The organism is Aeromonas sp. 25-AL00135, assembly GCF_054052385.1.
In genome coordinates this window covers 57,276-114,946 of sequence record NZ_JBSTYQ010000008.1, presented here as the reverse complement: position 1 = coordinate 114,946, position 57,671 = coordinate 57,276, and the positions used below count along the sequence as shown (strand labels likewise).

The following is a 57,671-nucleotide window of genomic DNA, read 5'->3' as shown; positions in this document are numbered from 1 at the left end:
CGCCAGCACCGTCATGCCGCCAGTGGTGGGGGAGTGGATGGTCTTTTGCCACTGCTGCACGCTGGCGGGCAGGGAGAGGGTGGGAGCCGGTGCGCAGATCCGCCCCTTCCAGTCGAGCCAGAGCGACTCATATTGCAGCACGATCACCAGATCCCAGCGCGGCGCAATGCCCTGGGGCGGATAACTCAGCTGCGGGGTCAGCTCGTTGATCTGCAAGGGGTAGCGAAACACGCTGCCGCTTTGCAGCATCTCGTCCACCAGATTGAACAGATAGAGGCCGGGGCCGGAGCGGATGATGTCCCTGTGGTAGTTGACCGCGCGATCCACGTAGCGAATGTTGGCCCCCAGCAGCTTGTTGCCGGTCTGGGTGGCAAACACGCACAGGGCAAAGAAGGCGACGGTGGCGGCGGCAGTGCGCAATACCCAGCGTGACAGGGCAAAGCGCCAGCAGAGAAACAGTGCCAGCAACACGGTGAAGATGGGCAGGATGGGGTGCTGATCGAGCAGGATCCGCAGCAGCGCCAGCAGGTTGCCAAAATCGTCCCCGCCGAGCGGCACGCCGTAGATGGCGATCTTCATAAAGTTGGCCAGCAGACCTATGCCTGACAGCGCGGTAAAGACCAGCCCCATATAGAGGTTGAAGCCCGCCAGCGCGCAGAGGCTCCAGCCCAGCACCATGCTGCCCCAGGCGAGATAGTAGTGCTCCGGCCGAAAGCCTGACCAGAGCAGAAACTCCCCCAGCTTGAACACCACGAAGCCGTGCAGCAGCACGAAGGTGAGGTTGCCGAGCAGCAGGCTGCCGATGATCCGCCAGCGCAGGCTGCGGCGCAGCTTTGGCAACACCGTTTTGAGCACGGCGGCGCTCAGGGCCAGCACCAGCGTCAGGCTTACCACCAGATAGGTGAGGTTGAAGCCCTGCTCCGGCAGGGTTTGCAGGATCTGGCTGAAATCGCCGCTCTCGGGGCGATCCTTGAGCAGCAGACCGATGCGCAGCTGATAACGGCTGGCCAGCGCATCATCCGGGGCGCGCAGGGTGCTGTTGAGATCCAGCGAGCAGCGGTTATTGCGGCACACCTGACGTTTATCCACCGCTTGACTGAGCTGGTCAATCCGCTCCCCCTTGTCGTTGAGCAGCTCCACCCGCACCTTGTCTCCTGCTTGCAGCGGCCCTCGCAACTGCCATTGGCTGCGCACCACCAGATAGAGGCCGCGGCTGTCGCTTTTATAGAGCAGGGCGTGGCGGGTGAGGGTAGCCAGCGGGTTGTCGGCGGGGCCCAGTACCAGCGGCTGGGCACGGCCCAGCCAGCTACCGGGATTGATCAGCGGCAACAACAGGGTCAGCAGCAGCAATCCGCCCAGCAGGGCAAGCAGCCCAGAGGGCAGACTCAGAACGCAGGGGCGGCCTGAGGAGGGGCGATTCATATAAGCTCATCCTTTGAGCGAGTGAGGGAGAGATCGTTCATCCGCATAGAGTTTGACCCGATGGTGCGGGCCTTGTTTCAGCTTGTCAATTTAATGACCACTTAATGAATATTTGGTTACAGCTCAACCTTGCAAATTGTGATCCCGATCGAGGGGTTGTTCGGAATATGTGATGAAAGCGTCATCATGGGGTTTTGCCGCTGGCTTGGGAGGGAGCTGCTGTTTAGTCTCTCGATAGCGACTGGAGGTACATGTATGAATCCCAAAGTGATGGCACGTCAGGCCAGATTGCTGCGCATGCTGGAGAGCAAGGAAGAGATCCGGATCGGACGCGAGCGCGACTGCCCGCTGCCGCTGGCCCAACTGGTCAAGCTGAAGGATAGCCATCCGGCTGTGGTCAAGGTCTATCGCCACGGTCTCACCGCCGAGGTGTTTCACCTCAAGGTGGAGGGGCATCACTGGTGCCTCAAGCGGCGCCGTCAGGATTCACTGGTGGCCAACCTTGATGGCAAGACCGCCTTTCTGACCGAGCTGGAGCGGCGGCGCGAAATCGAGGCGCTGCGCGAGTTGCATCCTACCGTCCTATCCCACGTGGTCTGCACCAGCTTCGGCTCGGCGCGGGCAGGTGTGCTGGTCTCCCCCTGGTTGCGGGGAGTGCCGGTCCATCAGCTCAACGAACGCAATCTGGCCCAGATGCTGGAGGTGCAGGGTGAGCTGGCCCGCTGGGGCTGGTTTGACTGGGACCCGAGCCCGGGCAACCTGCTCGATGACGGCGAGCAGATCTGCGTGTTCGACTTTGGCTATATGTGGACCTTCGATCCCCGCTTTGAATACAACTCCAACGGTCTGGTCGACCCGCAGTTCCATGTACCGGAGCGGTTGGAGACCCGCACCCTCTCCGGACTCTGGCTCGATGAGGCCGATCCTCTGCCGCAATTTCGCTACTGGCGTGAACTCTGCCTGAAATGGGTGAAACGGGAGATCCATCACCTGATCCGCGAAGGGGCCAGCGCGCCCGTGCTGGCCCGCCTGCACGCCCTGCAAGGGGAGTGGAGCGCCGCGCTGGCGAGCGACGAGGCGCTGGTCGCCAACTGGTGGCGGGACATGTATCGCAGCCACCGGCTCGATGTGGCCGATGATCTGAGCGGCCAGAGCTGCGGCCCGCTCACCCTGCGTCGCCTCGACTGGTTGATGCAGGCGGTGACGGATCACTATCCGCTGCTGGTGGACAATCTCTCGCCTCAGGAGACGGAGCTCGGCCAGACCGGGCTGCTGGCCCGCTTGCAGCAGTTGCGCCGGGAAGCAGTGGCCTGTCAGTTGCCTGCCACCAGCCTTGCCTGAGCCAACACATCTGCGAAATACAAATGAACAGGGCGCCTTGTTGTTAATGCCAGTAGGTTGAGCCTGAATGGCATTGTTTTTATTGGCTTTTGTTACACTATACCTCTGTGGCCTTGGCTTCACGCTGCGGGATAACTTCGCTCCCTTCGTTCCGGCAATACAAACTGTCCCGCTTGTTTCTCTAGCTCAGCCACCCGCTTCGGGATAGTTCTCGGCCTGGCCGAGCGACTAGAACCCCTTGTCGAGCTGGGTGAACGAGTGCTTTGGCGTGCGTTCGATAGGCTTTTTCGCCAGCACCATCTCGTTGACGACGTAGCTGTCTATGACGGCCTGAACATACAGGTGACTGGTGAGTTCCATCTGGCAAAGCATGCGCACCAGCGGATTGACAGTCTCCCAATGCTGGGGGTCGGGTTTGGCCAACTCTGCTGCATTGTCCGGGGTGTCGGGCGTGTGCCACACACGCTATCGACGGCGAGCTGCGACAGCCTAGCCCAACCGAGGTGATTGGCCTGCTGGTGCCTGTCTGTGGCGGTGCCGTGAAACCGCCGCTCGATGCTCTTGTGGCCAAACTTTTGGCGAGCTTGCAGGAAGGAACTCGGGGTTACAAATGGGCGCCATAAGGAGTTATCAATGGGTCCTTAATGGATCGGCATTATCACCAAGTGACCCCTTTTGCTATCTGGCAGTGCTGGGTTGCGAGATCGCCATCTGCTCGTGGGTGATCCTGTTTGCGCTGAGCCCGTTACCCGTGTCGGTGGGGTTGCTGGGCGGGCAGTGGCGATTGGCTTCGCTGCTTGATACGGCCGAGCCAGAGGCTCAAGCCCACCGTCAGGATGAGGACCAGTTCAATTCCCATGACCAGACCGCCCAGCTCGCCCTGCTCCCAGAACGGGTGCAGGTAAAGTCCCCCCAGACTGGCTCCCAGATAGTAGGCCACCAGATAGAGGGAGGAGGCGAGGGCGCGGTTGTGTTCGACATGATGACCAACCCAGGCGCTGGCGCAGGCGTGTGCCAGGAAAAAGCCGAAGCTGGAGATCAGCAAGCCACTCAGGATCCCGGGCAGACTGCCCTGCAGCAGCCACAGACTGCCGAGGGCCATCAGGGCGATCCCGACCAGCAGCATGCGTTGCGCCCCCCAGCGGTTGGCAAAGCGGCCGCTCATTGAGGAGGCCACCGTCCCCGAGAGATAGGTGAGAAACAGCATGCCGAGCCACTGGGTGGGCAAGGAGAAAGGAGGCTTTGCCAGCAGGAAGGTGAGATAACTGAACTGGTTCAGAAACACCATAAAGTTGAGCCCGCCGATAAGGTAAGCCCCTACCAGCAAGGGATTGGTCAGGTGTTGCTGCAAGGCGCGGGCAAATTGACCGCGAACGGGGGCGCTCGCCACAAAGCGGGTCTGGTGGGGCAGCAACCAGAAGACCAGCGGCAGCAGTGACAGGCTGATCACTCCGATCCCCAGAAAGGTATGCTGCCAGTCGCCAAACCAGCCAGCCAGCAGGCCGCCGACCACCCGACCGGCAATGCCACCGAGGGAGTTGGCGGCAATATAGACCCCCACCGCCGAGAGCAGCGCCCGTTTACTGAACTCTTCCCCCATATAGGCAATCGCGGTCGCGGGCAGTCCTGCCAGCAGCGCGCCCTGCAGGATGCGTAGCAGCAGCAGGGTGCCAAACTGCTCAACCAGCGGGATTAACAGTGAGAGCAGGATCGCCAGGGTGAGGGTACCCAGCATGACCTGCCGACGGCCATGGCGATCCGCCAGTCTGGCGCAGATCAGCAGGGAGGCGGCGAGGCCAGCAGTGCATCCTGCCAGGGTCTAGCTGGCCGAGAGGGAGTTGACCGAGAAGACCTCGGCGATCAGGGGTAACAGGGGATGGGTCTGGTAGAGGTTCAGAAATACCAGAAAAGAGCCCAGGCTGAGGGCCAGGGTTGCACGTATCCACTCGCGACTTCCAACTTCAATCATTGCGTATTGTCCTGACTACTTTTGGTCAGGGTAGAGTCCTTGCTGTTATAAATATAATATATTTAAGTTATCCATCTTATAAGATGAATTGATACATGGATCTGAAACAGCTCACCTATCTGCTGGCGGTCAGGGATGCCGGCTCATTTACCAAGGCAGCCAACAGTCTGCATGTGGCACAACCGGCCATCAGCATGGCCATTGCCAAACTGGAGCAGCAGCTCGAATTGCGGCTGTTTGATCGACAGGACCGGGCGGTACGGCTCACCCCGGAGGGAGAGGTGCTCTGTCGCCATGCCGAGCGTCTGTTGCTGCAGATGCATCAGGCCGAGGCCGAGATGGCCGAGCTCAAGGGGTTGGAGCGGGGGGAGGTACGGATCGGGATCCCCTATATGATGGGCTCCTACTATTTCCCCCCTCGTCTGATGGCCTTCAAGCACCGCTACCCCGGCCTCAAGATCCGGGTCGAAGAGGCAGGTACTCGCGAGTTACTCAGCCGGATGGTGGATGGCTCCCTCGATCTGGCCATTCTCATCACCAGTGATCTGCCGCCCGCCATCGAGGGGGCACATCTGTTGAGTGAAGAGATGTTGATGGTGGTGGGGGATGATCACCCCTTGCGCGGCGAACCGGCCGTCACCCTCTCACAGTTTTTCGCTCAGGAGCTGGCGCTGTTTCGCCGTGGCTTTTATCACCGGGAGCATATGGAGGCGCTGGCCCAGAGCCTGGGCGTTGAACCCGATATCGCCTTCGAGAGCAATCTTATCCCTCTGCTCAAGGCGGTGGTGCGGCAAGGCTTTGCGGTGACCACCTTCTTGCGGATGGTGCTGGAAGAGGAGCCAGATCTGAGTGGCGTGCCCTTCGACCCGCCCATCTATCTCGATCTCTGCGTGGCGTGGCGGCGTGGCGATCCGCTCTCCATGGCCAACCGTGCCTTGCGCGATTTTCTACTTAAGGATCGCCCGGCCTGATGGTGGCGGGCCATTGCTGAAAGTTTGTTACTATTAACGGTGGGTTCGCTTGAGGGCTACACCATGAAATTGCAGCAATTGCGCTATATCGTCGAGGTGGCCAACCACAGGCTGAATCTGTCGGCCACCGCCGAGAGCCTCTTTACCTCCCAGCCCGGGATCAGCAAACAGGTGCGGATGCTGGAGGATGAGCTGGGGATCCAGATCTTCGAGCGCAGCGGCAAACACTTGACCCAAATCACCCCCATAGGTCGTGATGTGATCAAAGTGGCCGCGGAGGTGCTGGACAAGGTCGCCACCATCAAGGTCATGGCCAGGCAGCATGTGCATCCGGAGCAGGGAACCCTCACCATTGCCGCCACTCATCTGCAAGCCCGTTATATTCTGCCCGCCATCCTCAAGGGGTTCATGGCCCGCTTTCCCAAAGTTGCCGTAACTGTGATGCAGGGGAGTGCTGCGCAGTGTCGCGCAGCCGTGCATGATGGCGCGGCCGATCTGCTGCTGGCGGATGAACCGGAGGAGGGGAGCGATCTGCTTGTGCTCCCCTCTTTTCAGTGGCAACGGGGCTTGGTGCTACCCAAGGATCATTCGTTGGCCAAAGCAACATCGCTGACCTCGGCCGAGCTGGTGGAGTTTGCATTGGTGACCGATGGAAGGGCGCTCTCTGCCGCTCATGGCACTGATTGCGCTCATGCCGAGAGCCGGATCGCCTGCTGTGCGAGCGACAGTGATGTGCTCAAGACCTATGTCAGACAAGGGATGGGCATCGGGGTGATGGCAACTTTTGCCTGGGAGCCCCAGCGCGATGGCGATCTGGTGCTCAAAACGGTGCCCTGGCTACCAGGCGGTGTGGCCACTATCGGGTTGCGCAGAGGGGCATTTTTATGCGGCTATCTCTACGATCTGATTGAACGTCTCGCGCCGCAATTGACCCGCGAGCGGGTCGAACAATACTGTGCTGCCCGCACTGGCGAAGAGCTTGAAGCTCTGCTGGCCAATCTGACCGTACCACAGCGATAGCTAGGGTCGTCCCAAGAAAAACGCCTCCGTTCGGGAGGCGTTTGACTATCTGACATTCGTTAATTCAGTCTCACTTCTTCAGCATATGATCCAGCTTGTTGGCCTTGGTCGACAGATAGAACTCGTTGTGGGGATTGCGCCCTTCCTGCAACGGTACCCGTTCGGCCACCGGAATACCGAAGGATTCCATCGCTTTCATCTTGCGCGGGTTGTTGGTCATCAGTTTGAGAGACTTGACCTCAAGCTGCTTGAGCATATCGGCGCAGATGGTGTAGTCGCGCATATCGGCCGCGAAACCAAGGGCCACGTTGGCTTCCACGGTATCGGCCCCCTGATCCTGCAGGTGATAGGCGCGGATCTTGTTGAGCAAGCCGATGCCACGGCCCTCTTGACGCACATACAGCAACACGCCACGACCGGCTTTGGCGATATTCTCCATGGCCGCCTGCAACTGGAAACCGCAGTCACAACGCAGGCTGAACAGGGCGTCGCCGGTCAGGCACTCTGAGTGGATCCGGCCCAGCACGGGCTCGTCACCGGTAATGTCGCCCATCACCAGTGCGGCGTGGTCTTTGCCTGTGCCGGTTTCCTGAAAACCTACCAGCGTGAAGGTGCCCCAAGGGGTTGGCAATTTGGATTTGGCCACGAGGGTAACGCTGCTCATAGGTTGCTCCTTACTACTAACGGCTCAAAAAAGGGGGCCAGTTTAGCGCGCCTTGTCAGGAACGACCATAAGAACAAGTCCCTGCATTGCTTAATGAAATCTCCAAATGAGATACAAGCACAGCTGTCCGTCGGGGTTTTGGCCCTTTGTGCGGATTGATGACTGCCAGGCTCACCACATTCGGGTATAATCGGCGCCCATTAACCCACCCCTTCGGGATGGGAGCAACACAGTGCAGGAGAGAAGTTATGCCTCAGATGGCCCCCGTAATGACAATTGATGGCCCCAGTGGTGCAGGTAAAGGCACCTTGTGTCAGCTGCTTGCTGAGAAGCTGGGTTGGCACTTGCTGGACTCGGGCGCCATCTATCGGGTGTTGTCCCTGGCCGCCCTGCATCACGATGTAGAGCTGGACAGTGAAGCCTCACTGGTGCCGCTGGCTGCCAATCTGGATGTGCAATTTCAGGTTGAGGGCGATCTGGTCAAGGTGATCCTGGAAGGGGAAGATGTCTCCCGCACCATCCGCACCGAAGAAGTGGGTAATGCTGCCAGTAAAATCGCCGCCTTCCCTCGGGTGCGCGAAGCATTGTTGCGCCGTCAGCGGGCATTTCGTCAGGCCCCGGGTCTGATTGCCGATGGTCGTGACATGGGTACAGTTGTTTTCCCCGAGGCCGAGGTGAAGATTTTCCTCGACGCCAGTGCCGAAGAACGGGCCCAGCGTCGCTATAAGCAGTTGCAAGATAAGGGCTTTGATGTTAACTTTGAGCGTCTTTTAACCGAGATTCGGGAACGTGACGATCGCGACAGAAATCGCGCTACTGCACCCCTGAAACCGGCAGAAGATGCTCTGGTGGTAGACTCTACCGCCATGACCATAGATGAAGTGCTGGCAACAGTACTCGCCTATGCAGAGCAACAACTTGGTGATGCCAGCGCAAGCTGACATCCGGTCGTCTGCACCAAGGATGGCGCAGATTATTTAAAACAGCCCCGCTTGTGCCGGATTGCAAGTGGATGTTTCATTTGTGACATAAACAATGATCGAATCTTTTGCTCAACTCTTTGAAGAGTCCCTGAACGCCGTTGAAACCCGTCAAGGTTCCATCGTCAAGGGTACTGTCGTTGCTATCGAGAACGGTTTCGTACTGGTTGACGCCGGTCTGAAATCCGAGTCCGCTATCCCGGCTGAAGAATTCAAGAACGCCATGGGCGAGCTGGAAATCAACGTCGGCGACACCGTTGACGTGGCTCTGGACTCTATCGAAGATGGTTTCGGCGAAACCAAGCTGTCCCGCGAAAAAGCCAAGCGCCACGAAGCCTGGCTGCAGCTTGAGAAGGCTTACGAAGAGCAAGCTACCGTTATCGGTATCATCAACGGCAAGGTCAAGGGTGGTTTCACCGTTGAACTGAACGGCATCCGTGCCTTCCTGCCGGGTTCTCTGGTTGACGTGCGTCCGATCCGTGACACCGCTCACCTGGAAAACAAAGAACTCGAGTTCAAAGTCATCAAGCTGGACCAGAAGCGCAACAACGTTGTTGTTTCCCGTCGTGCCGTGATCGAGACCGAGAACACCTCCGAGCGCGAAAGCCTGCTGGCTAACCTGCAAGAAGGTCAAGAAGTTAAGGGTATCGTCAAGAACCTGACCGACTACGGTGCATTCGTAGATCTGGGCGGTGTTGACGGCCTGCTGCACATCACCGACATGGCGTGGAAGCGCGTTAAGCATCCTTCCGAAATCGTCAACGTTGGCGACGAGATCGCTGTCAAGGTTCTGAAGTTCGACCGCGAGCGTACCCGTGTATCCCTGGGTCTGAAGCAGCTGGGCGAAGATCCCTGGGTTGCTATCGCCAAGCGTTACCCGGAGACCACCCGTCTGTCTGGCCGCGTGACCAACCTGACCGACTACGGCTGCTTCGTTGAAATCGAAGAAGGCGTTGAAGGCCTGGTACACGTATCCGAGATGGATTGGACCAACAAGAACATCCACCCGTCCAAAGTTGTTAACGTTGGCGACGTGGTTGACGTGATGGTTCTGGACATCGACGAAGAGCGTCGTCGTATCTCCCTGGGTCTGAAGCAGTGCAAATCCAACCCGTGGCAGCTGTTTGCCGAAACTCACGCCAAAGGCGACCGTGTTTCCGGCAAGATCAAGTCCATCACTGACTTCGGTATCTTCATCGGTCTGGATGGCGGCATCGACGGTCTGGTTCACCTGTCTGACATCTCCTGGAACAACCAGGGCGAAGAAGCCGTGCGTGAATTCAAGAAAGGCGACGAGATCGAAGCCGTTGTTCTGCAAGTGGATCCGGAGCGTGAGCGCATCTCCCTGGGTGTCAAGCAGATCGAAGAAGACCCGTTCAACAAGTACCTGGCTGACAACAAGAAAGGTGCTATCGTGAAGGGTAAGGTTACCGAGGTTGATGCCAAAGGTGCCGTTATCGAACTGGCTGATGGCGTAGAAGGCTACCTGCGTGCCTCCGACGCTGCTCGTGACCGTGTAGAAGACGCCACTCTGGTGCTGTCTGTTGGTGACGAAGTTGAAGCTAAATTCATGGGCGTTGATCGTAAGAACCGCACCGTAAGCCTGTCTGTCCGTGCTAAGGACGAGGCTGATGAGCGTGTTGCTATCGATAACCTGAACCAGCAAGAAGAAGTTGTGTTCAGCAATGCTATGATGGAAGCGTTCAAAGCCGCCAAGGGTGAGTAATCCTTGATGCAAGAAAAGGGCGGCATTGCGCCGCCCTTTTTTATCCTGGCAAAATGAATATTGCATGTGATCGGGGAAGGAGATTTAACGTTATGACCAAATCAGATCTCATCGAACAACTGGCAGCCAGCCGCATGCATATGCCGGCCAAGGATGTCGAAGCCGCCATCAAGGAGATCCTTGAGCAGATGGCGTCGACCTTGCAAAACGGCGACCGGATTGAAATCCGCGGATTTGGCAGTTTTTCACTGCACTATCGTGCGCCCCGTGTGGGCCGCAACCCCAAGACTGGGGACAAGGTTGAACTGACCGGGAAATATGTCCCGCACTTCAAACCTGGCAAAGAGTTGCGCGAGCGCGTCAACATCATTGAATAATGCAGAAATGGGCATACCTCGGGTATGCCTTTTTTCTTTTTGGCACCGATTCCTGTGCCAATCGTCTTGTTTCTTAAACTCTTTTCCCATTCACTCTAGAGTCTGCCTGCGATTTTAAGGATAATCAGCCTCTCATTAGATACTGACAGGGAGCTCTTATGAAGCGTATTTTGGCCCTCATTCCGCTGGTGCTGGTGTTTGTTCTGACCCTGGCGCTGGGCTCACAAAATGGCCAGCTGGTTCAGTTCAATTACCTGATTGCTCAGGGGGAGTTTTCACTTGCCATGCTGTTGGGCTTCTTCTTTGCTGGCGGCTTTTTGCTGGGCTGGCTGGTATTCGGCCTGCTGTTCCTGCGCCTGAAAATGCAAAACCGCACCCTCAACCGCACCATGCGTCGTCAATCCCGCGAGTTGGAGCTGGCCCGGTCACCGGGTAAGGAATAATGTTCCTCAATGCTTGAACTGCTTTTCCTGCTGTTGCCCATCGCTGCCGGTTATGGTTGGTACATGGGTCGCAGGAGTGTTCGCCAGGACACCCAAAAACAGAGTAACCAGTTTTCCCGCCAGTATGTGGCGGGCCTCAACTATTTGCTGTCCGATGAATCCGACAAGGCGGTGGATCTCTTTATCCAGCTGCTTGAGGTGGACAGTGAAACCATCGAAACACACCTCTCCCTCGGCAACCTGTTTCGCCAGCGTGGGGAGGTCGATCGTGCCATCAAGATCCACCAGAACCTGGTAACCCGCCAACTGACCCGGGAGCAGCGACAGCTTGCCCTGCAGGAGCTTGCGCGCGACTTTCTTGCTGCCGGTCTGCTCGACCGTGCTGAAGCACTCTGGAATGAGCTGTGTGACGACAGCGACTATGAAGAGACGGCGCTGGCACAGCTGTTGATCATCCATCAGCAGTTGCGGGATTGGGATAAGGCCATCGATGTGGCGGTGCGTCTGCAAAAATTCCAGGGCAAGAAGCTGGCCGACCCCATCTCCCATTTCTATTGCGAACAAGCCGAGATCGCGCTGCGTGAGGGCAATAAAGGGGAGGGGCTGGCCAAGCTCAAACGGGCGCTCAGTATCAATCAGGCATGTGCCCGGGCCAGTTTGCGCCTCGCTGAGCTTGCCATGGCGGAAGGGGAGTATGAGCAGGCCAGCAAGGAGCTGCTGCGGGTGTTCGAGCAGGATATCGACTTTGCCTCCGAGGCGATGCCCAAATTGCTCGAGTGCTATCAGCAGTTGGGGCGCACGCCTGCGTTGATCCCGCTGCTTGAGAAGGCAGTGGAAGATCACGCCGGTGTCAGCGTGACCCTGGCCCTTGCCAAGCTGGTTGAAGAGCGTGATGGCCTGAGTCAGGCCCGTTCGCTGGTGCTGCGTCAGCTGCGTCGTCATCCGTCGATGAAAGGTTTTTACCAGTTGGTGGGTTTTCAACTGGCCAGTGCGGAGGAGGGGCCTGCCAAGGAGAGCCTCGAGCTTCTGCAACAGCTGGTCGGCGAGCAGATCAAAATCAAGTCAACCCACAAGTGTCGGCAGTGCGGCTTTGCCACTCACTCGCTGTTCTGGCAGTGCCCGTCTTGTCGCCAGTGGGGTTCCATCAAGCCGATCCGTGGTCTGGACGGTGAATAACAAGCAATAGGATGTGAGATGCAAGATCCCAAAGTACTGGTAGCGCTGGATTATCAGCACGAGGCAGATGCCTTAGCGTTCGTTGAACGTATCTCTCCGGCCCAGTGCCGTCTCAAGGTAGGCAAGGAGATGTTTACCCTGTTTGGCCCGCAGTTTGTACGTCAGCTGGTGGCCAAGGGATTCGATGTCTTTCTGGATCTGAAGTTTCACGATATTCCCAATACCGTTGCCAAAGCCGTGGCAGCCAGTGCCGAGCTCGGTGTCTGGATGGTCAACGTGCATGCCAGTGGTGGTGAGCGGATGATGCGTGCCGCCAAAGATGCGCTACTGCCTTATGGCGACAAGGCCCCCCTGCTTATCGGCGTGACCGTGTTGACCAGCATGGAGCAGTCCGACATGCTCCCCCTCGGGTTGGATGTGAGCCCGGCCGAGCAGGTGATCCGGCTGGCTACCTTAACCAAGGCATCCGGCTTGGATGGGGTTGTCTGCTCTGCCAACGAGGCCCATGAGCTTAAAGCCTTGCTGGGTGATGAGTTCAAGCTGGTGACCCCGGGTATTCGCCCGACCGGTTCAGCGGCCGGGGATCAGCGCCGGGTGATGACACCGAAAGCGGCGGTCGAGGCGGGGTCCGATTATCTGGTTATCGGTCGCCCCATTACGCAGGCTGCCGATCCGGCCGCCATGTTGGCTAGCATCAATGCCGAGCTGGTTGGTGCGTAACAGGCTCACTCAGTGATACACGGTGCAGGCCGAGCAACAGGCCTGCACCGGCCCCGATAAGATGAGAGCCGATGTGTACCCTGGCATTGATCAGGGTGGATATCGGGCTCTCTCCTGCGTTGTAGAAGTCCATCGCCAGCTTGAGCCCCATCCCTGCCAACAGTAGCCAGCCCGATGTGCGGCGTCCGTGGCGGATATCCTGCATTGCCCCCCAGACAAACAGACCATGCAGCGAGCCGGATAGCCCCATGTACCATTGGGTCTGCGGGCACCACCACCAGATCCCCAAGCCCACTGCCAGCCAGAGCAGCAACATCAGCAGCGGCAGGCGAGCCCCACCCAGATAGTCGCGAAACAGGCTATAGAGGATGGCGAGGCCGCCCAGATTGAGCAGCAGGTGCCACAGATTGGTATGAGCCAGATTGCCTGTTATGATCCGCCACCCTTCGCCCCCGGCGATCAAGGGCCGATCGAAGGAGAGCTGAAGATTGGGAACGGTAAAGAAGAGTAGCAAGCTGGTGAGAGAGAGCGTGATAACCCAGAGCAATCCAGATTTGTCTGACAACATGAAACAGTCCAACGACAAGAACAGTCGATACTGTACACGTTGCACCCGAGCCCTCAAAGCCTGCCTGTGCGATTATATTGTGCCGGTTGACAATCACACGCCCCTCTACATCTTGCAGCACCCCAACGAGGTGGCACATCCCAAGGGGACTGCGGCGCTGCTGGCAGCCTCTTTGCAACAGTGCGAGATCCATGTGGGGGAGGACTTTTCCCGCGATGAGTGGCTCAATGGGTTGCTTGCAGATCCTTCCCGTCGCTGCTATCTACTCTGGCCGGATGAGGATGCCATTTCGCTGACCGATCTTCGCCAACAGTGGGAGAGTGAATCCTCTGGCTCCGCATCCGTCGCCTTTATCTTGTTAGACGGCACCTGGCGCAAAGCCTATCGCATGTTGCAGAGCAACCCGGCACTGGCCCGCTTGCCCCGCCTCGGCATTGGTGCCATTGCCGGTCAATATGCCATTCGCAAGAAACCCTTTCCCGATGCCCTCTCTACCATAGAGGCGGGCTATCACCTCTTGTCCCGGTGGGAGGGAAGGCCGGAGCGCTATGCTCCCTTGCTGACCCTGTTCAATCGGTTGAATACCCAGTGGCAGGACTTTGCCGAAGGCCGCCGCGCGTGACAATTCAAGGAGTTATCAAGATGAAAAAAGCAGTCGTGGTTTTCAGCGGTGGTCAGGACAGCACTACTTGTCTGGTGCAGGCATTGGCCCGGTATGATGAAGTGCACGCCATCACCTTTGACTATGGCCAGCGCCATCGGGAAGAGATCGACACCGCGCGCCGTCTGGGCAGTGCACTGGGGATTGCCGCCCACAAGGTGATGGATGTGACGCTGCTCAATGAGCTGGCGGTCTCTGCCCTGACCCGTGACGACATCCCGGTCAGCTGCGAGCTGCAGGATAATGGCCTGCCCAACACCTTCGTGCCGGGTCGCAATATCCTGTTCCTGACCCTGGCTTCCATCTATGCCTATCAGGTGGGCGCCGAAGCGGTGATCACCGGTGTCTGCGAGACCGACTTCTCCGGCTATCCCGATTGCCGTGACGAGTTCGTCAAGGCCCTCAATCAGGCGGTGTCGCTGGGGTTGGATCGCGGCATCCGTTTTGAAACTCCCTTGATGTGGCTCGACAAGGCCGAGACCTGGGCTCTGGCGGATCACTATGGTCACCTCGACACGGTGCGCCAGCAGACCCTGACCTGCTACAACGGCATTGCCGGTGACGGTTGCGGCACGTGTCCTGCGTGTGAACTGCGCAGTCGCGGCCTGAACAACTATCTGGCCGACAAGGCGGGCATCATGGCCAGACTGTTTGAGAAAACCGGGCTGGGTGAGAAAAGCGCAGAGTGAGCCTGCGTCTTGCCGTGGCTTGGGGTATAATCCGCGACTTTTGCAACAAGCCGTGATCGAGATGCACTACCCAATCAACGAGATTTTCCAGACCATCCAGGGGGAGGGCATCTTTACCGGCCTGCCCGCCATCTTTGTTCGCCTGCAGGGTTGCCCGGTGGGCTGCCCCTGGTGCGATACCCGTCATACCTGGGTTGTTGATCCGGCTCGTGAAGTGGGCAAGGCGGCGGTGCTGGATCGCTCCAACGAATCCGATTGTTGGAGCCAACTTAGCACCACGCAGATTATCAAGAGCTTTACCGACCTGGGTTATCAGGCGCGCCATGTGGTGATCACCGGTGGCGAGCCCTGCCTCTACGATCTGCACGAACTCTCGTCAGCCCTGCTGGCGGCGGGTTATCAGGTGCAGATTGAAACCAGTGGCACCAGCGAGATCAAGACCCATGAGCAGACCTGGGTAACCGTCTCCCCCAAGATCGGTATGAAAGGGGGGCTGCCTGTGCTGGTCTCGGCGCTGGAGCGGGCCAACGAGATCAAGCATCCGGTGGCGACCGAGCACCATATTGAAGAGCTGGATACGCTGCTCGCTACTGCTACCCTGCGCCCGGACGTGGTCATTGCCTTGCAGCCGATCAGCCAGAAACCACGGGCCACCCAATTGGCGATGGATACCTGTATCGCGCGTAACTGGCGACTCTCAATCCAGACTCATAAATATCTGGATATTGATTAATATGGATTGGCTATCCGACGAACAGGTGCTGCTGACTCTGACCAACAAGATGCCTTACGGTAAATATCAGGGGCGGTGTATCATCGATATTCCCGAGCCCTATCTGGTGTGGATGGCGCGCAGCGGTTTTCCGGCGGGTAAATTGGGCCAGACGCTGGCGTTGGCTTACGAAATCAAACTCAATGGACTCGAATCCATGATTATTCCCATTATTAACAGGATGTCGGTATGAGAATATATACGAGGCAGGGCGATAAGGGCATGACCCGGCTGGCCGATGGTATCCAGTTGCCAAAGGATCATTTGCGGGTCGAGACCTACGGTTATATCGATGAGCTCAACTCCCATATTGGCTTGCTGATTTGTGATGTGCCGTCGCAAGAGATCGGTTTATTGGCTGATTTACAGCTGTTGCAACAGGAGTTGTTTGATCTGGGGGGGGAGTTGGCATTCTCCAGCGACGCCCAGAATGAATCAATTTGGCAAGTTAATGCCGCCTGGACCACTCGCCTTGAACAGCAGATAGATCGTTATAGTGAGCCATTGCCGCCGCTGCGCCAATTTATATTGCCCGGTGGTTCCCGTGCCGCGGCGCAAGCACATGTGGTGCGTACTCTGGTGCGTCATTGCGAGCGCTTGCTGCTGACATTGAGCCGGGAAGAGCGGGTCAATCCCGAGGTGCTGCCCTATCTGAACCGGATGAGTGACTGGTTCTTTACCGTTGCCCGCTATCTCATCTGCGTGGCAGGGGATCGTGAAGTGCTGTGGGTCAAGGCAGCAGATCGCCCGCAATCGGCTATCTGATATGTCACATTTAAGCGGCAATAAAAAACCTCGCCAAGGCGAGGTTTTTTATTAGCAACGAGATTGAGATCAGATAGCAAAGTCTTCCAGTGATTTGCCTGCTGCCACTGCGCTGGCAATAGCCGAAGGCATACGGCCCTGACCGGTCCAGGTTTTCTCTACGCCATTATCCTGATAGCGATATTTGGCAGGACGTGGTGCCCGCTTGGCTTTTTCTGATTTGCCGGGGTTGGTAGCGACAGCGCTTACCAATTCTGCCGGGTCAATACCGGCGGCTTTCAGCATTTCGCTATATTCGTTAATTTTCCGCAGATGCTCTTCACGGGCCTGACGCTCGGCAGCTTCATCCTGCTGACGCTCAGCAACGATCGCAGAGAGTTTTTCCAGTGCCTCTTCCAGTTGTTCCAGAGAAAGTTCGCGGCAGGTCGCACGCAGACTGCGGATATTAAGCAGTACCTTTAAAAATTCATTCATAGGAGTTACCACGTCGAGTCAGAGAAAAATATTATGTTCCAGCTGATTCTTGCTTGGCGATTTAAATAAGTCAAGCCGGGTTAAATATAATATCCGTGGGGAACATCAATACAGATATTTAATATGGCCTGCAATAGGCTTGGAGATTGGATGCTAATGAAGCTGCAGTAGGTGAAAATAGCGTCAAAACAGGCGTTGTTGCATCATTTGACTACCATTTTTCGACCTTGATATGTTTATCGTGACTATTTAATCAAAAAACTTGCTATAAGCTGCCATCTCGATAAAATGTGCGGCGAATACCTTTAAGTAGAGGCGCGCTGCCTATGAGTATTTGTGCGGAGGGTGATGCCTGTGATGCACAAGGAAAGGAGTCAGCGCCGAAGTGGCCAGGCCATCATACCGGGCTGCTGGTTCTGCATCTAATAGGTGCAGGACTGCCATAGTCATCCACTATGGAGCGCTACCTGAAGGGGCTGAGGAGTATGACCTCCCCATAGGTTTTGTTTCTTTAGATCCTCTCGGTAGATCTCCACCTGTAATCTTTAGGTGCAAAGAGATCATGGACATTAGTCATTTCGCCGACTCCGGTTGGTCCGTTCTTCCCCCCCTGTTGGCTGTCGCGCTGGCGATCATGACCCGCCGCGTGCTGCTGTCCCTTGGTGTGGGCATCGTCACCGGCAGTTTGCTGCTCAATCAGTTTTCGCCCCTCGAATCCCTGCATTACATGTTGAATACCGTGCTCAAGATCTTCTGGGTCGATGGCGCGCTCAATCGTGACAACGTCAACATGATCCTGTTTATGCTGCTGCTGGGTGGCCTCATCAGCCTGATGAGCGTCTCCGGGGCGACCCGTGCCTTTGCCGAGTGGGCCGAGCGTCGTGCCAAGACCCGCAAGGGCGCCAAAGCCCTGACTGGCATGATGGTGTTTGCCTTCTTTATCGATGACTTCTTCCACAGCCTGTCGGTGGGGGCCATCTGCCGTCCGGTGACCGACCGCTTCCAGATCTCCCGTGCCAAACTGGCTTATCTGCTGGACTCTACCGCAGCGCCGGTCTGCGTGCTGATGCCCATTTCCTCTTGGGGCGCCTATATCATCGCTCTGGTTGGCGGCATCATGGCGGCACACGGTCTGACTGAACAGAGCCCCATCGCGGCATTTGTCGAGATGATCCCGATGAACCTCTACGCCGTCTTCACCCTGATCATGGTGCTGGTGGTGATTTCATTCCAACTCGACATCGGCCCGATGCGTCAACACGAAGCGTGGGCGCTGGAAGGCAAGCTGTGGGATGAGTCCAAGGGCCGCCCCATCGGTCTGGATATGGAGAGCCCGGAGGAGAGCAACGGCGGCATGATCGACATGGTACTGCCGATCCTGACCCTGACCGCCGCCACCATCTATTTCATGATCGATTCCGGTGCTGCGGTGCTGAGCGAGAAAGGGCTGCCATTCAGCGTGCTCGGCTCGTTCGAAAATACCAACGTCGGCTCTTCGCTGGTCTACGGTGCCCTGTGCAGTCTGGTGGTCTCCATCGGTCTGGCGATGCGCCTGAAGCTGGGAGCCAAGAACTGGATCAAGGCCGCGCCGCAAGGCGTCATGGCCATGCTGCCAGCCATCAACATCCTGCTGTTTGCCTGGACCATCGGTGCCGTGGTGCGCGACGTGGAGACCGGCAAGTACCTGGCTTCGCTGGCTAACGGCAACCTGCCGATCGAAGTGCTACCTGCCGTGGTCTTTATCCTCTCCTGTGCCATGGCGTTTGCTACCGGTACCAGCTGGGGTACCTTCGGCATCATGCTGCCCCTGGCCGGTGACATGGCCGCCGCCAGCGACATCAGCCTGATGTTGCCGATGCTGGCTGCGGTACTGGCTGGCTCGGTGTTCGGGGATCACAGCTCACCCATCTCCAGCACCAGCATCCTCTCTGCCACCGGTGCCGGTTGCCATCACATCGATCACGTGATGACCCAGCTGCCCTATGCACTGGCCATCGCCTTCGGCGCGGCCATCGGTTACCTGGCGATGGGCTTGATGCACTCCAGCCTGGCCGGTTTCAGTATCAGCGCCCTCTGGTTCGTGCTTTTTACCGGCTATCACCTGAAAAAGGCCAAAGCGCGGCCAGTGCTGGCCACCGCGTAACATTTATAGAGCAAGGGGCCCGCGGGCCCCTTGGTTTTGTCAGGGGCTTTGGTTAGCATGCGCCCCATAAATTCAGTTTCGGAACAGTATCATGGCTTCACTGCACTACAAATTTGCCACCATGAATTCAGGCAAATCCACCCAGCTCATTCAGGCGCACTTCAACTATCTGGAGCGGGGCATGCATCCTCTGGCGATGACGCCAGCCATCGATGACCGTTTCGGGGTCGGGGTGATCAGTGCCCGGGTTGGCCTTGAACTGAAGGTGGACGTGTTCAGCGACAGCTGTGATCTGTTTGAAATGGTGAAAGAGCGCCATGCAAAGAAACATATCGATGTCTTTATCGTGGACGAGGCCCAGTTCCTGACCCGTGAACAGGTCTACCAGTTGGCCCGCATCGTCGATGAGCAGGATATTCCGGTGATGGCCTATGGCCTCAAGACCGATTTTCGCGGCGAGCTGTTCCCGGGTTCCTACCATCTGCTCTGTCTGGCCGACAAGTTTGAAGAGCTGAAGAGCATCTGCTGGTGTGGCAACAAGGCTCACATGAACTCCCGGGTCAACGAAGCAGGGCAGGTGATGCGTGATGGCGAGCAGGTGGAGATCGGCGGCAACGATCGCTATGTGTCACTCTGTCGCAAACACTATCTCGAAGGTCGGGCCTACAAGTAAGTCGGCTGCGATAATTGAATCGTCGAGCAGGGCGCCAATCTGGCGCCCTTTTTATTTTCCCCAACTTGTATCGCTGTGGTTCAGTCTATCTCGATATCCACCGGCGCAATGATGGGGTCGGCCACCGGCAGGCGTTGAAATAGCTGGCGAAAATGGTGCTGTACCCGGCCGATATCGACCAGCGACATGCCGGAGGCAAAACCGAACCAGACATAGAGGCCGGTGAGATCGCGAAACATCGGCGGCAAATAGCGGGGAGCGGCGATCAGCCCCTCCAGATAGTGCTGATAGAGCACCGGAATGTCATCAAGCGTCACCTTGCCGACAAACAGCATCGGCAGGATCTCGGGCACCCCTTCCAGCACGGCGCTGCGGATAAAGTTGACCGTCTCCACATAGCCACGCACGTAGGAGATGTCCTTGGTAAAGCAGGCGCCGCCGCCCACCATGCCACCACGAAAGACCCGCTGGGTGATCTTGTAGGCGTCGTGCTCGCTGGTGCCCTGCAGCACGAAGTGCTGAAACACCTCGATAAAATCGGCGCCGCGCTCGGCCATGTCGATGGCCATCACCCGATCGGAGATACGCTTGGCCCGATCCGGAAAAGAGCTGAAGGTGAGGGTCTCTATCAGGACAGCCAGCCCCTCCTGACAGGCGGTGATCCGCGGTGAACCGGCGCTCAGCCAGGTGGCATAAGGCTGCTGGCGACCGTTGAGGGTGGTGCCGACATGGACCCACCCCTCGTGTACCTCCAGTACCTGCAAATCCAGCTCGGAGAAACGGGCGTGGGAGTTGAGCTTGATGTAGTCGCCACCGGCAGCGGCATCGGAGACGATGCCATCGCTCAGCTTCACCTGCACAGTGCCGTCACTGAAGTAGCTCGACAGCTTGCCCTGCAGTTTGGCGACCGCGGCTTCTCCTTCGAACTCCTTGGGGTAGGGGCGCACCAGATGGCGTGCGCCGGGCAGGGAGAAGATATCGCACAGGCGGGCACCCAGCTCCTTGAGGGTCTTGCGATCCCCACGCAGGTGATCGCTGGCAGAGCCATAAAGCAGCTGGCTGTAACGCTGAAAATCGGGTTGGCCGCGCTGGCGCAGCATCTCGATCACCACCATGTACTGATCGACCGTCTCTTGTAGGATCCGGCCAAGATCGTCCTGTGGTCCCAACTTTCTGCGGATCCTGTCCCGCAGCTCCTTGAGCTCCAGATATTTGTTGCGCGGATCGAAGCCGAGGGGGAGTGCATCATAGAAGTGCCTGTCGATAGCGGGTAGCTCCCTGCCACCGCTTGCCAGAAAGCGATCCTGCAGATGGCGTGGCCATTTGATGGCATCCAGAATGCGGATGGGTTTTTGCAGGGTGAGCAGCTCATCCGAGAGTGATTTCAGATGAAGGCGATACTTTTCTTGGATAGTCATGGGGCCCCCTGTGGGGCAAGCGTCATCGTGGATTTGGCTGAGTATATGCATAGCGCTTGCCAAAAAGAAGCGAGCCGCAGGGTTATCGGGTTGGCGTGCTTTTTGTTGATAGCAAATTGGTTTAGACTGCGCCCCTTGATCCCAATCTTGTCGTGGAAATGATGAATATCCCCAGCTCCGAAATGATAATGCGTTGGTTGCAACAGGCTCGTATCGAGCACTATGTCTGCGACCAGTGTCACGGTATCCACATTGTCTCTTTGCAGTCGGTCGATGGTATTCAGGAGAGCCGGATCTTCGTGGAAGAGGAAGGCCTGCTGTTCTCCTCCGAGCTGGAAGTGCGCCCCTCCGCAATGCTGCCGCTGGTTGCCGAACTGGGCCGACTCAATATGCAGTACCCCTCCCTCAAGGTGTTCCTCGATATCATCGATGACAACCTGCCGCGGCTGGTGGTCGGCCACACCGTCTTTACCAAGGCCGGACTCAGCGTCGAGCAGTTCCTGCTGTTCGTGCAAAGCACCATCGCCGCCACCCACGAATTGGTTGCCGAATGCGAACGTTCCGGCTTCCTCAACCTGCCGGAAATTCAGGTTGCACCGGAATCTGTGCATTAAGTGTTCGAACGGTTCGCCAGGTGAAAAAAGCCGTTGACGCGGGCGGGGCTTTCCCCTAAATTACGCCCCGTTCCAGCGCAACAGCGTAGCAAACACAGTGTTGGCTGAACACGTTAAACCACAGACCAAAATTTGGTGAGGTGTCCGAGTGGCTGAAGGAGCACGCCTGGAAAGTGTGTATACGGCAACGTATCGAGGGTTCGAATCCCTCCCTCACCGCCACATTGCAAGCCCTGATGGAAACATCAGGGCTTTTTACTATATACAGCTATCATACCGACGATGGCCGCTTCGAAGCGGCGAGCAACTGAGCTGCAAATAATCCAGTTCTAACCCGGAAAAGGAACAAAAAGAACCTGTCGCAACGCTCGCTCTCGAAATAACCTGTCATGCCACTTGGATTATAAATACTCTTCTCCCATCTCAGATCCACGCCTTCACGAGCCAATCGAATACCACCCGATGCCAAACTCGTCATTCTCTTCAAATCAACACTATGGGAACGCGTCTCGTCCTATCATTGAATGGCCTCGGCGCAACAGGCTTGTGAGCGGTCATGGCTCACAGGTTGATAGCAAGGCTGCGTAGCAGGTGCTGCCACGTCCACGGGTACGACGTATCCGAGTTGTATCAACTCCCTCTACACCGATCAGGCCATTTGGGATGCGCAGGGTTTTCTGCCTCATCTTGAGAAGCAGTGAAGGGGGACTAGATACCTTGTTAGAGTTGATGAATGCGCTGAGGATTAGCAAGGATGCTCTCAATGTGAAGGGAACGGGGACGTCATCAATGATGGTGCAAACGTGTGGGTTGTTTAGCGAAAGTTGCATCTGGTAGTTGGTCTGGTGGGGCATGCGCCTAAACAAGCGAAATGTAGTGGTCTAATCATCCCGGACACCATTTTAGGTGGTACAGTCGCCACCATGACCTGAGGTGTTCAATGACAAGATTACGTCGCTCATTTACTGCCGAATTCAAACTCGAAGCCGCATCCCTGGTGCTCGACCAGGGATATTCTGTCCCTGAAGCCAGCCGTTCACTGGATGTCGGTGAAACCGTGCTCCGTCGCTGGGTTCAGCAACTGCAATCCGAACGAACTGGCACAACCCCGATTAGTAAAGCACTGACCCCGGAACAGCAGAAAATCCAGGAGCTGGAAGCCCGTATCAACCGGCTCGAACGTGAAAAGGACATTCTAAAAAAGGCTACGGCTCTCTTGATGACGGACGAGTTCACACGTACGCGCTGATAGACCGATTAAGGGAGCAAGCCCCCATCACCTTGGTCTGCTGCGCTTTCGATGTTCCCACATCCTGCTTTTACGACTATCTGGCTTGCAGGCGGACGATTAACCGTGAGCGTATGCAGCAGCGCTCTGAGTTGCGCCGGTTGTTCAAAGAAAGCCGGAACTCGGCAGGCAGCCGCGCCTTGATGTCGATGATGCGAGAGTTGGGGTATCAGATTGGCCGATTCAAAGTACGTAACCTGATGAAGGAAGCCGGGCTGGTATCCAAACAGCCGGGCGCTCATCGTTATCAGGTCGCCCAGTCTGAGCGACCGGATATCCCCAATCTGCTGGCCCGCGAATTTGATGTCCAGCAACCCAATCAGGTGTGGTGTGGCGATATCACCTACGTCTGGGCAGGTGGACGCTGGCATTACCTGGCAGCGGTGCTTGACCTGCACACCCGGCGGGTCGTGGGCTGGGCGATGTCTGATAAACCTGATGCAGAATTGGCAATCAAAGCACTGGAGATGGCCTATCAGCAGCGTGGTTGCCCATCTGGTGTGCTGTTTCACTCTGACCAGGGCAGCCAATATGGCAGTAGGGCATTTCGGCAACGACTGTGGCGCTATCGCATGACCCAGAGCATGAGTCGGCGTGGCAACTGCTGGGATGATGCCCCGATGGAGCGATTGTTCAGAAGTCTTAAAACGGAGTGGGTTCCGGCTATGGGATACATGAGCGTGCGGGAGGCAAAGCGGGATATCAGTTATTACCTGATGGATTACTACAACTGGCGGCGTCCACATCACCACAATGACGGGATACCGCCAGCAAAAGCAGAGGATTGGCCTAATCAAGTGTCCGGATTTAGTTGACCACTACAGACATGGCGTTGTCAGCCTAATAGCTTGTTCTGGTCTCAACGCGATTCAATGGTGCATAACTTGTAGATTAGGGGGGGCTTGTACGCTACAGCTGGATTTATGAGGGGAGTGATGACTACGGATCGTCATTTATGTTTTCGATAAATAGTGGTTTGTTTTTTAAACTGGCCATAAATGCAAGCAAGCTATATGAATCAAATTATTAGCGTTACTTAATTCAATTCATTCGATTGGCTTAACGACCGATTTTGACGCATGTGCTCGCATAGCGATAAAGACGGTATCAATAATGTGATTCGATGGTGCATTCTTCCAATGCGACCCTAGGTCAACTGTAATAAATGACAGGTTGTTATTGTGAAGTCATCGTGCGAGCGTCTTTATTCTCGCAAAGATTGCTTTCCATCTTAAGTGTTTGTTTTTTAATTGTTTTAATGGTTTCCCTGTGTTCGTGTTAGAATTATTCGTTGACCATCAAATTCTCTCTATATACCATGCCGCTCAAAATAGGCATTAATGCCAATATGACCTCACACCATTGAGTTGAGGCTTCGGGTTGTAGATAAATAACAAGAGATATTGTGCTTTTGATAACTAGAGCTTTTGCTTGAAATATATCAAAAGTGCATCGTTGGTGAGTGCCTCTTTGACAAAATCGTCCATAGGATGGCTCAACTGTAATATCTTACAGTTGAGGGGAGGGGTATAAGCTATAAGCTATAGGGTCTTGGGTGACCCTTAACTTGGTATTTAGAGCATGGGAAAAGGAATTGACGGCGCCACAGTTGCGCCCAAAGAACGTATCAATATCAAATATGTACCGGCAACCGGTGGTCAACAGGCGGAAATTGAACTTCCGCTGACTATGATGGTGGTTGGTAATATGAAGGGCCGTACCGAAGAAACGCCGATAGAGGAGCGCCAAACCGTTTCCATCGACAAAAACAACTTTTCTTCCGTCATGAAAGAATCTGCACTGGAACTGAACTTCTCTGTTCCCAATCGTCTGGAAGAGAACAGCCAGGACGAGATGCCGGTTTCGATCAAAATCCAGTCTCTGGAAGACTTCACTCCTGACAGTGTTGCCCAACAGGTCCCTGAGCTGCGCAAGCTGCTTGAACTGCGTGAGGCGCTGGTTGCCCTGAAGGGGCCATTGGGCAATATCCCTTCTTTCCGCAATCGTTTGCAGGATCTGCTGTCCAGTGATGAGGCTCGTGAGCAACTGCTCAAAGAGCTGGATTTGATCAAGCCTGCCGAGTGATCGGCGGGTTGTATTGACTGACGAGAAAGGAACAAACATGTCTTTGGTCGAAGAACAGGTTCAAGCGGGGGCGGGTGCAGCCTCCTCGTCCTCTTTGCTGGACGAAATCATGGCGCAGGCTCGCATCACACCGGTTGATGAGGGGTACAGTGTTGCCAAGCAGGGTGTGGCTGCGCTTATAGCCAACATTCTGGACAGCGGTACCACCAGCGAGCCGGTCAACAAGGCATTGGTTGACAGCATGATTGTCGAGCTCGACAAGAAGCTGAGCAAGCAGATGGACGTCATCCTGCATGCCAAAGAGCTACAAGAGATGGAATCCTCCTGGCGCTCCCTCAAGCTGTTGGTAGATCGCACCGATTTTCGTGAAAACATCAAGATCCAGGTGCTTCACGCAACCAAGGAAGAGCTGCTGGAAGATTTCGAGTTTTCCCCGGAGATCACCCAGTCCGGTCTCTACAAGCATGTCTATTCAACCGGCTACGGCCAGTTCGGCGGCCAGCCGATCGGTGCCGTGATCGGTGACTACGCCTTTACCCACAGCTCGCCTGACATCAAGCTGATGCAGTATGTCAGTGCCGTCGGTGCCATGGCCCACGCCCCCTTCATCTCCTCTGTCGCCCCCGCCTTCTTCGGCGTCGACAGCTTCACCGATCTGCCCTCCATCAAGGATCTGAAATCGGTGTTCGAAGGACCGGCCTACACCAAGTGGCGCTCCCTGCGCGAATCGGAAGATGCCCGTTATCTGGGGTTGACTGCACCACGTTTCCTGGCCCGTCTGCCTTATGATCCGACTGAAAACCCCATCAAGGGTTTCAATTATCAGGAAGATATCAGCTCGGATCACGATCACTACCTGTGGGGCAACACAGCCTATTTGATGGGCACCTCCCTGACCGACAGCTTCGCCAAGTACCGCTGGTGCCCGAACATTATTGGCCCGCAAAGTGGTGGCGCCATTCACGATCTGCCGGTGCATGTCTATGAGGCCATGGGTCAGCTGCAAGCGAAGATCCCGACCGAAGTGCTCATCACCGACCGTCGCGAATATGAGCTCTCTGAAGAGGGTTTCATCACCTTGACCATGCGCAAGGACAGCGACAACGCGGCGTTCTTCTCTGCCAACTCGGTGCAAAAACCCAAGGTCTTCCCCAACACCAAGGAAGGCAAGGAAGCGGAGACCAACTACAAGCTGGGTACCCAGCTGCCCTACATGTTCATCATCAACCGTCTGGCGCACTACATCAAAGTGTTGCAGCGCGAGCAGATCGGCTCCTGGAAGGAGCGTCAGGATCTGGAGCGTGAACTGAACGGCTGGATCAAGCAGTACGTTGCAGACCAAGAGAACCCGCCGGCAGACGTCCGTAGCCGTCGTCCGCTGCGCGCCGCCCAGATCAAGGTGCTTGATGTGGAAGGGGAGCCGGGCTGGTACCAGGTTGCCATGGCCGTGCGCCCGCACTTCAAGTACATGGGGGCGAGCTTCGAGCTCTCTCTGGTAGGTCGACTGGACAAGGAATAAGGCCCGATGCCGCATCTCTCTTCCTGGGATAGAGGAAATGCGGCCAGCCTGTTTGATCGTATCCGAGGGGAGGGGCTTGGCTCCTCCCCTCGTTCGGAAGTTGATGAATTGGTCGACTCTGTCAAACGTCAGCTCGACCAGATCCTCAACACCCGTCCCGGCAATTGTCGCAGTGCACCCGATTTGGGGGTTATTGATCTCAATGACGCCACTCAGGGTAGTGCGGATATCAAGGGGCGGATCCGGGAGGCGATCCGGCAATGCATCCGTCGTTATGAACCTCGGATCATCCATGTGGATGTCCGTTCACCCGACTATCAGGCAAGTCCGCTTGAGATGTCGTTTCAGGTGACGGCCCATGTGCGGCTGGAGCATATCGAGCAAGTTACCTCGTTCAACGTCCATATGGACAGTCACCGTCACTACCGCATGGTCTGATCAATGTCGCTGGAACATTACTTCAGGGATGAGTTGGCTTTTTTGCGCCTGCAAGGGCGCGAATTTGCCGATAGCTATCCCGAACTCACCCGCTTTTTGTCGGAGCAGAATACCGACCCTGATGTGGAACGCCTGCTGGAAGGCTTTGCGTTTCTTACGGGCAACCTGCGCGCCAAAATCGAGGACGAGTTCCCCGAGCTGACCCACGGTCTGCTCAATATGCTCTGGCCGAACTATCTGCGCCCCGTCCCCAGCATGACCATCATGCAGTTTTCGGTCATTCCGGGAGCCATTGCCCAACCGGCACTGGTCAGGCAGGGTTGCCAGCTGGACAGTTTGCCAATCGACGACGTGACCTGTCATTTTCAGACCTGTCACGATGCTTGGGTCTATCCGGCCGAAATGCGCCAGATAACGGCGCAAAGTGGCAATGATCTCTCTACTATCTCGCTCGATATTGCGCTGCATGCCCCTCTGCCGCTTAGCGAATTGCAGCTGGACAAGCTGCGCTTTTTCCTCGGTGGCGACAGCTACACCGCGTATGAGCTCTACTTCTGGCTCTCCAACCAGCTCTCCCATATCGAGCTTGAGGTCGACGGCAAGCGCTTTCGTCAGGAGGCCAAGGCACTCAAATCGGTCGGCTTCGAGCGCGACGATGCGCTGCTGCCCTATCCGAACAATGTCTATTCCGGCTACCGGATCCTGCAGGAGTATTTCTGTTTTCCGGAGAGCTTTCTCTTCTTCGAACTCTCCGGTGGTGAGTGGCCCAAACAGCCGCTGCCGGTGAGTGAATTCAAAATCCATTTCTGTTTCGACCGGCCCCTGCCAGCGGAACTCAAGATCCGTCCCGACTCTTTCATGCTCAACTGCGTGCCGGCCATCAACCTGTTCCAGCACGACAGCGAGCCGGTCAATCTCAATGGCCGTCAGGCGGAATACCCGCTCAAGGCGAGCTATCGCTATGCCGACAGTTTCGAAATTTTCTCGGTGGATCAGGTTGAAGGATGGGTTGAGGGCAATATGGGCCGCTCCCGCGGTACGCCACGCATCTATCAGCCGTTTGAAAGTTTTCAGCATCAGATTGAGCGGGCCAAACAGCGGCTGGCGCTCTATTACCGGGTGCGGGTCAGGGAGTCGGTGAGTGGTGATGGCTTCGAGCACAGTCTGTCGTTTGTGCGAGGGGATGAAACCACTACGGTCGATCTGGATGAATCCATCTCGGTTACGCTCACCTGCACCAACCGCTCCCGCGCAGCCCGCCTCAAGGTGGGCAGTATCTGCGTGCCGACCGGCAGTTCTCCGTCGTTTGCTACCTTCCGCAACCTGAGCCGGCCGACCCGGCCGCTGCGTCCGGCACTGGATGGCAGCCTGCATTGGACCCTGATTTCCAACCTGTCGCTCAACTATGTCTCTCTGCTGCGCCGGGATGCCCTGGTGCAGGTGCTGCGTACCTATGACTTTCCCGCTTTGCACGACAAGCAGGCAGAGCAGGCGTCGCGCAAGCGGCTGGCGGGGATCGAGGAGATCGAGACCAAGCCGGTGGACAGGCTGGTGCGCGGCATGCCGGTGCGGGGGCTCAAGTCGGTGCTCTCCATCCGCCAGTCCGCCTTTGGCAGCGAAGGGGAGCTCTATCTCTTCAGCACCGTGCTGGCCCACTTCTTCTCGCTCTATGCCAGCGTCAACGCTTTCCACCTGCTTGAGGTGGTCAATCTCGATAACAAGGAGCGCTATCAGTGGCCAGTCCAGATCGGTCAGCACTCCCTGATGTGAGCGCCGCCAACGAGGCGCCCCGTTTCAATTTCTTCCAGCTGGTTGAGCTGCTCAACCGGCTGGACGGTGCCGATCAGGAGCGTGGTCTCGACCACCTGCCGAGTGACGAAAATATTCGTTTCAAGGCGACGGCATCGCTGGGGTTTCCCACCAGCGATGTGCTGCAAATTGGCCGCGACGAGAAAGGGCGTCACGAACTGGAAGTGGCCTTTCTGGGTCTGCACGGTAGTCAGTCGCCGATGCCGGGGTATTACCTCGACTCGCTGGCGTGGGAGTACGCCCAGGGTGAACAAAAGCTCGGCCTTTTCCTGGATTTCTTCCACCACCGCCTGCTGACCCTGCTGCACCGGATCTGGCGCAAGTATCGCTACCACGTCCGTTTTCAGGATGACGGTGAGGATGGGTTCTCCCGTCTGATGTTTGCGTTGGTGGGGCTTGGCAACGATGCCGTCTGTCAGAGTTTGCCGGTCAACCGCGCCAAGATGCTCTCCTATGCGGGCATGCTGGCCAGCCCCAGCCGCTCTCCTGAGGTGGTTGCCGGTCTCGTGGCCCACTGCTTCGATCTGGCGGATGTGGAAGTGAGTGCCTGGCAGTGGCGCAAGGTGCCGATCCATCCGGAGCAGCAAAACCGCTTGGGCGGTGCTTGCGCCACTCTGGGGCACGACTTCGTCATCGGTGACAAGGTTAATGATTGTGCCGGCAAGTTTTTATTGAAAATCAATGATCTGAGTTTTAGCCAGTTTCTCGGATTTCTCCCGAACGGGGAGCATTTCCACGCCCTGGTGACCTTTGTCTCCTTCATCTTGCGCGATCAGCTGGCTTGGGATCTGCGGCTTGGCTTCGGTCAGGAGCAGGCCAAGGGGCTGAGATTGGGGGAGGAGCAGAGTGCCCGTCTGGGGTGGAGTACCTTTCTTGGCCAACCGCCGAGTGACCCGTTCGTGACAATCTGTGTACAGGAATAAGCGCAGAAATTCAGTGTAGGAATACGTGCAGGAGTGAATGTGGACGACTTTAACCAGCAACTATCTCTGGTGGTGCTCAACAGCGAGCAGCTCGACGGCAGCCAGCAGGTGCAATATCGCTTCGACGAGATGGGGGGAACATTGGGCTCCTCCGAACAGGATGACTGGCAACTGCGAGACAGGTTGGGGGCGGTGATGCCAGCCCATGCCCGCGTCGAGCTCAATGACGGTCGTTTCTGCCTGTGCGATCTCAGTGGCCAGACCTACATCAATGGTGCAACCTCGCCCATCGGGCGGGCTCGCAAGGTCAACCTCGAGCAGGGTGACGAGCTGATTGTCGGCCCTTTTCGCCTGAGAGCCTATCTCGGAGCCATCTCCCCCGAGCAGAGTTTGCAGCAGGTGTTGGGCAACCGTCCGACCGAGCAGCTTGATGAGTGGCTGGCCAGCGATCCTCACCACACCCAGACCCAGGATGATCCACAGGCCCTGGCGGTCGACCCCCTGCTGGCATTGCAGCAGGAGCGTGCGGCCCCGAGTCCGTTGGTGGATGCTCGCCTGCAGGCTCAACCGCAGTTTCAACCGGATATGGACACCGTATCCCTCGCTCCATTTTCAGCCGTCGAGAACACCATGAACCAAGAATTTCTGGATATGCCCACCATCGAGAACCACCCCGACTTCCAGCCACTGGAGGGCGTTGATCACGTCGCCCTGACTCCGCTGATGCGTGGTCTGGGCCAGCCGTTGCAGCTGCAAGACACCCAGCAGGCCCACGACATGCTCGAAGAGATGGGCAAGACAGTGCGTGCCATGGTGGAGGGGTTGCTGCAACTGCAAAGCGATCAGGCGGCGCTGGCTGACAAGCACCTGCGCCCCATCGAGGACAACCCGCTGCGTCTTGGTCTCGACTATGACGAGACCCTGGCGGTGATGTTTGCCGAGCAGAAGAGCCCAGTGCACCTGACCGCGCCTGCTGCGGTGGCCGAGAGTCTGCGCAATGTACGCATTCACCACGTGGCGAACCAGCAGGCTATTGGTGCTGCGCTCGACAGCATCCTGCAGGCCTTCTCCCCCGAGGCGTTGCTCGGTCGTTTCGAGCACTACCGTCGTACCGGTACCCCGGGTGTGGCCGATGAAGGCTGGGCCTGGAACATGTACCAGCACTACTACCGCGAGCTCACCTCTGCCCGTCAACAGGGGTTCGACAAGCTGTTCCATCAGGTCTACGCCCAGGCGTATGACCAGGCCGTGCGTCAGCAACAGGGACTGATTTGATGATACGTGCACTGTGGTTTGGGGCCTGTCTGCTGGCCCTGGCCGGTTGTACCACCATGGGCAAGATGGCCGATGTGGCCATGAACCCGGATATCCAGGTGGGGAGCAACGATGACCAGCCCTCCACCCTGGGGCTCAGCCTGTTGGCAGAACCTGATGTCAACCCCAACGAGAGCGGGGAGGCGGCACCCATCGAGTTTCAGGTGGTGCTGCTGGCTGAAGATTCCAAGCTGCTCGCTACTGACTATGACCAGGTGACGGCGGATGTGGAGAAGGCCCTTGGCAAGAACTACCTGGACCATCAGGACTACACCCTGCTGCCCGGCCAGTTCAAATACCTGCCTCCCGTCAAGCTCGATGAGAAGACCCGTTACATCGGCGTGATTGCACGGTACGCCGATCCGGACAGCGCCGAGTGGCGCAAGGTCATCAAGGTCAAGAGCAAGGGAACGGCCTATCAAATTCTGGTGCACCTGCGCCTGGATGAAGTGGAACTACAAAAAGAAGAAGAATAATTATGTCGAGTCGAAATCGGGTTATCTGGCGTGAAGGGCTCTTTATCAAGCCCCAGCACTTCCAGCAACAACAGAGACATTCAGATTACGCGTTGCACGCGCGTTTGAGCGCGCTGTCCGACTATTTCTACGGGTTGCAGTCGCTTGCCATCAACGAGGATTACCTCGGCTTTGGCCGCATCGCGTTGGTGGGGGCCACCGGTATCCTGCCGGACGGCACCGTCTTCAACATCCCGAACGATGATGTGCTGCCGACCCCGCTGGAGATCACCGATGCCTCGGTGGCCAACCAGAAGGTCTATCTGGCGCTGCCGCTCTCGGTGAGCGGGGTCAACGAGGTCAATCAGGGCGGTCAGGTCGCCACCCGTTTGCAGGCCCATCGCCACGACGTGCGGGATCTGCACAGCGAAGGGGGGGATGTGGTTTCCCTCGAAGTGGGGCGGGTCAGCTTACGGTTGATGCTGGAGCGGGAAGATCGCAGCGCCTACGCCTCGCTCGCCATTGCTCGCATTCTGGACAAACGCCCGGATGGCGGTCTGGTGCTGGATCCCAACTTCATGCCTTGCAGTATCAGTGTCTCTGCCATTCCGACCCTCAAGCGCTTCCTCGGCGAATCGGCTGGTCTTGTGGCCGAGCGGGCTCGCAGCCTCTCCCAGCGCATCGCCGCGCCGGGACAGCAGGGGGTGGCCGATGTGGCCGAGTTCATGATGCTGCAACTGCTCAACCGGGCTCAGCCCCAACTCTCCCATCTGGCGCGTCTTGGCACCCTGCACCCCGAGCGGTTGCACGAGGCGCTGGTGCAGCTCTGTGGCGAGTTGATGACCTTTACCGACGAGTCCCGTCTGCCCCCCGAGTTCCCCGCCTACCGTCATGACGATCAGCAGGTGAGCTTCGAACCGGTGATGCTGGCCCTGCGTCAGGCGCTCAGTACCGTGCTGTCGCCACGTGCTGTCTCCATCCAGCTGCGCAAGCACCAGTACGGCGTCATGGTGGCCATGGTCAACGAGAGCGAGTTGATGCAGAGCGCCGATTTCGTGCTGGCAGTGCGTGCCCGCATGCCGCAGGAGCAGCTGCGCAAACAGTTGCTGCAGCAGACCAAGGTGGCGTCGAGCGACAAGATCCGCGAACTCATCAGCCTGCAGTTGCCAGGTATCCCGCTGTTGCCGCTGCCGGTGGCGCCGCGCCAGTTGCCCTATCACGCCGGTTACAGCTACTTCCAGCTCGACCGTCAGAGCCCTGCCTGGCAGATGCTGGCGGTCAGCAACACGCTCGCCTTCCACATTGCCGGCGATTTCCCCGAGCTCGACATGCAGCTCTGGGCCATCCGTAGCCAGTGATCGCATCAAGGAAACAAGCAGAGATGACCACGGACATTATCAACAACGAGCAACTGAGCGACCTGCTGTTCGATCACGCCGAGCAGCTGGACATGGATTCGGACTACTGGTTCCGCCTGCGTGGCCAGAGCATCAACCCAATGATCGATGCGGTGACCCCGCTGCTGGGGCTGGTGCAGCGGGTGCGTCTGTTGTCGCGCTACGACTGGGTGCCCGAGCTTTATCAGCGGGTGGTGACCGAGATCCAGGCCATCGAACAGGAGTTGATGGCGCAGGGTTACGAGAACGGCGTCGTCCTCTCGTTTCGCTACATCCTCTGCACTTTTATCGATGAGGCGGTGATGGGGCGCGACTGGGGCAGCCAGAGCGAATGGTCCCAACACTCACTGCTGGCCCGGTTTCACAACGAGACTTGGGGGGGCGAGAAGGTATTCGTGCTGCTGTCGCGTCTGCAGGAAGACCCGGTGCGCTATCGCGACATTCTGGAGTTCATCTATCTCTGCCTTTGCCTCGGTTTTGAGGGGCGCTACAAGGTGATGAGCCAGGGCCGTGACGAGTTTGAACGGATCGTCAAGCAACTGCACAAGCAGTTGTCACTCGAACGTGGCGGCGAGGCACCCAGTGTGTTTCATCTCGATCTCGGTCAGCAGGCGTCCCGCTACCAGCTGCGCAAGCAAGTCTCCCTGCGCACCCTGTTTATGGGCGGCGCGTTGATCCTGGCCATCATCTTTGGCCTCTATCACCACCAACTCAATAACCAGACCCAGGACGTACTGCGTCAACTGGGCGAATTATTAAAATAAATACTTAAGGAGAGCACGCCTTGATTCGTATAGAGCTACCGGTACTGGTGGAAAGACTCAACCCCATCTGCCGTCACATGCTGGAGGAGGCCGCGGCCCTCTGTGTCAATCATCAGGGCGCCGAGATCCGCATCGAGCACCTGCTGCTCAAGATGCTGGAGACCCCCCTCAGCGATGTGCGCCAGATCCTCAAACGGGCCGAAGTTGAGGTTGAAGAGTTAAAGAGCCTGTTGCAACCCTCGGCGGCCGACAACGGTTATGGTCAGGGTTATCCCTCCTTCTCGCCGCTATTGGTGGAGTGGCTGCAAGACAGCTGGCTGTTCGCCTCTGCCGAGCTGCAACATGGCCAACTGCGCAGCGGCGTCATGCTGCTGGTGCTGCTGATGACTCCCCAGCGTTACCTGCCGGGCTCGGTGACTCGTTTGCTTGCCAACATCAATCGCGAGCTGCTGCGCCAGCAGTTTGACGAGTGGGTGAAAGAGTCTGCCGAGACCCAAGTGACCGTTTCTGCCAACGGTACTTCTACTCAGACCGCGCTGCCCGCCGATGCCAGCCTGCTGGCCCGCTTTACTGTCAACGTCACCGAACAGGCCCGTCAGGGAACCCTGGATCCGGTACTCTGCCGGGATCACGAGATTGATCTGATGATCGACATCCTCTCCCGTCGTCGTAAAAACAACCCCATCGTGGTGGGGGAGGCCGGTGTCGGTAAAAGCGCGCTGATCGAAGGGTTGGCGCTGCGCATCGTCGCAGGCCAGGTGCCGGAAAAATTGCGCGATGTGGAGCTGATGACGCTGGATCTTGGCGCCATGCAGGCCGGAGCCTCGGTCAAGGGGGAGTTCGAGAAGCGTTTCAAGGGGGTGATGCAGGAGGTCAAGGACGCCGTGCGACCTGTCATCCTCTTTATCGATGAGGCCCACACCCTGATCGGGGCGGGCAATCAGGCGGGGGGGCTGGATGTCTCCAACCTAATCAAGCCTGCGCTGGCCCGTGGCGAGCTGCGCACCATCGCCGCCACCACCTGGGGCGAGTACAAGAAGTACGTGGAAAAAGATGCCGCCCTGTCGCGCCGTTTCCAGTTGGTGAAAGTGGGTGAGCCTAATGCAGATGAAGCCACCGTAATCCTGCGCGGTCTGCGCAGCATCTACGAAAAGGCCCACGGGGTGCTGATCGATGAGGAAGCGCTGCAAGCCGCCGCCCAGCTCTCCGCCCGTTACATCTCCGGTCGTCAACTGCCGGACAAGGCGATCGACGTACTCGATACCGCCTGTGCCCGGGTGGCCATCAACCTGACCACGCCACCGCGCGCGGTCAGCCATTTGCAAAACGAACTGCGCCAGCGTGAGCTGGAGATCCGTCAGCTGGAACGCCAGAGCCTGATCGGTCTGGGTGACAACGATGAGCGACTCACAGAACTGAAAGCGGCCCAGCAGATATGCCGTGACACTCTGCGTGAGCAGGAAGCACAGTGGCAGCAACAGCAGGGATTGGTGCATCGGATTGTCGAGCTGCGTGCCGCCCTGCTGGCCGATCAGCAGGATGAAATGCTGGCCAGAGAAGCGCTGGATCTCGCCGATGCGCCGCTCGATCCGCAAGCGGCTGCCGAGCAGCTGGCCGGGCTCGAGCGCGAGCTGGCCGAGCTGCAACAGGGTGAGGTATTGGTCTCTGCCCATGTCGACAAGACCCAGATCGCAGCGGTGATCGCCGAGTGGACCGGGGTGCCGCTTAATCGCATCTCCCAAGGGGAGCTCGATGTAGTGACCCGTCTGCCGGAGTACCTTGGCGAGCTCATCAAGGGGCAGGATGTGGCGGTGGCCCATCTGCACAAGCACCTGCTGACCGCCCGCGCCGATTTGCGTCGTCCAGGCCGTCCGCTGGGCGCCTTCCTGCTGGTGGGGCCAAGCGGGGTCGGCAAGACCGAAACCGTGCTGCAGATTGCCGAGCTGATGTTTGGTGGTCGCCAGTATCTCACCACCATCAACATGTCCGAGTATCAGGAGAAGCACACCGTTTCCCGTCTTATCGGCTCGCCTCCCGGCTATGTCGGCTTTGGTGAGGGTGGCGTGCTGACCGAAGCCATTCGGCAGAAGCCCTACTCGGTGGTGCTGCTGGATGAGGTGGAAAAAGCCCATCCGGACGTGCTCAACCTCTTCTATCAGGCATTCGACAAGGGCGAGCTGGCGGATGGGGAAGGGCGGATCATCGACTGCAAGAACGTGGTCTTCTTCCTCACCTCCAACCTCGGTTTCCAGACCATCGTCGATCATGCCGAGCAGCCTGATGACCTGCTGGATGCGCTCTATCCGGAGCTGGCTGCCTTCTTCAAACCGGCCCTGCTGGCGCGGATGGAGGTGATCCCCTACCTGCCGCTCGGTCACGACACCCTGGTGCAGATCGTCGGTGGCAAACTCAACCGGCTGGTCAAGCTGCTCAAGGAGCGTTTCGGTGCCGAGGTGGTGCTGGAGAGCGAGGTGGCCGAGGAGATCCTGTTGCGGGCGAACCGCAGCGAGAACGGCGCGCGGATGCTGGAGTCCGTCATTGATGGGGCCCTGTTGCCGCCGGTTTCCCTGCAACTGTTGCAGCGCCTCTCGGCCGGTGAGCCCATCAACCGGGTACACTTCTCGGTGGCCGATCACCAGTTTGTGGCCGAGGTGGAGGGCTGACCATGGAGCAAGCCCTCGCATTCGCCCTCGCGCTCACCTCGCAACGGGATGAACAACATCTCTGCCACTGGTGGAGCTCGACCCTCCATGCCAGCTTCCAGCCCAAAGGACTGCTGCTTGGCATGCTGGACGTGAGCGGCCGCCAGCTGGAGTGCAAAGGGTGGGTCAAGGGGCAGGAGGTTGCGCTGGCGCTGGCGGTGGATGATTTCTCTCATCCACTCGCCTATGTGCTGCACAAGGCGCAATCCCGCACCTGGGATTCCCTCCATGGCGGTGCCCGCATTGAGCACGCCGGTTTTCGCGCACTGCTGGCCAACCTTGGCCAGCAGTGCGGCCTGCACGCCTTTCCGCTCAATGATGGCAACGGCAAGCCTTTTGCCGTGCTGGCGATGATGGACAGTGGCGATGTGTTGCAGGAGTGGGCGGCTCGCCCCGAGCTGGCCAGTCTGGCGCAGGTCTTTTGCAACCAGCTCACCCTGATCCGCGATCTGGGTCGTAGCCGCCGGGATCAGAACGTGTTGCGCGACTCGCTGCGTCAGATCAAGGGGGAGGGGGAGCGCCAGCGCCAGCACGAGAAGTTGCTGGGGGATCAGCTGGTTGGCCAGTCGGCGGTGATCCGCGGCTTGCGCGAGCAGATCGCCCAGGCAGGCCAGCACAAGCTGACCGTGCTTATTCAGGGGGAGACCGGCAGTGGCAAGGAGGTGGTCGCCCGCTTGGTGCATCAGTGCTCCGAGCGCGCCGCCAAGCCGTTCGTCGCCATCAACTGCGCCGCCATCCCCGAGAATCTCATTGAGAGCGAGCTGTTCGGTTATCAGAAGGGGGCCTTCTCCGGCGCCCTCTCCAACAAGACCGGGCTGGTGGCGCAGGCCAATGGTGGCACCCTGTTTCTGGATGAAGTGGGCGATATGCCCGCCGCCATGCAGGCCAAGCTGCTACGGGTGCTGGAAACCCGCAGCTACCGGCCGCTTGGGGCAGAGCAGGAGTATCACTCCGATTTTCGCCTCATCGCGGCCACTCATCAGCCGCTGACCCGCCATGTGGAGGAGGGGCGGTTCCGTGCCGACCTCTACCACCGTCTCTGCCAGTGTCTGCTGCTGATCGCCCCCTTGCGCGAGCATATCGAGGATGTGCCCCTGCTCTGCCAGCACTTCATGGCCCAGTTTGCCGCGCAGGATGACAAGGGACTGGCTGGTTTGCAGCGCAAGTTCCTCAAGCAACTGCAAAGTTACGATTTCCCCGGCAATGTGCGCGAGCTGCGCAATCTGCTGGAGGTGGCCTGTGCCCACACCCGTCATGGTGAAGAGGTGGGGCTTGGCGCCTTGCCGCCGGAGCTGCGGGATCGGGTCTGTGCCGAGCTGCCGGATGCGCTGGATGATTACAACCATATCCGCGATCTGCGCCGGGCCATGCAGCAGTACGAGGCATCGGTGATTGAAGCGCGCCTGCGCTACTTTCAGGGCAATCGCATGCTGGTGGCCGAGAGCCTCAATATTCCCAAGCGCACCCTGGATCACAAGTGCCAGAAACTGGAGGTGAACTGATGAGCATCATGGGTTTGTTGCCCCTGCTGCTGGCGACCGGCAATGCGGTGCCTCCCCTTGATATGGCGGCGTGGCAAGCGTGTCGTCGCGAGCCATCCCCTCTGATCCGGCTCGCCTGCTATGACGCCCTTGGCAATGAGGCGACGCAATCAGGCAACAAGGAGAGCACCAAGTCTCCGGCCTGGCTGGCGATAGCGGAGCAGGAGTTGGCCCGAGTGCCGGATAGCTCACCCTTCCTGTTGCGACAGGATGAGGAGAGCGGCACGGCGGTATTGACCCGTCCGGCCCTGCGCGGTGCCACCCTGGCGATCGGTTGTGTCAACAGCATCACCCATATTCGCTTGCGGCTGGATGCGCCGTGGCGCGGGGAGAGAGTCGAGGTTGCGCTGGATGGACAAGCAACTCGCAGCAGTCAGAGCTGGTTTATCCGGGATCAGGGATGGCTGCTCGAATATGGCCGCGGTCTGCCCGCCATCGAGGAGCTAAAACGCTGGATCGGTCATCGTGAATTGCAGGTTCAGGCGGCCAACGGCGCCTTGCTGCGGGTCGATCTCAGCGGCCTGAAAGAGGCGCTGATACCGGTGCGCCAACAGTGTCGCTGGTAGGGGGGGAGATGAGCTATCAACACCCCTGGTGTAGCCGTCTGCTCACCAGCTTGCCGGATGAACAGATCAAAGGTGCAGTGCTGGCCGATGAGCCTCGCTGGGACTATGTGGAGACCGAACTGGTCAAGTTGGGCTCCCTTGCCCACAGCCAGGTCGATCTCAATGCGGTCGCCGAAGCCTGTCTGGGGTTGCTGGAGAGCCGCACCAAGGATATGCGGGTGCTGGCACAGCTGTTGCGCTGCCTGCAGCACCCCGCCAAGGCGACCCCGATGGGGGCTGCGCTGAGCTTGCTGGAAGCCTGGATCAAGGCTTACTGGCTGTTGGCCTGGCCCGGGAATGCGACCCAGAAGCAGCGATTGATGGTGCAGATCATCAAGCGCTTCGAGGGTGCTCTGCCGAGGGTGAGCGAGAGCGCCTCTGCGGCGGAACTCGCGCAGTTGCTTGCGCAGGCAGAACACCTGGAGGCCATCTGGCTGGCCCAGTGCCCTGACAAGGGGGAACTGCTGGATCCTCTGGTGATGGGGTTGAAGCGGGCCCAGCGACAGCAGGTTGCCCAGGCCCAGGCTGATGCCGGAGGTCAACCTGCAAGCAGCGCTGTGGCTGCCACCGCCAGTGCTAGCGGCATGACAGGCACCATGGTGCTCAGTGGCAGCAGCAAGGGCTCCGGGGTCGAGATTGACAGCTCCAACGATCGGGCATGGCGACAGACCCAGCTCAAGGTGGCGGAGCTGCTGATTGAGCGCCAGCCGGAGGCGGCGATCGGTTATCGATTGCGTCGTCACGCCATCTGGGCCGGCATCACCACCCCGCCGATAACGGCGCAGGGGAACAAAACCCAGCTGGCCTCCATGTCGGCAGACATGGTGGATGAGTATCGCGCCGCCATGGGCACGCCAGATCTGGTGCTCTGGCAACGCATCGAGCAGAGCCTGACGCTGGCCCCTTACTGGTTCGAGGGGCACAGGCTCTCGGCCGAGGTGGCCCAGAAGCTGGGATATGGGGCGGTGGCGCAGGCGATCATGGCGGAGCTGGATGCGTTTTTGCAGCGCCTGCCAGCGCTGCGTGATCTCACCTTCAGTGATGGTTCCCCGTTTCTCTCCCCCGAGTGCAGCCGCTGGTTGCAGCCTGCCAAGAGCAGTGGGGGCGGCAGCGGACAGGCCGAGCTGGCAGAGGAGGTCGCCTTGCGTCATGGGGAGCAGGGGATTGCCGCCGCGCTCGCCCTGCTTGATGAGCGGATGGCACAGATGAAAGAGCCAAGAGCCCGCTTCCATGCCTTGCTGGTGCAGGCGGAGTTGTTGGAGCAGGAAGGCATGGAGGCGCTTGCGCGCCAGCAATATCAACACTTGTGGCAAGAGGCAGACCGCCTCGGGTTGTCGCAGTGGGAGCCCGGGTTGGTCAGCCGCCTGGCCCCCTATGCCACCCATTTGCCGAAATAAGTGCCGAAATGAGTCATTGAGTCGGAGTTGGATCACATTTTATGTTCAAAACCATCTTTACCTTTCTGCGGCAACAGCTGCCGAAACTGAAACCCTCCTGGCCCCTGCTCGGTGTGGTGCTGTGGGTTGTCGCCCTGATCCTGGTGTGGTGGCTGGGGCCTCGCATCGAGATCCGTGATGCCAAGCCATTCGAGCCCTTGTGGGGGCGGGTGGTGTTTACCCTGCTCTGGCTCTGGTTGCTGCTGGGGGTACTCTCCTGGCGGGTATGGCGCAAGATGAAGCAGCTCAAGGCCGAGCGCCAGCATGAGGTGCTGCTGGAACAAGATCCGGTCAAAGGGCTCATCGACAAACAGGCGCTGTTTCTCGATCGTTGGTTGCAAGCCTTGAATGAACACCTTGGCAAGGGGGCGCTCTACGCCATGCCCTGGTATCTGGTGCTGGGTCTGCCCGGCAGCGGCAAGAGCAGCCTGATCCACCGTGCCAATCCGGCCAATAAACTCAATCCCAGACTCGATACCGAACTGCGGGACGTGGCGCAAGGCCAGCTGGTCGATTGCTGGCTGGGGGAGCAAGCAGTGATGCTGGATCCGGCCGGTGCGCTGTTGTCACAAGCCGAGCCCGAGCTGGATCCGCAAGCTCGCAAGCATGAGCGGCTCTGGTTGCATCTACTCAACTGGCTCAACGAGCACCGTCGTCGTCAGCCCCTTAATGGTCTGGTACTGACCGTTGATTTGGCATGGCTGTCCGCGGCCAGCGTGGCCGAGCGCAAGGCGTATGCCCAGCTGATGCGTGCCCGGTTGCAAGAGGTGTCGGCCACCATGAATACCCGGCTGCCACTCTACGTCACCTTCACCAAGCTCGATATGCTGCGCGGCTTTGATGTGGTCTATGAGCAGTTGGATAAAGAAGCCCGTGACGCCGTGCTGGGGGTAACCTTCAACCCCGGCAGCAGTCAGGGCAAATCCTGGCAGCAGGATCTGGCGCTGTTCTGGGATCAGTGGGTCGACAATCTCAACCGCAATCTGCCGGAGATGATGCTGGCCCGGCTCGATGCCGCCCAGCGCAACGCCCTCTTCTCGTTTGTTCGTCAATTGGCGGGTCTCAAGGATTATGTGACCAGCCTGCTCGATGAAACCCTGACCATTGAAGAGAGCAAACCACTGCTGGTGCGCGGCGTCTATATCAGCTCCGTTTATCAGCAAGGTGTCCCGTTCGATGCCTTTGCTCAGGCCGCTTCCCGGCGTTACAGCTTGCCCGAGCCTATTCACTCCGCCCTGCGCGGGGAGTCCAACACCTATTTTGTGCGCAAGTTGTTCTCTTCGATCATCTTCCCCGAGGCCCATCTGGCCGGAGAAAATCGGCTGCATACCCTCTATCGTCGTCGCCGGATGGCCATTGGCCTCGGCTGCCTGTCGCTCTTCTCGGCGGCCCTGATCGGTGGCTGGCACTACTTCTATCGGGTCAACGAGGAGGCGGGGCGCAATGTACTGACCAAGGCGCAAGCGTTCACCGAGACCAACGAGGTCGCAGATGAACATGCCTTCGGTGTCAGCCAGTTGCCACGTCTCAACCTTATTCGCGAGGCGACCCTCTCTTTTGGCAACTACCGCGAACGGATGCCGCTGGTGGCAGACCTTGGCCTCTATCAGGGGGATGAGATTGGCCCCTATGTGGAAGGCTCCTATCTGCAACTGCTGGGGCTGCGTTTCCTGCCTGCCCAGATGCAGGGACTGCTGGAGGATCTCAACCGGGCGCCGGCTGGCAGCGAGGAGAAGCTCTCCATCCTGCGGGTGATGCGGATGCTCGATGATGCCTCCGGTCGCAACAAGGAGCTGGTGGAGCAGTACATGGCCAGCCGCTGGCAGAAAGCGTTCCCGGGGCAGGGGGCGGTGCAGGAGCAGTTGATGGGGCATCTTGACTATGCCCTCGATCACACCGACTGGCACGCTGCTCGTGCCGCTCGGGATCAGGCCGCCATCACGGCATTTGTGCCATTCAAGGAGCCGGTGTATGGCGCCCAGCGTGAACTGGGCAAATTGCCCATGTATCAGCGGGTCTATCAGAATCTGGTGGTGAAGGCAGGTGATGTGTTGCCGCCGGATCTCAATGTCCGTGACGAGGTGGGCCCCACCTTCGACACCGTGTTTGCCCTGCGCAACGAGAGTGCTGGTCAGGTGCCGCGTTTGCTGACCTGGCCCGGGTTCAGTGACTTCTTCCTCAAACAGGACAAGGCGCTGATCGATCTCACCGCCATGGATGCCTGGGTGCTGGGCCAGCGCAAGCTGAGCCAGTTGAGCGAGGCGGATCGCAAGGAGATCACTCGTCAGGTCAACGATCGCTATGTCACCGATTACGTCAACCAGTGGCAAAAATTGCTGACCAATCTGGATGTGCAGACCCTTGCCAGCCCAGAGCAGGCGCTCGATGTACTCTCTGCCATCACCGGCAACGACCAGCCATTCCTGCGGGTGCTCGCCGCGCTGGATGACAACACCCGTATTCGCAAGATCTCCGATGCGGAAGGAGATCCGGCGCAGGCGATCACTGCCCGGATCGGTCGCCCCTTTATGGCCACCAATGGCGTCTTGACTGGCCGTGGCGAACAGGGGCCGCTCATTTCCGAAGTGAACCAGAAGCTGATTGAACTGCAGCACTATATGGAGCTCATCGTCAATGCCACCGAGCCGGGGCAGTCAGCCCTCAAGGCGGTGCAACTGCGTTTGACCAACAAGTACGCCGATCCTGTCTTTGCATTGCAGCAATATGCTCGTGGTCTGCCCGAGCCGCTCAATCGCTGGGTGGGTCAACTGGCGGATCAGAGTTCGCAACTGGTGATTGATCTGGCGATGTCATCCCTCAATCAGGAGTGGCAGGCAAAGGTGCTGGCACCGTTCAACAGCCAACTGGCGGATCGCTATCCGTTCAACCCGGGTTCTGCCAAGGATGTGCCGCTCTCCGAGATGGAGCGCTTCTTTGCCCCCGGTGGCACCCTGGACAGCTTCTATCAGGTCAACCTCAAACCCATGGTGGAGGGGGGCTTGATGGAGGGAGAACTGAGCTCACCCATTCAGGCCGAGCTTATTAAACAGCTGGATCGAGCTGCGCGGATCCGCCAGATCTTCTTCAGCCAGCAGGGCAATCTGGAGGTGCAATTTGCCCTCGAGCCCATCGAACTCACCGCCAACAAGCGGCGTAGTGTGCTCAACCTGGATGGACAGTTGCTGGAGTATGCCCACGGCCGTCGCAACAAGATCCCGCTGGTGTGGCCAAACACCATGCGCGACGGGGCTGAAAGCAAGATCACCCTGGTACCGGCTGCCCGCGAACGTTCACCGCGCAGCGAGGGCTTTGTCGGTCCCTGGGCCATGTTCCGCCTGATGGACAAGGGGGAGCTGACTCAGGTCAACGAGGCCACCTTTGATGTGCGCTTCCCGGTGGATCAGGGTGCCATGACCTATCGGGTCTATACCGACAGCGCCCAGAACCCCTTCACCGGCGGCCTGTTCAGCCAGTTCAGCTTGCCTGAGTCCCTCTATTGATCATGTTGGGGGGCGCTATGCCCCCCGCATTTTGGAATCCGATATGTCACAGAATCAACAAGGCCAGCAGGCATTGAAAGTGGGGCGTGACCCCAGAATGTTGCCGGAGTACGAGGCGCTGCGCGCCGAGATCAACAAGCTTAGCCACGCCTCCCGCCCCGAGGTGGATTGGGTCAGGATCCATCAGCTTGCCAGTCAAATCTTTGAAAAGCACGGGGTGGATCTGCAAACCGCCATCTACTTCACTCTGGCGCGCTCCCGCATTCAGGGGCTGAGCGGCTTTACCGAAGGGTGCGAGTTTCTCGCCAACCTCATCGTCACCCTGTGGGAGAGTTTCTGGCCACCGGTGCATCAGGAGCGGGCCCGCATCGAGATGCTCGACTGGTTTATCGCCCGCATCAGCGACGTGATCCGCCAGTACCAGATCAGCCACGAGGACAAGCGGTTGATCTACCGCTGCGAGCGGGCGCTGCAACTCATCAGCGAGAAGCTGCACAACGCCGGTTTGAGCCGCATCCCCCGGGTCGAGAATCTGGTGCACTTTATCGAGGGCTACACCCATCTGTTTGACGAGACCGAGATTGTCATCGTCTCCGATGAGCCGGGCCTTAAGGATGAGCTGCAGATCCCACCGATGGTCTTCTTCAAATCCGACATGGAGAGCGACCACGGCGCCTCTGCCGGGGCAACCCCGCACCTGCCTCAGGGCAGTATCCTGGTGGGGCGTGAGAAGGGGCAGATGAAACCGACCGTGCTCAAGATTGAGCAGCACCGCAAACAGCGGCCGGCCTGGTTCTGGTTTGGCTGTGGCCTGCTCACCTGCGCCTTGCCCATGATGGGATGGCTTGGCTGGCAACATCAGCAGCAGGAGAAGATCATCGCGGCGCAACGGTTGCAACAACCCGCTGCGGCGTTGCCGCAGGCTCTGAGTTATGACGACATTCGCCAGGCGCGCATCGTGTTGGGGGAGCAGACCCTGCAGGGGATGGAGAGCGAGCTGGTATCGCGTTATCGGGCCCAACTGGATCGGCTTGAGCAGACATCTCCCCTCTACTGGTACCGCTATGGCGAGGGGCTGCGCAATTCGCTGCAGATGCTCTATCCCGACTCGCTGGCGGTCAAGGCCCTCGACAAACAGTGGCAGGCCGCGCTGGCCGGCCAGCAGGGGGATCTCAACCGGGTGCCGACCTATCTGGAGGCGCGCGCCGGGGTCGATGCCCTGATCGATCAGCTGCTGGAGCTGGAGCGTCAGCGCAAGACGGTCACGATTTCCTACCTCAAGTCTCAGCTCTACGAGGTACAGAAGAACCTGATGCAGGAGGTCCCGTTCAGCTTGCGCCTGAGCGAACTGGAGGCGCGAAAAGCGTCGCAGGAGCCTATTACGGCCGCCGAGCTGAAAGGGATAGAGAGTGACTTGAAAGCACTCAATATCCGGCTTTACCAACTGCAACAGGGGCTATCCGGTAGCTGATTGCTCTGTTATGCGCAACCAGTTGCGCATATTCCAGAGAGTTGCACTGCAGATGCAATGTTTGGCAGGGGGATTGCCCAGTTTGCGCAATCCCTTGCGAATGGATAACTCTATCATCTATCGAAAGAGGCTAACCATTTGATTTTATTTGGCTAATTTCACCAGTGCTGAATGGCATAGCCTGTGCTGCGGCCTGTTCTGTTTATCCGCTGTTTATCAAAGTCGCCTGTGCCTGGTGCGTTCCACCGGGCACAGGGGCAGAGGGATGATGTCTGTGCGTCTCCCCACTCATATGGAGAATGACTATGTGCCCCGCTATCGCACTGCTCGGTGACATCGGCACCGACCACGATGGCTTTCCACCGACCCCGGTGATAGCTGCCAGTCCCGACGTGTTCCTCGATGGCAAGCCTGTGGCTCGTCAAGGTGATCCACTGGCGCCCCATGACAAGCCCAACAACCCGCCGCACCCACGGGCCATTGCCAGTGGTGTTGGCTCTGTGCTGGTGAATGGCAAACCCATCGCCGTCACCGGTACGGCAGTGGATTGTGGTGGCGTGGTGATTGGTTCCGGTAGCGGACAGGCAGGATAAGGAACAGAGTCATGGCACAAAGCACAGGATTACAATTTACGGTCAAGGTGGGGGCGCTGCCCGAGAGCACCTTTGTGGTGGCCAGTTTCCAGCTGGATGAGGGGCTGAACCGGCCGTTCAATCTGCAGCTGGAGGTGGCAAGTAGCCAGCCTGATGTCGACTTTGGCGCCGTGCTGGACCAGCCATGCGAGCTGATGGTGTGGTACAACGGCGAGCTGCAGCGCAGGGTGTGCGGGGTAGTGGGCGAGTTTGCCCAAGGGGACAGCGGCTTTCGCCGCACCCGTTACAGCCTGCAAGTCAAACCAGCACTGTGGCGACTGGGCCTGCGCCAGAACTCCCGCATCTTTCAGGCGCAAAAGCCCGATGAAATCCTCTCTATTTTGCTGCAAGAGCACGGCATCACCGATTACGCCTTTGCGCTCAAGAATGAGCACGCCCAGCGGGAATACTGCGTGCAGTACCGCGAGACCGACCTCGACTTTGTGAACCGCCTTGCCGCAGAAGAGGGGCTGTTCTACTTCCACGAATTTGAGCAGGGCAAACACCGTATCGTTTTTGCCGATGATGCGGCTGCGCTAACCGCTGGCCCCGAGCTCTTCTTTAACCTCGGCAACCGCTCGTTGGAACAAGGCCCTTACGTGCGCCAGTTCCACTACCGCGAATCGGTGCGCCCCTCGGAGGTGGAGCTCAAGGATTACAGCTTCAAGACCCCGGCTTATGGCCTCTCCCAGAAGAAAATGGGTGCAGAGCTGGAGCACCAGCGCGATACCTACCAGCACTTCGACTATCCGGGCCGCTACAAAGAGGACCCGAGCGGCAAGGCGTTTGCCCAGCACCGGCTCGATGCCCTGCGCAATGACGCGGTGGCGGGCAGTGGCAAATCCAACAGCGCCGCATTGCTGCCGGGTCAGCACTTCTCACTCACCGAACACCCCAATGGCAGCCTTAACACCGACTGGCAAATCGTTCATATCCGCCACACCGGTGAGCAGCCGCAAGCCTTGGAAGAAGAGGGCGGCAGCGGCCCGACCGTCTACCACAACGAATTTGGTGTAGTGAAGGCGAGTACCACCTGGCGCGCCCGTATCGGCAGCCCCGAGGCGCCCCACAAGCCCATGGTGGACGGCCCGCAAATCGCCATCGTGGTGGGCCCAGAAGGGGAGGAGATTTACTGCGACGAGCATGGCCGGGTGAAGCTGCAGTTTCCGTGGGACCGCTACGGCAGCTCCAACGACCAGAGCTCCTGCTGGGTGCGGGTGAGTCAGGGCTGGGCCGGTGGCCAGTACGGCATGATGGCCATCCCGCGCATCGGCCATGAGGTTATCGTTTCATTCCTCGAAGGTGACCCCGACCAGCCTATCGTGACGGGTCGCACCTACCACGCCACCAACCGGCCGCCGTATGAGCTGCCAGCCAACAAGACTCGCACCGTGCTGCGCACCGAAACCCACAAGGGCGAGGGCTTCAACGAACTGCGCTTTGAAGACCAGGCTGGGCAGGAAGAAATTTATATCCACGGTCAGAAAGACCTGAATGTTCTCATCGAGAACGACGCCGCTTGGCACATCAAGCACGACGAGCATCGGGATATCGACAACGAGCGGGTGACCCGCATCAAGGCCAATGACCACCTGACGGTAGAAGGCGAGAAGCGCGACCAGATCAAGGCTGACTATTCGCTGACGGTGGATGCTTCCATGCACCAAAAACTGGGACAAAGTTGGCTCACCCAGGCCGGGCAGGAGGTGCACGTCAAGGCTGGCGCCAAGGTGGTGCTGGAGGCGGGATCTGAAATTACCGTCAAGGTGGGCGGCTGCTTTATCAAGGTGGATGGTGGTGGCGTCACACTGGTTGGCCCTACGATCAAGATGAACTCTGGGGGAGGCCCAGGGTCTGGTTCAGGTTGGGCGGGTCAATCCCCTGTCGGCCCTCATGGTGTGTCAGTTCCTCCCATGCCGAAGGTGCCGCTCAGTCCTGCCCAGCTGGCCACCATGAAGAGTGCCGCCCCTTTCTGTGAGGAGTGTGAGAAGTGCAAGGAGAGCGGCTGTGAAATCTGAGGCTATGTCGCTTGCCGAGTGGGTAGCCGTGCAAACCAGCCCACTCTATGCCGTACTGGCAGGGGCTAGCGATGCGGCGCCCTTGCAGCACTATTACCAGCTTGATGGCCGTCATACACCACGCGGACTCTATCTCGGCACTCCCTATCACGACTGGCTCCCCGTGATGCCCTATCTGGTTGCACTGGAAAAGGAGAGTCCTTTTATCGAATGGGCTGAAACAACTGATGCTCGCGATTGGGGATTTATTCTGGCGACAGCGCAACCTGCTGGCACCCTCTATGGCCATTTTCAGGGGTTGACCCAGATCTGGCATCAGGGTGAAGCCGTGTTCTTTCGCTATTGGGATGGCGCGTATATGTCTGCCATCGTGTCGCAGCTTGGTGATGATATGACAACGCTGTTGCCGCAACTGGATGCGATGTGGTGTCAGGGCAATGCATTTTCATGGGAACCATCGGAGCCCTGTGCTGTACGTCCATTTCCCTGGTGGGAACTTCCTCCAGCTATCGCAGCAGTATTAGCTGGGCAAGATACAGGTCCCCTTATCAACAACCTGATGCAACAGCTGGCAGATGAGAATGGTCAGCTTTACTGGTCTTTCCCCGAGGCCAATCTCAGGTGCAAAGTTGCCCGTTTCATTTCCCGCTGCCCATCCCCTGATATCGATCTATTTCCAGCGCTGGAAGCTGCGCTGCTCAATGAGGTTCAAGCATGAGTAATGCCGGCCAGGCCGTCTTCACCCAGGTGATCGCCGATTATCGCAATGCCCTGACTGAGTACCGCAAGGATGCCGAGAGTTTCTTTCTTGGCGACATGCTGGGTATGGACATGGAGCAGACCATCAAGGTTGGTGATAAGACGATAAAGGCGTCTTCGAGCAGCAAGAAGGCGCAATCCGTGGTGACGCAGTGCCCGTTGAGCGGCACTTTGCGGCTGGTCCATCTGTTTGAATCCGTGCGCTTTATTCCTATCGGTAATACCCCCTACAAGGTGGAAGCGGGCAAAATGGTTCGTGGACGTTTTGTCAGTGAAGCGGTAGCGAAGGAGGGAACCCTGGATGCCAAGGGGATTGCTGAAGTCGGGAAGCTGACGCCGGGCAAGTCTTATCGGGTGACCTTTTACCCCAAGGTGAAGAAGAGTGACCTTGACGCCTTGTTTGCCTCCTATGCTCCAGTGCAAAAAGATCTGGAAGCATGGCTTACCAGAGAGTGGAGCAGCGAACACAAAGTCGCCTGGAGTCGTTATAGCGCCACGGGAGCCGGATTTGGTAGCCATGCGTTGGCTGCTGCCAGTGGCGTTGGCAAGGCGCTGGTTGGGGTGTGGGACGATCTGAAAACCATCCACAACCTGTTGGCCGACCCTGTGGGGAATGCCAAAAAGTTGGCTGAGTTTGGTGTAGATGCCGCAGCCATGGCCAAGGCGGGAGCATCCCAGATGGAAGCCGCCATGCTGGTATTGCAGGATGAAGCGCTGCTCTATCTCTATGCCTATGCCCTAGTGTGCTGGGTCAAGATGTTGCCGCCAGATCAGCAGACCGAGTTTGGGTCTCAGGTGATTTCCTCTGTGCTGATTGATGTCATCATCGGTGTGATTTTAACCGGTGGTGCCGGCCTTGCTGCCCGTTATGGCGCCAAGGCAGCCTCAGCGGCCAAGAATAGCGATAGAGTGATGCGCCTGGTGAGCTCTCTGGTCAATCTCTCCAAAAAGCACAATCTGGCGCAACATGCCCAAACGGCCAAAAAGGTGTTGATCGCTGGTTCTGCCAAGTTGAGTCCGGCCAAGAAAGCTGATCTCAAACTGGTAGATGGCAGTACAAAAACGCTGGTAGATAAAGGGACGGCAGCCAAGCGCAAATTCCAGCCCCATTCCGAGCTTAAGCAGATTAAAAAGACGCCGGATGCCTCGAAAACGGCGACAACATCGGCCAATAAACCCCATCAACCTGAAGCCAAAACCTGCAAGAACAACTGCCCTGTGTCCATGGTTACCGGCGAGGAGCTGCTGGCGCTGGAGGATGCCCATCTGCCGGGCATGTTGCCGTTTACTTTTGGTCGCCTCTATCGCACGTCAGCTGTTGAGCATTCCTGTGGCATGGGGGCGGGGTGGAGTCATGCGCTGGCCCATCGGCTCGAACGTCACGGTGATAGTTTGACCTGGTGGGATCAGGAGTCTCTTGCCATCGAGTTGCCGATGCCTTCGGCAACCAGACCCATGATCACCAACCAGTTGTCAGAGGCGGCCGTTTATCTGGGAGATGAGCCTGACGAGGTGATAGTAGCCAAGGCGGGATCGCCCTTCCTGCATTTCACATGGCATGGCAAGACAGGCCGTTTGACGGCCATGTCAGACCTTTATGGCAACCGGCTCACTATCCGTGCCGATGAGCAGGGGCGCCCCTGCTGGATAGAGAACGAGGGCGGTCTGGCTCTTCGTATTGTTTATCAAAAGGCCTATCTGGCCGCTGTCGAATTACAGCATTTTGACGGTATTAACTGGCAGCCAGAAGCGACCTTGCAACGTTATTACTACGACGATGCAGGGCACCTGGTGGTGGCTGAAAACGGGGCCGGTGAGTGCGAACGTTACCGCTATCGCTCTGATGGGGTGATCCTGGAGCGCCGACTGGCGGGCGGCGCAGGGTTCTTCTGGGAGTGGGAGCGGGAAGGAAAGCTGGCGCGCGCGGTGCGCCACTGGAGTGATGTTGCCCGTTTTGATGTCAGTTACACCTGGGATGATGACAAGGGGGAAGTGACGGTCAGCAATGCTGATGGCAGTCAGGAGGTGTACCAGCATGACAGCAACGCCCGGCTGATCCGTCAGCAAGATCCCGACGGCGCGGTCAGCGAGTTTGTCTATAACGACAAGGGTCAGAAAGTGCTGGCCCGCGATGCGCTGGGGGGCGAAACCCGTTATGACTATGACGAAGCAGGCTTGCTTGAGCGCGAGATTGCGCCCGATGGCAGTCAGACCGCCTATCACTATTGGGATGGTCGGGTTCGCAAGGTGGTGCAGGGGGATCGCGAGTGGCGTTTTGAACGCAACGGGCAAGGGGATGTGATTGCAAGACGGGATCCCCTTGGCCGGGAGACTCGCTACAGCTATAACGCGCAAGGCAAGCTCAGCACCGTGGTGCAGCCGGATGGCAGCCGCATCGAACTGGGCTGGAACCGCCTTGGGCAGCTGATTGAGGAGAAGGGGGCCAACGGTGGCGTGACCCGCTGGCGCTATGACGAGCGGGGTCGCCAGATTGTACGGCGCGACCCGCGCGGCGCGATTACCCGTTATGAATGGAATGCGGCAGATCGCTTGCAAGCCGTGTATCTGCCTGGTGGTGGCATCCGCCGCTTCGAATATAACGCCTACGGCAAGGTGACGGCCGAGTGGGATGAGCTGGGCCGTGAGACCCGTTACGAATATCACCCCGGCCTGCATCTGGTGAGCCGCCGCATCAACCCCGATGGCAGTGAACTCAAGTATCGCTACGACAATGCCAAGCTCTTCTTGAGCGAGATTGAGAACGAGCATGGCGAGCAGCACCGCATTCACTACTTTCCCAATGGCCTGGTCGCGCGGGAAACTGGCTTTGATGGTCGCACCACCGCTTACCGCTACGACCTCAACGGTCATTTGAGCGAGAAGGTCGAGTTTGGCAAGCAGGAGACCGAGCTGGTCACCCGCTATGAGCGAGACCCCATGGGGCGGCTGCTTAAAAAAACCTTGCCCGATGGCCGTGAAATCCAGTTCAGCTATGACCAGTACGGTCAATTGACGCAGGTGGATGATGGCGCCTGGCCACTTACCTTTGAATACGATGCTGCAGGCAATCTGCTGGCCGAGCATCAGGGCTGGGCTTCCAGCTATTTCAAGCATGATGCCATGGGGCGGTTGGCCCACTGGCAGTTGCCTGATGGCAACAAGCTGGCTTACCACTACCAGCATGGTGAGCTAAGCGGGATTGATCTGAACGGCGCCGAGCTGACTCGCCACCAGAGGGTGGGTGGATTGGAGATGCGCCGTAGCCAGGGCGCGCTGACCCAGCAATACGAATATGACGAGCAAGGGCGCTTGACTGCGCTGCGATTGCAACGGGGCAAACAGGTTGCTCGTGAGCGGCGTTACGGTTATGACCGCACCGGCAATCTGCTGCAGATCAATGACAGTGTGCAAGGGGAGCAGCACTACCGCTACGACCCGCTGGACCGCTTGCTGGAGGTGCGTGGTGAACTGACCGAGCGGTTCCTGCACGATCCGGCGGGCAACCTGTTGAGCCAGACGCTGGGTGGGCAGTTTGAGGGGGCGCGTACCCAAGGGAATCGGCTGCTGTTGAGTGGCGATCGCCATTTTGAGTACGACGAATTTGGTCGATTGGCCATCGTGCGTCGTGGCAAAGGCCAGTCACTGGTTACCCGTTATCACTACGACTGCCAGCACCAACTGATCAGGGCTGAGCTGCCGGATGGCACCACGGCCCGTTATGACTACGACGCCTTTGGCCGCCGTATTCGCAAGACGGTGAGTGGGACAAAGGGCGAGCTGGTCACCGAATTCCTGTGGCAGGCCAACAACCTGATTGCCGAAAACAGTTATCAGCTTGGTGATGATAAACGTCGCACCGACGAGCAATACCGCAGCTTTATCTATGAGCCGGGCAGTTTCAAGCCATTGGTGCAGCTGGAAGGGGAAGGGCAGGATGCTGAGGTATTCCATTATCAACTTGACCACCTCGGTACCCCGCTGGCGTTGACTCGTGACAATGGAGCGACCGCCTGGCAGGTGCGTTATCGCGCCTATGGCAATGTGTGGCGGGAAGAGATCGCCGAGGTTGCCACTCCCTTGCGGTTTCAAGGGCAATATTTTGATGCCGAGACCGGCCTTCACTACAACCGTCACCGCTATTACCAACCTGAAACGGGTAGATTTATCACCCCCGACCCGATAGGCTTGGCAGGCGGGCTTAACAACTACCAGTATGCCCCCAACCCGATTAGCTGGATCGATCCATTGGGGCTGAAAAATGTAAAAGAAAATGGGCTGAATAATAACCGCTTTGGGAAATACTCGACAAATATTGATGACAAAGTAGATTTGCTTGAAAAAGACACTTCTTTACCTGATTGGATTAAAGATAGTTTTTTAGACGGTGAGTATAGGACTGTCAAAGCCAAAGAAAATATAACGTTATATCGAGTCTTTGGAGGACATGCAGAAGCGGGTGGTGGTTTTGTTAGTACAAAGCCTGCACTCTCTAGAATTGATGCAAAGATTGAGGCGGCACTAAGGCCTGATTGGAAAAATACAAGAATGTATGAGGCTGAAATTATCGTACCAAAAGGCACAATATTACAAGTGGGTAAGGTGGCTCCACAACCTATTTCTGGTTCTGGCACCATTCTTGACGGTGGAGCAGATCAAGTTTTGATGCCCATTAATTGGTCTTTGAATTTAATATCAAAAATAAGGGTGGTTGAAAAAATATGATTTGTGAAAATGATATTGACGCACTATTGGAACAGGCAGGGTTAGTTATAAATGCTATTCAAGATCATCTAAGAGTAAAAAGTGACTCGGGAGCGGAGGAAATCTTGAATAAATATCTTGTTTTTTTTGATAAATGTAGTGGTGGCTCTGTTTCGGATTCGGATGTTGAAGCAGTTTCCGGATTGTCCAGAATGTATATGGAGACATCAAGTGATTGGAGGGTTTTGTTTTTAAATGAGACGGGGCGCATGGAAAAAATAATAAAAAAAATCCGTCATCAGTGACGTAGGCTCGATTGGCGAAGCGTAATCGTGTGTTTGTGGCGCAATATTTACAGGTCAGGTTTAAATTATTTCTTGGCTTTTTTATTTCTCGCTACCAGCGAGACGCCATGGGGCGGCTCACGGGCAACGCTCCGTCGGATGGCCAGCATATTAGCTATCGCTACGACGGTCACTGACCCGCTGGCGCTATGACGAGCGGGGTCGTCAGATTGTACGGCGCGACCCGCGCGGCGCGATTACCCGCTATGAATGGAATGCGGCCGATCGCTTGCAAGCCGTGTATCTGCCTGGTGGTGGCTCCCGCCGCTTCGAATATAACGCCTATGGCAAGGTGACGGCCGAGTGGGATGAGCTGGGCCGTGAGACCCGCTACGAATATCACCCCGGCCTGCATCTGGTGAGCCGCCGCATAAACCCTGATGGCACTGAACTCAAGTATCGCTACGACAATGCCAAGCTCTTCTTGAGCGAGATTGAGAACGAGCATGGCGAGCAGCATCGCATTCACTACTTCCCCAATGGCCTGGTTGCGCGGGAAACCGGCTTTGATGGTCGCACTACCGCTTATCGCTACGACCTCAACGGTCATTTGAGCGAGAAGGTCGAGTTCGGCAAGCAGGAGACCGAGCTGGTCACCCGTTATGAGCGAGACCCCATGGGGCGGCTGCTTAAAAAAACCTTGCCCGATGGCCGTGAAATCCAGTTCAGCTATGACCAGTACGGTTAATTGACCCAGGTGGATGATGGCGCCTGGCCACTCACCTTTGAATACGATGCAGCAGGCAATCTGCTGGCCGAGCATCAGGGCTGGGCTTCCAGCTATTTCAAGCATGATGCCATGGGGCGGTTGGCCCACTAGCAGCTGCCCGATGGCAACAAGCTGGCTTACCACTACCTGCATGGCGAGCTAAGCGGGATTGATCTGAACGGCGCCGAGCTGACTCGCCACCAGATGGTTAGTGGATTGGAGATGCGCCGCAGCCAGGGGGCGCTGACCCAGCAATACGAATATGACGAGCAAGGGCGGCTGACGGCGCTGCGATTGCAACGGGGCAAACAGGTTGCTAGTGAGCGGCGTTACGGTTATGACCGAACCGGCAATCTGCTGCAGATCAATGACAGTGTGCAAGGGGAGCAGCACTACCGCTACGACCCGCTGGACCGCTTGCTGGAGGTGCGTGGTGAACTGACCGAGCGGTTCCTGCACGATCCGGCGGGCAACCTGTTGAGCCAGACGCTGGGTGGGCACTTTGAGGGGGAGCGTACCCAAGGGAATCGGCTGCTGTTGAGTGGCGATCGCCATTTTGAGTACGACGAATTTGGTCGATTGGCCATCGAGCGTCGTGGCAAAGGCCAGTCACTGGTTACCCGTTATCACTACGACTGCCAGCACCAACTGATCATGGCTGAGCTGCCGGATGGCACCACGGCCCGTTATGACTACGACGCCTTTGGCCGCCGTATTCGCAAGACGGTGAGTGGGACAAAGGGCGAGCTGGTCACCGAATTCCTGTGGCAGGCCAACAACCTGATTGCCGAAAACAGTTATCAGCTTGGTGATGATAAACGTCGCATCGACGAGCAATATCGCAGCTTTATCTATGAACCGGGCAGCTTCAAGCCATTGGTACAGCTGGAAGGGGAAGGGCAGGATGCCGAGACCGGCCTTCACTACAACCGGCACCGCTACTACCAACCTTTTATCACCCCCGACCCGATAGGCTTGGCAGGCGGGCTCAACAACTATCAGTATGCCCCCAACCCGACCGGTTGGGTGGATCCGCTGGGGCTGACGAATATACCGGGGCAGTGTCCAGATGCTCAGCCTTCAAGACGTGCTAGTTTCCGTGCTGCAAAAGAAGCTGCGGGGATTCCACGTTCTGCTCAATATAAAACACATAAGTATGTTTATGACAAAGATTATGAGAACCGTACAGTATATGAGTTTGATGTTTATGGGAGTAAAAAGTATATAATACTTCATGATGAAGATAAATTTGGCAGCGGTGCTCATTTCCATGGTGCTGACGATAGTAAAGGCAGTCCTATGCAACCAGGTAAATATAAGCAATATTCAGGGCGTTTTCCTGAGGTAATACTTGGCTTCAAGAAAGGAAAAATAAGAAATGAATTCTAAACTAAAACTCTGTATAAGAAAGAAAAACACTGAGCAATTCTTTAAAGAATGTGGTTTTAAATATTTGTTCATTGAACGATTGCTGCATTCTGATTTCTATAAAAAAATATTCTCACGAGTCAATGTTATAGGTGATTTTCATGATGTGGGAGCGGCTGTAGAAGCTCTTGTTTGTCAATTTACTGAAATATCAAAGGAAGTCTCGCATGATACATGGATTCTTCTGTTTAGCAATAAGGATGTAGATATAAGTGTTGCAGTTGAATTAGATGCTAATGGAGAACGATTAAGGAGAATTATTGAGCTTAGTATGACTTACAATGGATTTCTTGATGATTTTGTTATGCTAAGTGAAAGTGATGAGGCTATCTGTATCTCTAGGGATGAATACAGTTATTCTGTATGTAGAGATACATCAAGGTTTGACGGGGAAGTTTATTCATCGCTTATGCATTCAGTTCTATCTTAATTAAAAAACGTGTATGGGTTACTTTAAAACAGCTTGTTGCGATAAGTGGTTTTATAGGTTTACCCGTACCTCAACAATCAACCTTCATGAAATTGGATAACACGTCAAGTATTTACCTGGTGTCGGGGGGTAAATATTTTTTTCAATTCAATTCAATTCAATTCAATTCAATTCAATTCAGTGCGGCAAGCTCGATTAGCATAGAGTGAACGGGCGTTCGCAAATAAACCTGTATACGTATACTTATCGCTAGGCACTATACTTAACATCTATTAATTTAGTGTTGTTTTTATAAAATGATGTATATTGGTCCAATATTATTCCGTAGCCTTTTTTATTTATCTCGACCAGTGAGATGCCATAAGTGGTTCACTGAAAAAAACTGTCGGATGGCCTACATATTAGCTATAGCTACGACGGTCACTGACCCGCTGGTTGCTATGACGAGCGGAGTCGCCAGATTGTACGGCGCGACCCGCGCGGCGCACATATGATGACCTTGTCGCTAGTATGAAGGAAAACGGTTGGCAGGGTGATCCTATCGATGTTGTGAAAATGCCTGATGGTGGACTGACATCAATGGATAATACGAGAGTAAGAGCAGCAAGAGAGGCTGGAGTAAAAGTGCAAGCGAGAATTAATGATTTTGGTCGTCCTCTTACGGAGGCTGAGAGGGAGAGATTTACAAAGGCTGGATCTATTCCTGATACATGGGGTGAGGCTATTTTATTGAGAATAAATAGTCAGAAGCCTAAAGTATTTGCAAAGTCAAATCCGTACGGCTCAAACGTTGAGCCGAAACTAAGTGGTAAAAAATGATGAAAATATTCTTAGGTGCTATTGGCTTAGATGAATTTGACTATCCCCAAGAATATCTTACTTTCTTGGAAAGTAACATATCTAAGGATTTCGAGCCATGGACAATGTTGGCTCATTATGAAAAACGGGTCGATTCTTGGCGAAAAATATTAAGTGAACAATATCCTGAATATTCTCTCATACCCTTTGCAAAATATATGGCAAATGATGATGTTGCCTGTTTTGACCTGAAAAATGGTGACATTGTAATTATCAACTCGTTTTCAACAATAGATTGCTCATGTCATGGAACATACCCTGATTTCGGTAAATGGTTAACTGCAGCCACAGCTGAACATGAATCTTGGAATGATGAGGATGAATAAATGATAAGTATGCTATTTAAATATAATAGGGGTTTTTATGGTTGATGAAAAGGACTTTGAGAAAGTCAGTCGCGTAGTTTCACATGCTCTTCGTCATGAGCCATGGCTTTATGAATTGGAGCTGGACGAGCAAGGATGGGTTACTGTTGATGATCTAATCAAGGTGTTGCACCGAGAGAATTCAAAATGGAGTGATATTACCACCGATACTCTGGTTGATATGATCACGGCGTCAGATAAAAAACGACATGAAATATGCGATGGTAAAATCCGGGCGCTATATGGCCATTCTGTACCGAAAAAACTGATTAAACAGCCAGCCATACCACCCATAGCACTATATCATGGTACATCACCAGAACTTGCTAGAATAATTTTAAAAGATGGGTTGTTGCCTATGGGAAGACAGTATGTACATCTTTCAATAGATATCGATACAGCTATTCAGGTTGGTCGGCGTAAATCCAATAAACCAGTTTTGTTGCAAATAGAGACTGAAGGGGCCATGAAAAATGGTACAATTTTCTATCGTGGTAATGATATTGTTTGGCTAGCTAATCATATTTCATCTGAATTTATTGCTAGTCATGTACAAGAATAGTTTTTAAAGAATTATTTTTTAGATATTTAAGT

General features: G+C 57.0%; 50 protein-coding genes, 1 tRNA gene, 2 pseudogenes and 1 riboswitch (1 of these 54 only partly in view). Of the genes and pseudogenes, 46 read left to right on the top strand and 7 right to left on the bottom strand.

Translation table 11 applies throughout. The features are described 5' to 3' along the window. Positions 1-1,422, bottom strand: partial view of an LTA synthase family protein gene (locus tag ACW5XC_RS09485; RefSeq protein WP_042053077.1) — the 5' portion only. The gene continues 834 nt to the left of window position 1, outside the view; only the first 1,422 of its 2,256 coding nucleotides appear in the window; the start codon lies at positions 1,420-1,422; its stop codon lies beyond the left edge, outside the window. Positions 1,423-1,677: 255 nt separating this feature from the next. On the opposite strand from ACW5XC_RS09485, the gene ACW5XC_RS09480 reads away from it, so the two are divergent. Continuing rightward, positions 1,678-2,763, top strand: a complete 1,086-nt coding sequence (locus ACW5XC_RS09480; protein ID WP_005333743.1) for a protein kinase family protein — start codon at positions 1,678-1,680, stop codon at positions 2,761-2,763. 231 nt (positions 2,764-2,994) lie between these two features. Here the strand turns inward: ACW5XC_RS09480 and ACW5XC_RS09475 are convergent. Both ACW5XC_RS09475 and ACW5XC_RS09470 read right to left on the bottom strand, forming a co-directional pair. Further along, positions 2,995-3,380 (bottom strand): annotated as a pseudogene (locus ACW5XC_RS09475) (IS4 family transposase); the annotation flags it as partial. 128 nt (positions 3,381-3,508) lie between these two features. Further along, positions 3,509-4,732: pseudogene (locus ACW5XC_RS09470) on the bottom strand (MFS transporter). Between the two features lie 95 nt (positions 4,733-4,827). On the opposite strand from ACW5XC_RS09470, the gene ACW5XC_RS09465 reads away from it, so the two are divergent. Then, complete coding sequence (locus ACW5XC_RS09465; RefSeq protein ID WP_042053074.1) at positions 4,828-5,703, top strand: LysR family transcriptional regulator; 876 nt, start codon at positions 4,828-4,830, stop codon at positions 5,701-5,703. Between the two features lie 63 nt (positions 5,704-5,766). Next, positions 5,767-6,723 (top strand): LysR substrate-binding domain-containing protein, encoded by a 957-nt coding sequence (locus tag ACW5XC_RS09460; protein WP_042053073.1) that lies wholly within the window; start codon positions 5,767-5,769, stop codon positions 6,721-6,723. A gap of 70 nt (positions 6,724-6,793) precedes the next feature. Here ACW5XC_RS09460 and ribA read toward each other — a convergent pair whose 3' ends face one another. Next, complete coding sequence (gene ribA / locus ACW5XC_RS09455) at positions 6,794-7,387, bottom strand: GTP cyclohydrolase II (RefSeq protein WP_005351157.1); 594 nt, start codon at positions 7,385-7,387, stop codon at positions 6,794-6,796. A 248-nt stretch (positions 7,388-7,635) separates the two neighbouring features. Between ribA and cmk the strand changes: the two genes are divergently transcribed. From cmk to pyrF, 6 genes are all read left to right on the top strand, one after another. Further along, positions 7,636-8,328 carry a (d)CMP kinase gene (cmk, locus tag ACW5XC_RS09450; protein ID WP_019444698.1) on the top strand — a complete coding sequence of 231 codons (693 nt, stop codon included), beginning with the start codon at positions 7,636-7,638 and terminating at the stop codon, positions 8,326-8,328. 94 nt (positions 8,329-8,422) lie between these two features. After that, the gene (gene rpsA / locus ACW5XC_RS09445) at positions 8,423-10,093 is read left to right on the top strand and encodes a 30S ribosomal protein S1 (protein WP_005337148.1); all 1,671 of its coding nucleotides are present in this window, start codon (positions 8,423-8,425) and stop codon (positions 10,091-10,093) included. A gap of 92 nt (positions 10,094-10,185) precedes the next feature. Beyond that, entirely contained in the window at positions 10,186-10,470 is a 285-nt protein-coding gene (ihfB, locus tag ACW5XC_RS09440) for an integration host factor subunit beta (protein ID WP_005299934.1), read from the top strand. Between the two features lie 158 nt (positions 10,471-10,628). Beyond that, positions 10,629-10,913 carry a LapA family protein gene (locus ACW5XC_RS09435; protein WP_005337143.1) on the top strand — a complete coding sequence of 95 codons (285 nt, stop codon included), beginning with the start codon at positions 10,629-10,631 and terminating at the stop codon, positions 10,911-10,913. Between the two features lie 9 nt (positions 10,914-10,922). Beyond that, positions 10,923-12,089 carry a lipopolysaccharide assembly protein LapB gene (lapB, locus tag ACW5XC_RS09430; protein WP_042053072.1) on the top strand — a complete coding sequence of 389 codons (1,167 nt, stop codon included), beginning with the start codon at positions 10,923-10,925 and terminating at the stop codon, positions 12,087-12,089. An 18-nt stretch (positions 12,090-12,107) separates the two neighbouring features. Then, positions 12,108-12,809: an orotidine-5'-phosphate decarboxylase gene (gene pyrF, locus ACW5XC_RS09425; RefSeq protein ID WP_042053071.1), complete on the top strand. Its 702-nt coding sequence runs from the start codon at positions 12,108-12,110 to the stop codon at positions 12,807-12,809. Here pyrF and rrtA read toward each other — a convergent pair. Beyond that, positions 12,784-13,377 carry a rhombosortase gene (gene rrtA, locus ACW5XC_RS09420; RefSeq protein ID WP_074042643.1) on the bottom strand — a complete coding sequence of 198 codons (594 nt, stop codon included), beginning with the start codon at positions 13,375-13,377 and terminating at the stop codon, positions 12,784-12,786. The genes pyrF and rrtA overlap by 26 nt on opposite strands. On the opposite strand from rrtA, the gene ACW5XC_RS09415 reads away from it, so the two are divergent. The 5 genes from ACW5XC_RS09415 (at position 13,376) to ACW5XC_RS09395 (ending at position 16,264) form a co-directional block, all read left to right on the top strand. Continuing rightward, entirely contained in the window at positions 13,376-13,999 is a 624-nt protein-coding gene (locus ACW5XC_RS09415) for a tRNA-uridine aminocarboxypropyltransferase (RefSeq protein WP_042053069.1), read from the top strand. The two genes, rrtA and ACW5XC_RS09415, sit on opposite strands and share 2 nt — an antisense overlap. 20 nt (positions 14,000-14,019) lie before the next feature. Continuing rightward, positions 14,020-14,727, top strand: a complete 708-nt coding sequence (gene queC / locus ACW5XC_RS09410) for a 7-cyano-7-deazaguanine synthase QueC (RefSeq protein ID WP_005359893.1) — start codon at positions 14,020-14,022, stop codon at positions 14,725-14,727. A gap of 61 nt (positions 14,728-14,788) precedes the next feature. Next, positions 14,789-15,460, top strand: a complete 672-nt coding sequence (queE, locus tag ACW5XC_RS09405) for a 7-carboxy-7-deazaguanine synthase QueE (RefSeq protein ID WP_042053066.1) — start codon at positions 14,789-14,791, stop codon at positions 15,458-15,460. Position 15,461: 1 nt separating this feature from the next. Further along, positions 15,462-15,692, top strand: coding sequence for a DUF3820 family protein (locus ACW5XC_RS09400; RefSeq protein ID WP_042053065.1), 231 nt, complete (start codon positions 15,462-15,464; stop codon positions 15,690-15,692). Next, entirely contained in the window at positions 15,689-16,264 is a 576-nt protein-coding gene (locus ACW5XC_RS09395) for a cob(I)yrinic acid a,c-diamide adenosyltransferase (RefSeq protein WP_005351171.1), read from the top strand. The genes ACW5XC_RS09400 and ACW5XC_RS09395 overlap by 4 nt, the downstream gene beginning before the upstream one ends. A gap of 69 nt (positions 16,265-16,333) precedes the next feature. Here ACW5XC_RS09395 and ACW5XC_RS09390 read toward each other — a convergent pair whose 3' ends face one another. After that, entirely contained in the window at positions 16,334-16,738 is a 405-nt protein-coding gene (locus tag ACW5XC_RS09390; RefSeq protein WP_005337123.1) for an H-NS family histone-like protein, read from the bottom strand. A gap of 302 nt (positions 16,739-17,040) precedes the next feature. Continuing rightward, positions 17,041-17,212: riboswitch (Lysine riboswitch) on the top strand. An 88-nt stretch (positions 17,213-17,300) separates the two neighbouring features. Here ACW5XC_RS09390 and ACW5XC_RS09385 point away from each other — a divergent pair. Next, a complete protein-coding gene (locus tag ACW5XC_RS09385) occupies positions 17,301-18,881 on the top strand; it encodes a Na+/H+ antiporter NhaC family protein (RefSeq protein ID WP_042053063.1) in 1,581 nt (526 codons plus the stop codon). Between the two features lie 91 nt (positions 18,882-18,972). Beyond that, positions 18,973-19,554 (top strand): thymidine kinase, encoded by a 582-nt coding sequence (locus tag ACW5XC_RS09380; RefSeq protein WP_005337121.1) that lies wholly within the window; start codon positions 18,973-18,975, stop codon positions 19,552-19,554. A gap of 80 nt (positions 19,555-19,634) precedes the next feature. Here ACW5XC_RS09380 and ACW5XC_RS09375 read toward each other — a convergent pair whose 3' ends face one another. Next, positions 19,635-20,972 (bottom strand): flavohemoglobin expression-modulating QEGLA motif protein, encoded by a 1,338-nt coding sequence (locus tag ACW5XC_RS09375; protein ID WP_042053061.1) that lies wholly within the window; start codon positions 20,970-20,972, stop codon positions 19,635-19,637. 158 nt (positions 20,973-21,130) lie between these two features. On the opposite strand from ACW5XC_RS09375, the gene ACW5XC_RS09370 reads away from it, so the two are divergent. The 30 genes from ACW5XC_RS09370 (at position 21,131) to ACW5XC_RS09225 (ending at position 57,639) form a co-directional block, all read left to right on the top strand. Beyond that, positions 21,131-21,586 (top strand): type III secretion system chaperone family protein, encoded by a 456-nt coding sequence (locus ACW5XC_RS09370; RefSeq protein ID WP_005337119.1) that lies wholly within the window; start codon positions 21,131-21,133, stop codon positions 21,584-21,586. Between the two features lie 134 nt (positions 21,587-21,720). Further along, positions 21,721-21,808: transfer RNA gene (locus ACW5XC_RS09365), tRNA-Ser, on the top strand. A gap of 718 nt (positions 21,809-22,526) precedes the next feature. Beyond that, positions 22,527-23,689, top strand: a protein-coding gene (locus tag ACW5XC_RS09360) for an IS3 family transposase (RefSeq protein ID WP_143182551.1) whose coding sequence is annotated in 2 segments (ribosomal slippage) — positions 22,527-22,782 and positions 22,782-23,689 — 1,164 coding nt in all. Because the reading frame shifts where the segments join, the coding sequence is not laid out codon by codon here. Between the two features lie 766 nt (positions 23,690-24,455). After that, positions 24,456-24,959: a type VI secretion system contractile sheath small subunit gene (tssB, locus tag ACW5XC_RS09355; protein WP_021230530.1), complete on the top strand. Its 504-nt coding sequence runs from the start codon at positions 24,456-24,458 to the stop codon at positions 24,957-24,959. A gap of 37 nt (positions 24,960-24,996) precedes the next feature. Continuing rightward, positions 24,997-26,478, top strand: a complete 1,482-nt coding sequence (gene tssC, locus ACW5XC_RS09350; protein ID WP_019444949.1) for a type VI secretion system contractile sheath large subunit — start codon at positions 24,997-24,999, stop codon at positions 26,476-26,478. 6 nt (positions 26,479-26,484) lie between these two features. Continuing rightward, on the top strand, positions 26,485-26,916 hold the full coding sequence (gene tssE / locus ACW5XC_RS09345) for a type VI secretion system baseplate subunit TssE (protein WP_005299981.1): 432 nt from the start codon (positions 26,485-26,487) through the stop codon (positions 26,914-26,916). A gap of 3 nt (positions 26,917-26,919) precedes the next feature. Then, complete coding sequence (tssF, locus tag ACW5XC_RS09340; RefSeq protein WP_042053055.1) at positions 26,920-28,686, top strand: type VI secretion system baseplate subunit TssF; 1,767 nt, start codon at positions 26,920-26,922, stop codon at positions 28,684-28,686. Then, entirely contained in the window at positions 28,650-29,648 is a 999-nt protein-coding gene (gene tssG / locus ACW5XC_RS09335; protein ID WP_042053054.1) for a type VI secretion system baseplate subunit TssG, read from the top strand. The genes tssF and tssG overlap by 37 nt, the downstream gene beginning before the upstream one ends. A gap of 39 nt (positions 29,649-29,687) precedes the next feature. Next, positions 29,688-30,923, top strand: a complete 1,236-nt coding sequence (gene tagH / locus ACW5XC_RS09330; RefSeq protein ID WP_042053053.1) for a type VI secretion system-associated FHA domain protein TagH — start codon at positions 29,688-29,690, stop codon at positions 30,921-30,923. After that, on the top strand, positions 30,923-31,438 hold the full coding sequence (tssJ, locus tag ACW5XC_RS09325) for a type VI secretion system lipoprotein TssJ (RefSeq protein WP_019444945.1): 516 nt from the start codon (positions 30,923-30,925) through the stop codon (positions 31,436-31,438). The genes tagH and tssJ overlap by 1 nt, the downstream gene beginning before the upstream one ends. 2 nt (positions 31,439-31,440) lie before the next feature. Continuing rightward, positions 31,441-32,775, top strand: coding sequence for a type VI secretion system baseplate subunit TssK (tssK, locus tag ACW5XC_RS09320; RefSeq protein WP_021230534.1), 1,335 nt, complete (start codon positions 31,441-31,443; stop codon positions 32,773-32,775). A gap of 23 nt (positions 32,776-32,798) precedes the next feature. Continuing rightward, positions 32,799-33,578 carry a type IVB secretion system protein IcmH/DotU gene (gene icmH / locus ACW5XC_RS09315; protein WP_042053050.1) on the top strand — a complete coding sequence of 260 codons (780 nt, stop codon included), beginning with the start codon at positions 32,799-32,801 and terminating at the stop codon, positions 33,576-33,578. Positions 33,579-33,598: 20 nt separating this feature from the next. Continuing rightward, positions 33,599-36,241 (top strand): type VI secretion system ATPase TssH, encoded by a 2,643-nt coding sequence (tssH, locus tag ACW5XC_RS09310; protein ID WP_042053049.1) that lies wholly within the window; start codon positions 33,599-33,601, stop codon positions 36,239-36,241. A gap of 2 nt (positions 36,242-36,243) precedes the next feature. After that, on the top strand, positions 36,244-37,782 hold the full coding sequence (locus ACW5XC_RS09305) for a sigma-54 interaction domain-containing protein (RefSeq protein WP_019444941.1): 1,539 nt from the start codon (positions 36,244-36,246) through the stop codon (positions 37,780-37,782). Next, on the top strand, positions 37,782-38,387 hold the full coding sequence (vasI, locus tag ACW5XC_RS09300; protein ID WP_042053047.1) for a type VI secretion system-associated protein VasI: 606 nt from the start codon (positions 37,782-37,784) through the stop codon (positions 38,385-38,387). The genes ACW5XC_RS09305 and vasI overlap by 1 nt, the downstream gene beginning before the upstream one ends. 8 nt (positions 38,388-38,395) lie before the next feature. After that, the gene (tssA, locus tag ACW5XC_RS09295; RefSeq protein WP_042053224.1) at positions 38,396-39,823 is read left to right on the top strand and encodes a type VI secretion system protein TssA; all 1,428 of its coding nucleotides are present in this window, start codon (positions 38,396-38,398) and stop codon (positions 39,821-39,823) included. A gap of 41 nt (positions 39,824-39,864) precedes the next feature. Beyond that, positions 39,865-43,362, top strand: coding sequence for a type VI secretion system membrane subunit TssM (gene tssM / locus ACW5XC_RS09290; protein WP_042053045.1), 3,498 nt, complete (start codon positions 39,865-39,867; stop codon positions 43,360-43,362). Positions 43,363-43,405: 43 nt separating this feature from the next. Continuing rightward, entirely contained in the window at positions 43,406-44,833 is a 1,428-nt protein-coding gene (locus ACW5XC_RS09285) for a VasL domain-containing protein (protein ID WP_042053043.1), read from the top strand. Positions 44,834-45,138: 305 nt separating this feature from the next. After that, positions 45,139-45,426, top strand: coding sequence for a type VI secretion system PAAR protein (locus ACW5XC_RS09280; RefSeq protein ID WP_042023025.1), 288 nt, complete (start codon positions 45,139-45,141; stop codon positions 45,424-45,426). 11 nt (positions 45,427-45,437) lie between these two features. Then, positions 45,438-47,483 (top strand): type VI secretion system Vgr family protein, encoded by a 2,046-nt coding sequence (gene tssI, locus ACW5XC_RS09275; RefSeq protein ID WP_074042641.1) that lies wholly within the window; start codon positions 45,438-45,440, stop codon positions 47,481-47,483. Then, positions 47,473-48,201 (top strand): DUF4123 domain-containing protein, encoded by a 729-nt coding sequence (locus tag ACW5XC_RS09270; RefSeq protein ID WP_042052896.1) that lies wholly within the window; start codon positions 47,473-47,475, stop codon positions 48,199-48,201. Before tssI ends, ACW5XC_RS09270 begins: the two co-directional genes overlap by 11 nt. Then, complete coding sequence (locus ACW5XC_RS09265; protein ID WP_236727549.1) at positions 48,198-52,964, top strand: RHS repeat-associated core domain-containing protein; 4,767 nt, start codon at positions 48,198-48,200, stop codon at positions 52,962-52,964. Before ACW5XC_RS09270 ends, ACW5XC_RS09265 begins: the two co-directional genes overlap by 4 nt. Then, positions 52,961-53,248: a hypothetical protein gene (locus tag ACW5XC_RS09260; protein ID WP_139435446.1), complete on the top strand. Its 288-nt coding sequence runs from the start codon at positions 52,961-52,963 to the stop codon at positions 53,246-53,248. The genes ACW5XC_RS09265 and ACW5XC_RS09260 overlap by 4 nt, the downstream gene beginning before the upstream one ends. Positions 53,249-53,516: 268 nt before the next feature. Then, on the top strand, positions 53,517-53,975 hold the full coding sequence (locus tag ACW5XC_RS09255; RefSeq protein ID WP_235695261.1) for a hypothetical protein: 459 nt from the start codon (positions 53,517-53,519) through the stop codon (positions 53,973-53,975). Then, complete coding sequence (locus ACW5XC_RS09250; protein WP_408649415.1) at positions 53,976-54,107, top strand: hypothetical protein; 132 nt, start codon at positions 53,976-53,978, stop codon at positions 54,105-54,107. A gap of 111 nt (positions 54,108-54,218) precedes the next feature. Beyond that, positions 54,219-55,385, top strand: coding sequence for an RHS repeat domain-containing protein (locus ACW5XC_RS09245; protein WP_236727548.1), 1,167 nt, complete (start codon positions 54,219-54,221; stop codon positions 55,383-55,385). Continuing rightward, positions 55,375-55,854: a hypothetical protein gene (locus ACW5XC_RS09240; RefSeq protein ID WP_143182523.1), complete on the top strand. Its 480-nt coding sequence runs from the start codon at positions 55,375-55,377 to the stop codon at positions 55,852-55,854. The genes ACW5XC_RS09245 and ACW5XC_RS09240 overlap by 11 nt, the downstream gene beginning before the upstream one ends. Positions 55,855-56,364: 510 nt before the next feature. Next, on the top strand, positions 56,365-56,673 hold the full coding sequence (locus ACW5XC_RS09235; protein WP_074042615.1) for a hypothetical protein: 309 nt from the start codon (positions 56,365-56,367) through the stop codon (positions 56,671-56,673). Continuing rightward, the gene (locus tag ACW5XC_RS09230; RefSeq protein ID WP_143182524.1) at positions 56,670-57,038 is read left to right on the top strand and encodes a hypothetical protein; all 369 of its coding nucleotides are present in this window, start codon (positions 56,670-56,672) and stop codon (positions 57,036-57,038) included. The genes ACW5XC_RS09235 and ACW5XC_RS09230 overlap by 4 nt, the downstream gene beginning before the upstream one ends. A 37-nt stretch (positions 57,039-57,075) precedes the next feature. Then, positions 57,076-57,639: an RNA 2'-phosphotransferase gene (locus ACW5XC_RS09225; RefSeq protein WP_074042616.1), complete on the top strand. Its 564-nt coding sequence runs from the start codon at positions 57,076-57,078 to the stop codon at positions 57,637-57,639. Positions 57,640-57,671 lie beyond the last annotated feature (32 nt).

Excerpts from the sequence above, each read along its gene's own strand:
- tssF (WP_042053055.1), top strand. The coding sequence starts at position 26,920 with ATGTCGCTGGAACATTACTTCAGGGATGAGTTGGCTTTTTTGCGCCTG.
- ACW5XC_RS09280 (WP_042023025.1), top strand. The coding sequence starts at position 45,139 with ATGTGCCCCGCTATCGCACTGCTCGGTGACATCGGCACCGACCACGAT.
- queE (WP_042053066.1), top strand. The coding sequence starts at position 14,789 with ATGCACTACCCAATCAACGAGATTTTCCAGACCATCCAGGGGGAGGGC.
- ACW5XC_RS09380 (WP_005337121.1), top strand. The coding sequence starts at position 18,973 with ATGGCTTCACTGCACTACAAATTTGCCACCATGAATTCAGGCAAATCC.
- ACW5XC_RS09240 (WP_143182523.1), top strand. The coding sequence starts at position 55,375 with ATGAATTCTAAACTAAAACTCTGTATAAGAAAGAAAAACACTGAGCAA.
- ACW5XC_RS09260 (WP_139435446.1), top strand. The coding sequence starts at position 52,961 with ATGATTTGTGAAAATGATATTGACGCACTATTGGAACAGGCAGGGTTA.
- ACW5XC_RS09265 (WP_236727549.1), top strand. The coding sequence starts at position 48,198 with ATGAGTAATGCCGGCCAGGCCGTCTTCACCCAGGTGATCGCCGATTAT.
- ACW5XC_RS09375 (WP_042053061.1), bottom strand. The coding sequence starts at position 20,972 with ATGACTATCCAAGAAAAGTATCGCCTTCATCTGAAATCACTCTCGGAT.
- queC (WP_005359893.1), top strand. The coding sequence starts at position 14,020 with ATGAAAAAAGCAGTCGTGGTTTTCAGCGGTGGTCAGGACAGCACTACT.
- ACW5XC_RS09400 (WP_042053065.1), top strand. The coding sequence starts at position 15,462 with ATGGATTGGCTATCCGACGAACAGGTGCTGCTGACTCTGACCAACAAG.
- ribA (WP_005351157.1), bottom strand. The coding sequence starts at position 7,387 with ATGAGCAGCGTTACCCTCGTGGCCAAATCCAAATTGCCAACCCCTTGG.
- ACW5XC_RS09465 (WP_042053074.1), top strand. The coding sequence starts at position 4,828 with ATGGATCTGAAACAGCTCACCTATCTGCTGGCGGTCAGGGATGCCGGC.
- tssA (WP_042053224.1), top strand. The coding sequence starts at position 38,396 with ATGAGCTATCAACACCCCTGGTGTAGCCGTCTGCTCACCAGCTTGCCG.
- ACW5XC_RS09395 (WP_005351171.1), top strand. The coding sequence starts at position 15,689 with ATGAGAATATATACGAGGCAGGGCGATAAGGGCATGACCCGGCTGGCC.
- ACW5XC_RS09415 (WP_042053069.1), top strand. The coding sequence starts at position 13,376 with ATGAAACAGTCCAACGACAAGAACAGTCGATACTGTACACGTTGCACC.
- ACW5XC_RS09285 (WP_042053043.1), top strand. The coding sequence starts at position 43,406 with ATGTCACAGAATCAACAAGGCCAGCAGGCATTGAAAGTGGGGCGTGAC.
- ACW5XC_RS09245 (WP_236727548.1), top strand. The coding sequence starts at position 54,219 with ATGCGCCGCAGCCAGGGGGCGCTGACCCAGCAATACGAATATGACGAG.
- ACW5XC_RS09370 (WP_005337119.1), top strand. The coding sequence starts at position 21,131 with ATGATGAATATCCCCAGCTCCGAAATGATAATGCGTTGGTTGCAACAG.
- tssB (WP_021230530.1), top strand. The coding sequence starts at position 24,456 with ATGGGAAAAGGAATTGACGGCGCCACAGTTGCGCCCAAAGAACGTATC.
- icmH (WP_042053050.1), top strand. The coding sequence starts at position 32,799 with ATGACCACGGACATTATCAACAACGAGCAACTGAGCGACCTGCTGTTC.
- tssE (WP_005299981.1), top strand. The coding sequence starts at position 26,485 with ATGCCGCATCTCTCTTCCTGGGATAGAGGAAATGCGGCCAGCCTGTTT.
- ACW5XC_RS09305 (WP_019444941.1), top strand. The coding sequence starts at position 36,244 with ATGGAGCAAGCCCTCGCATTCGCCCTCGCGCTCACCTCGCAACGGGAT.
- ACW5XC_RS09460 (WP_042053073.1), top strand. The coding sequence starts at position 5,767 with ATGAAATTGCAGCAATTGCGCTATATCGTCGAGGTGGCCAACCACAGG.
- tssI (WP_074042641.1), top strand. The coding sequence starts at position 45,438 with ATGGCACAAAGCACAGGATTACAATTTACGGTCAAGGTGGGGGCGCTG.
- ACW5XC_RS09385 (WP_042053063.1), top strand. The coding sequence starts at position 17,301 with ATGGACATTAGTCATTTCGCCGACTCCGGTTGGTCCGTTCTTCCCCCC.
- lapB (WP_042053072.1), top strand. The coding sequence starts at position 10,923 with ATGCTTGAACTGCTTTTCCTGCTGTTGCCCATCGCTGCCGGTTATGGT.
- vasI (WP_042053047.1), top strand. The coding sequence starts at position 37,782 with ATGAGCATCATGGGTTTGTTGCCCCTGCTGCTGGCGACCGGCAATGCG.
- rpsA (WP_005337148.1), top strand. The coding sequence starts at position 8,423 with ATGATCGAATCTTTTGCTCAACTCTTTGAAGAGTCCCTGAACGCCGTT.
- rrtA (WP_074042643.1), bottom strand. The coding sequence starts at position 13,377 with ATGTTGTCAGACAAATCTGGATTGCTCTGGGTTATCACGCTCTCTCTC.
- ACW5XC_RS09230 (WP_143182524.1), top strand. The coding sequence starts at position 56,670 with ATGATGAAAATATTCTTAGGTGCTATTGGCTTAGATGAATTTGACTAT.
- ACW5XC_RS09235 (WP_074042615.1), top strand. The coding sequence starts at position 56,365 with ATGAAGGAAAACGGTTGGCAGGGTGATCCTATCGATGTTGTGAAAATG.
- ACW5XC_RS09390 (WP_005337123.1), bottom strand. The coding sequence starts at position 16,738 with ATGAATGAATTTTTAAAGGTACTGCTTAATATCCGCAGTCTGCGTGCG.
- tssM (WP_042053045.1), top strand. The coding sequence starts at position 39,865 with ATGTTCAAAACCATCTTTACCTTTCTGCGGCAACAGCTGCCGAAACTG.
- ihfB (WP_005299934.1), top strand. The coding sequence starts at position 10,186 with ATGACCAAATCAGATCTCATCGAACAACTGGCAGCCAGCCGCATGCAT.
- ACW5XC_RS09225 (WP_074042616.1), top strand. The coding sequence starts at position 57,076 with ATGGTTGATGAAAAGGACTTTGAGAAAGTCAGTCGCGTAGTTTCACAT.
- tssK (WP_021230534.1), top strand. The coding sequence starts at position 31,441 with ATGTCGAGTCGAAATCGGGTTATCTGGCGTGAAGGGCTCTTTATCAAG.
- ACW5XC_RS09435 (WP_005337143.1), top strand. The coding sequence starts at position 10,629 with ATGAAGCGTATTTTGGCCCTCATTCCGCTGGTGCTGGTGTTTGTTCTG.
- tssJ (WP_019444945.1), top strand. The coding sequence starts at position 30,923 with ATGATACGTGCACTGTGGTTTGGGGCCTGTCTGCTGGCCCTGGCCGGT.
- tssC (WP_019444949.1), top strand. The coding sequence starts at position 24,997 with ATGTCTTTGGTCGAAGAACAGGTTCAAGCGGGGGCGGGTGCAGCCTCC.
- cmk (WP_019444698.1), top strand. The coding sequence starts at position 7,636 with ATGCCTCAGATGGCCCCCGTAATGACAATTGATGGCCCCAGTGGTGCA.
- pyrF (WP_042053071.1), top strand. The coding sequence starts at position 12,108 with ATGCAAGATCCCAAAGTACTGGTAGCGCTGGATTATCAGCACGAGGCA.
- ACW5XC_RS09480 (WP_005333743.1), top strand. The coding sequence starts at position 1,678 with ATGAATCCCAAAGTGATGGCACGTCAGGCCAGATTGCTGCGCATGCTG.